This window comes from Saccharothrix stipae, from assembly GCF_054781895.1.
In genome coordinates this window covers 622103-678342 of sequence record NZ_BAAGTN010000017.1, presented here as the reverse complement: position 1 = coordinate 678342, position 56240 = coordinate 622103, and the positions used below count along the sequence as shown (strand labels likewise).

General features: G+C 70.9%; 55 protein-coding genes, 3 tRNA genes and 1 pseudogene (2 of these 59 running past the window's edge). 29 read left to right on the top strand and 30 right to left on the bottom strand.

Going from position 1 to position 56240, the window contains the following annotated elements:
- Positions 1-235, top strand: partial view of a DUF6474 family protein gene (locus ACYVLT_RS31300; protein WP_461123747.1) — the 3' portion only. 197 nt of this gene lie to the left of the window's left edge; the window shows 235 of its 432 coding nt (coding positions 198-432); the start codon falls outside the window, past its left edge; the stop codon is at positions 233-235.
- Here the strand turns inward: ACYVLT_RS31300 and ACYVLT_RS31295 are convergent.
- Positions 216-1850, bottom strand: a complete 1635-nt coding sequence (locus tag ACYVLT_RS31295; protein ID WP_461123746.1) for a BCCT family transporter — start codon at positions 1848-1850, stop codon at positions 216-218. The genes ACYVLT_RS31300 and ACYVLT_RS31295 overlap by 20 nt on opposite strands.
- Before the next feature lie 125 nt (positions 1851-1975).
- Here ACYVLT_RS31295 and ACYVLT_RS31290 point away from each other — a divergent pair, with 125 nt between their 5' ends.
- From ACYVLT_RS31290 to ACYVLT_RS31275, 4 genes are read left to right on the top strand one after another with little or no spacing between them, the layout of a single operon-like run.
- Positions 1976-2500 carry a hypothetical protein gene (locus ACYVLT_RS31290; protein WP_461123745.1) on the top strand — a complete coding sequence of 175 codons (525 nt, stop codon included), beginning with the start codon at positions 1976-1978 and terminating at the stop codon, positions 2498-2500.
- Between the two features lie 45 nt (positions 2501-2545).
- A complete protein-coding gene (locus ACYVLT_RS31285; protein WP_461123744.1) occupies positions 2546-3304 on the top strand; it encodes a YcnI family copper-binding membrane protein in 759 nt (252 codons plus the stop codon).
- The gene (locus ACYVLT_RS31280; RefSeq protein WP_461123743.1) at positions 3301-3864 is read left to right on the top strand and encodes a copper resistance CopC family protein; all 564 of its coding nucleotides are present in this window, start codon (positions 3301-3303) and stop codon (positions 3862-3864) included. The genes ACYVLT_RS31285 and ACYVLT_RS31280 overlap by 4 nt, the downstream gene beginning before the upstream one ends.
- Entirely contained in the window at positions 3861-4883 is a 1023-nt protein-coding gene (locus tag ACYVLT_RS31275) for a copper resistance D family protein (RefSeq protein WP_461123742.1), read from the top strand. Before ACYVLT_RS31280 ends, ACYVLT_RS31275 begins: the two co-directional genes overlap by 4 nt.
- Before the next feature lie 112 nt (positions 4884-4995).
- On the opposite strand, the gene ACYVLT_RS31270 is transcribed toward ACYVLT_RS31275, so the two are convergent.
- From ACYVLT_RS31270 to ACYVLT_RS31260, 3 genes are all read right to left on the bottom strand, one after another.
- The gene (locus ACYVLT_RS31270; RefSeq protein ID WP_461123741.1) at positions 4996-5310 is read right to left on the bottom strand and encodes a hypothetical protein; all 315 of its coding nucleotides are present in this window, start codon (positions 5308-5310) and stop codon (positions 4996-4998) included.
- 72 nt (positions 5311-5382) lie between these two features.
- Positions 5383-6273 carry an aminoglycoside phosphotransferase family protein gene (locus ACYVLT_RS31265; RefSeq protein ID WP_461124161.1) on the bottom strand — a complete coding sequence of 297 codons (891 nt, stop codon included), beginning with the start codon at positions 6271-6273 and terminating at the stop codon, positions 5383-5385.
- Positions 6274-6292: 19 nt separating this feature from the next.
- Positions 6293-7615 carry a helix-turn-helix domain-containing protein gene (locus ACYVLT_RS31260; protein ID WP_461123740.1) on the bottom strand — a complete coding sequence of 441 codons (1323 nt, stop codon included), beginning with the start codon at positions 7613-7615 and terminating at the stop codon, positions 6293-6295.
- Between the two features lie 252 nt (positions 7616-7867).
- Here ACYVLT_RS31260 and ACYVLT_RS31255 point away from each other — a divergent pair, with 252 nt between their 5' ends.
- Together ACYVLT_RS31255 and ACYVLT_RS31250 are read left to right on the top strand one after the other, a co-directional pair.
- Positions 7868-8212, top strand: a complete 345-nt coding sequence (locus ACYVLT_RS31255) for a hypothetical protein (RefSeq protein WP_461123739.1) — start codon at positions 7868-7870, stop codon at positions 8210-8212.
- A 13-nt stretch (positions 8213-8225) separates the two neighbouring features.
- Entirely contained in the window at positions 8226-8588 is a 363-nt protein-coding gene (locus ACYVLT_RS31250) for a hypothetical protein (protein ID WP_360448491.1), read from the top strand.
- Between the two features lie 285 nt (positions 8589-8873).
- On the opposite strand, the gene ACYVLT_RS31245 is transcribed toward ACYVLT_RS31250, so the two are convergent.
- The 3 genes from ACYVLT_RS31245 to ACYVLT_RS31235 are packed head-to-tail and all read right to left on the bottom strand — an operon-like array spanning position 8874 to position 12189.
- Positions 8874-9665, bottom strand: a complete 792-nt coding sequence (locus tag ACYVLT_RS31245; protein ID WP_461123738.1) for an SDR family NAD(P)-dependent oxidoreductase — start codon at positions 9663-9665, stop codon at positions 8874-8876.
- Positions 9666-9676: 11 nt separating this feature from the next.
- Positions 9677-10849, bottom strand: coding sequence for an MFS transporter (locus ACYVLT_RS31240; protein WP_461124160.1), 1173 nt, complete (start codon positions 10847-10849; stop codon positions 9677-9679).
- Between the two features lie 47 nt (positions 10850-10896).
- Entirely contained in the window at positions 10897-12189 is a 1293-nt protein-coding gene (locus ACYVLT_RS31235; protein ID WP_461124159.1) for a glycoside hydrolase family 1 protein, read from the bottom strand.
- Positions 12190-12236: 47 nt separating this feature from the next.
- On the opposite strand from ACYVLT_RS31235, the gene ACYVLT_RS31230 reads away from it, so the two are divergent.
- On the top strand, positions 12237-12905 hold the full coding sequence (locus tag ACYVLT_RS31230; protein ID WP_461123737.1) for a TetR family transcriptional regulator: 669 nt from the start codon (positions 12237-12239) through the stop codon (positions 12903-12905).
- 15 nt (positions 12906-12920) lie between these two features.
- Here ACYVLT_RS31230 and ACYVLT_RS31225 read toward each other — a convergent pair whose 3' ends face one another.
- Complete coding sequence (locus ACYVLT_RS31225) at positions 12921-14108, bottom strand: amino acid deaminase/aldolase (RefSeq protein WP_461123736.1); 1188 nt, start codon at positions 14106-14108, stop codon at positions 12921-12923.
- A gap of 73 nt (positions 14109-14181) precedes the next feature.
- Between ACYVLT_RS31225 and ACYVLT_RS31220 the strand changes: the two genes are divergently transcribed.
- Positions 14182-15471, top strand: a complete 1290-nt coding sequence (locus tag ACYVLT_RS31220; RefSeq protein ID WP_461123735.1) for a D-arabinono-1,4-lactone oxidase — start codon at positions 14182-14184, stop codon at positions 15469-15471.
- A gap of 1 nt (position 15472) precedes the next feature.
- On the opposite strand, the gene ACYVLT_RS31215 is transcribed toward ACYVLT_RS31220, so the two are convergent.
- From ACYVLT_RS31215 to ACYVLT_RS31205, 3 genes are all read right to left on the bottom strand, one after another.
- Entirely contained in the window at positions 15473-16105 is a 633-nt protein-coding gene (locus ACYVLT_RS31215; protein ID WP_461123734.1) for an NAD(P)-binding oxidoreductase, read from the bottom strand.
- A 14-nt stretch (positions 16106-16119) separates the two neighbouring features.
- On the bottom strand, positions 16120-16737 hold the full coding sequence (locus ACYVLT_RS31210; RefSeq protein WP_461123733.1) for a hypothetical protein: 618 nt from the start codon (positions 16735-16737) through the stop codon (positions 16120-16122).
- A gap of 448 nt (positions 16738-17185) precedes the next feature.
- Positions 17186-17271: transfer RNA gene (locus ACYVLT_RS31205), tRNA-Leu, on the bottom strand.
- Between the two features lie 116 nt (positions 17272-17387).
- Between ACYVLT_RS31205 and ACYVLT_RS31200 the strand changes: the two genes are divergently transcribed.
- The 7 genes from ACYVLT_RS31200 to pknB all read left to right on the top strand — a co-directional run bounded on the left by ACYVLT_RS31200 (position 17388) and on the right by pknB (position 26917).
- The gene (locus ACYVLT_RS31200; protein ID WP_461123732.1) at positions 17388-18566 is read left to right on the top strand and encodes a DUF3662 and FHA domain-containing protein; all 1179 of its coding nucleotides are present in this window, start codon (positions 17388-17390) and stop codon (positions 18564-18566) included.
- 70 nt (positions 18567-18636) lie between these two features.
- Entirely contained in the window at positions 18637-19098 is a 462-nt protein-coding gene (locus ACYVLT_RS31195; protein WP_184926688.1) for an FHA domain-containing protein FhaB/FipA, read from the top strand.
- Positions 19095-20480 (top strand): PP2C family protein-serine/threonine phosphatase, encoded by a 1386-nt coding sequence (locus tag ACYVLT_RS31190; RefSeq protein WP_461123731.1) that lies wholly within the window; start codon positions 19095-19097, stop codon positions 20478-20480. The genes ACYVLT_RS31195 and ACYVLT_RS31190 overlap by 4 nt, the downstream gene beginning before the upstream one ends.
- A gap of 4 nt (positions 20481-20484) precedes the next feature.
- Positions 20485-21948 carry an FtsW/RodA/SpoVE family cell cycle protein gene (locus tag ACYVLT_RS31185; protein WP_461123730.1) on the top strand — a complete coding sequence of 488 codons (1464 nt, stop codon included), beginning with the start codon at positions 20485-20487 and terminating at the stop codon, positions 21946-21948.
- Entirely contained in the window at positions 21945-23408 is a 1464-nt protein-coding gene (locus ACYVLT_RS31180; protein WP_461123729.1) for a peptidoglycan D,D-transpeptidase FtsI family protein, read from the top strand. The genes ACYVLT_RS31185 and ACYVLT_RS31180 overlap by 4 nt, the downstream gene beginning before the upstream one ends.
- Positions 23408-24835, top strand: coding sequence for a serine/threonine-protein kinase (locus tag ACYVLT_RS31175; RefSeq protein ID WP_461123728.1), 1428 nt, complete (start codon positions 23408-23410; stop codon positions 24833-24835). Before ACYVLT_RS31180 ends, ACYVLT_RS31175 begins: the two co-directional genes overlap by 1 nt.
- 72 nt (positions 24836-24907) lie before the next feature.
- Entirely contained in the window at positions 24908-26917 is a 2010-nt protein-coding gene (gene pknB, locus ACYVLT_RS31170) for a Stk1 family PASTA domain-containing Ser/Thr kinase (protein ID WP_461123727.1), read from the top strand.
- Positions 26918-27003: 86 nt separating this feature from the next.
- Here the strand turns inward: pknB and ACYVLT_RS31165 are convergent, their stop codons facing one another.
- Positions 27004-27648: an aminodeoxychorismate/anthranilate synthase component II gene (locus ACYVLT_RS31165; RefSeq protein WP_461123726.1), complete on the bottom strand. Its 645-nt coding sequence runs from the start codon at positions 27646-27648 to the stop codon at positions 27004-27006.
- Positions 27649-27713: 65 nt separating this feature from the next.
- Between ACYVLT_RS31165 and ACYVLT_RS31160 the strand changes: the two genes are divergently transcribed.
- Positions 27714-29069: an FAD-dependent oxidoreductase gene (locus ACYVLT_RS31160; protein WP_461123725.1), complete on the top strand. Its 1356-nt coding sequence runs from the start codon at positions 27714-27716 to the stop codon at positions 29067-29069.
- 3 nt (positions 29070-29072) lie between these two features.
- On the opposite strand, the gene ACYVLT_RS31155 is transcribed toward ACYVLT_RS31160, so the two are convergent.
- Positions 29073-29231, bottom strand: coding sequence for a hypothetical protein (locus ACYVLT_RS31155; RefSeq protein WP_461123724.1), 159 nt, complete (start codon positions 29229-29231; stop codon positions 29073-29075).
- Positions 29231-29986, bottom strand: coding sequence for a class E sortase (locus tag ACYVLT_RS31150; RefSeq protein WP_461124158.1), 756 nt, complete (start codon positions 29984-29986; stop codon positions 29231-29233). The genes ACYVLT_RS31155 and ACYVLT_RS31150 overlap by 1 nt, the downstream gene beginning before the upstream one ends.
- Positions 29987-31377: 1391 nt before the next feature.
- On the opposite strand from ACYVLT_RS31150, the gene crgA reads away from it, so the two are divergent.
- Entirely contained in the window at positions 31378-31644 is a 267-nt protein-coding gene (crgA, locus tag ACYVLT_RS31145; RefSeq protein ID WP_053714567.1) for a cell division protein CrgA, read from the top strand.
- A 216-nt stretch (positions 31645-31860) separates the two neighbouring features.
- Positions 31861-32274, top strand: coding sequence for a PH domain-containing protein (locus tag ACYVLT_RS31140; RefSeq protein WP_461123723.1), 414 nt, complete (start codon positions 31861-31863; stop codon positions 32272-32274).
- A 5-nt stretch (positions 32275-32279) separates the two neighbouring features.
- Here the strand turns inward: ACYVLT_RS31140 and ACYVLT_RS31135 are convergent, their stop codons facing one another.
- The 3 genes from ACYVLT_RS31135 to ACYVLT_RS31125 are packed head-to-tail and all read right to left on the bottom strand — an operon-like array spanning position 32280 to position 34441.
- On the bottom strand, positions 32280-33005 hold the full coding sequence (locus tag ACYVLT_RS31135; protein ID WP_461123722.1) for an MBL fold metallo-hydrolase: 726 nt from the start codon (positions 33003-33005) through the stop codon (positions 32280-32282).
- A 2-nt stretch (positions 33006-33007) separates the two neighbouring features.
- Complete coding sequence (locus ACYVLT_RS31130) at positions 33008-33892, bottom strand: rhomboid family intramembrane serine protease (RefSeq protein ID WP_461123721.1); 885 nt, start codon at positions 33890-33892, stop codon at positions 33008-33010.
- Positions 33893-34441 (bottom strand): peptidylprolyl isomerase, encoded by a 549-nt coding sequence (locus tag ACYVLT_RS31125; protein ID WP_461123720.1) that lies wholly within the window; start codon positions 34439-34441, stop codon positions 33893-33895.
- A gap of 94 nt (positions 34442-34535) precedes the next feature.
- Here ACYVLT_RS31125 and ACYVLT_RS31120 point away from each other — a divergent pair, with 94 nt between their 5' ends.
- The gene (locus ACYVLT_RS31120; RefSeq protein ID WP_461123719.1) at positions 34536-35141 is read left to right on the top strand and encodes a hypothetical protein; all 606 of its coding nucleotides are present in this window, start codon (positions 34536-34538) and stop codon (positions 35139-35141) included.
- Positions 35142-35198: 57 nt separating this feature from the next.
- Here ACYVLT_RS31120 and ACYVLT_RS31115 read toward each other — a convergent pair whose 3' ends face one another.
- A complete protein-coding gene (locus tag ACYVLT_RS31115) occupies positions 35199-35753 on the bottom strand; it encodes a DUF2020 domain-containing protein (protein ID WP_461123718.1) in 555 nt (184 codons plus the stop codon).
- A 126-nt stretch (positions 35754-35879) separates the two neighbouring features.
- Here ACYVLT_RS31115 and ACYVLT_RS31110 point away from each other — a divergent pair, with 126 nt between their 5' ends.
- Positions 35880-36296, top strand: coding sequence for a DoxX family protein (locus ACYVLT_RS31110; protein ID WP_461123717.1), 417 nt, complete (start codon positions 35880-35882; stop codon positions 36294-36296).
- A gap of 334 nt (positions 36297-36630) precedes the next feature.
- On the opposite strand, the gene ACYVLT_RS31105 is transcribed toward ACYVLT_RS31110, so the two are convergent.
- The 11 genes and pseudogenes from ACYVLT_RS31105 to dnaA form a co-directional block, all read right to left on the bottom strand.
- Positions 36631-36703 (bottom strand) — tRNA-Ala (locus ACYVLT_RS31105).
- 36 nt (positions 36704-36739) lie between these two features.
- Positions 36740-36856, bottom strand: a pseudogene (locus tag ACYVLT_RS31100) (DLW-39 family protein); the annotation flags it as partial.
- 35 nt (positions 36857-36891) lie between these two features.
- Positions 36892-36965: transfer RNA gene (locus ACYVLT_RS31095), tRNA-Ile, on the bottom strand.
- Between the two features lie 63 nt (positions 36966-37028).
- Positions 37029-37904, bottom strand: coding sequence for a DUF3566 domain-containing protein (locus ACYVLT_RS31090; protein WP_461123716.1), 876 nt, complete (start codon positions 37902-37904; stop codon positions 37029-37031).
- Positions 37905-37930: 26 nt separating this feature from the next.
- Positions 37931-41785, bottom strand: a complete 3855-nt coding sequence (gene gyrA, locus ACYVLT_RS31085) for an intein-containing DNA gyrase subunit A (protein ID WP_461123715.1) — start codon at positions 41783-41785, stop codon at positions 37931-37933.
- 33 nt (positions 41786-41818) lie between these two features.
- Positions 41819-43789 carry a DNA topoisomerase (ATP-hydrolyzing) subunit B gene (gene gyrB, locus ACYVLT_RS31080; RefSeq protein WP_461123714.1) on the bottom strand — a complete coding sequence of 657 codons (1971 nt, stop codon included), beginning with the start codon at positions 43787-43789 and terminating at the stop codon, positions 41819-41821.
- Between the two features lie 236 nt (positions 43790-44025).
- Positions 44026-44544, bottom strand: coding sequence for a DciA family protein (locus ACYVLT_RS31075; protein WP_461123713.1), 519 nt, complete (start codon positions 44542-44544; stop codon positions 44026-44028).
- Positions 44545-44644: 100 nt separating this feature from the next.
- Positions 44645-45760, bottom strand: a complete 1116-nt coding sequence (recF, locus tag ACYVLT_RS31070; protein WP_461123712.1) for a DNA replication/repair protein RecF — start codon at positions 45758-45760, stop codon at positions 44645-44647.
- Positions 45761-45764: 4 nt separating this feature from the next.
- Positions 45765-46679 (bottom strand): phosphogluconate dehydrogenase (NAD(+)-dependent, decarboxylating), encoded by a 915-nt coding sequence (gnd, locus tag ACYVLT_RS31065; protein WP_461123711.1) that lies wholly within the window; start codon positions 46677-46679, stop codon positions 45765-45767.
- 42 nt (positions 46680-46721) lie between these two features.
- Positions 46722-47858: a DNA polymerase III subunit beta gene (gene dnaN, locus ACYVLT_RS31060; protein WP_461123710.1), complete on the bottom strand. Its 1137-nt coding sequence runs from the start codon at positions 47856-47858 to the stop codon at positions 46722-46724.
- A 1125-nt stretch (positions 47859-48983) separates the two neighbouring features.
- Positions 48984-50534, bottom strand: a complete 1551-nt coding sequence (gene dnaA / locus ACYVLT_RS31055) for a chromosomal replication initiator protein DnaA (RefSeq protein ID WP_461123709.1) — start codon at positions 50532-50534, stop codon at positions 48984-48986.
- Between the two features lie 463 nt (positions 50535-50997).
- Here dnaA and rpmH point away from each other — a divergent pair, with 463 nt between their 5' ends.
- Genes rpmH through ACYVLT_RS31030 form a run of 5 tightly spaced genes read left to right on the top strand, consistent with a single transcriptional unit; the run spans position 50998 to position 53499 of the window.
- A complete protein-coding gene (gene rpmH / locus ACYVLT_RS31050) occupies positions 50998-51141 on the top strand; it encodes a 50S ribosomal protein L34 (RefSeq protein WP_073897783.1) in 144 nt (47 codons plus the stop codon).
- Between the two features lie 13 nt (positions 51142-51154).
- Positions 51155-51574 carry a ribonuclease P protein component gene (gene rnpA / locus ACYVLT_RS31045; RefSeq protein WP_461123708.1) on the top strand — a complete coding sequence of 140 codons (420 nt, stop codon included), beginning with the start codon at positions 51155-51157 and terminating at the stop codon, positions 51572-51574.
- Positions 51571-51843, top strand: a complete 273-nt coding sequence (gene yidD, locus ACYVLT_RS31040) for a membrane protein insertion efficiency factor YidD (RefSeq protein ID WP_053714550.1) — start codon at positions 51571-51573, stop codon at positions 51841-51843. The genes rnpA and yidD overlap by 4 nt, the downstream gene beginning before the upstream one ends.
- Positions 51844-51846: 3 nt before the next feature.
- Positions 51847-52938, top strand: a complete 1092-nt coding sequence (yidC, locus tag ACYVLT_RS31035) for a membrane protein insertase YidC (RefSeq protein ID WP_461123707.1) — start codon at positions 51847-51849, stop codon at positions 52936-52938.
- A gap of 18 nt (positions 52939-52956) precedes the next feature.
- A complete protein-coding gene (locus ACYVLT_RS31030; protein WP_073897791.1) occupies positions 52957-53499 on the top strand; it encodes a Jag family protein in 543 nt (180 codons plus the stop codon).
- A 64-nt stretch (positions 53500-53563) separates the two neighbouring features.
- On the opposite strand, the gene ACYVLT_RS31025 is transcribed toward ACYVLT_RS31030, so the two are convergent.
- Positions 53564-54553, bottom strand: a complete 990-nt coding sequence (locus ACYVLT_RS31025; RefSeq protein ID WP_461123706.1) for a methyltransferase domain-containing protein — start codon at positions 54551-54553, stop codon at positions 53564-53566.
- A gap of 46 nt (positions 54554-54599) precedes the next feature.
- Here ACYVLT_RS31025 and ACYVLT_RS31020 point away from each other — a divergent pair, with 46 nt between their 5' ends.
- The 3 genes from ACYVLT_RS31020 to ACYVLT_RS31010 form a co-directional block, all read left to right on the top strand.
- Positions 54600-55058 (top strand): NUDIX hydrolase, encoded by a 459-nt coding sequence (locus ACYVLT_RS31020; protein ID WP_461123705.1) that lies wholly within the window; start codon positions 54600-54602, stop codon positions 55056-55058.
- A 176-nt stretch (positions 55059-55234) separates the two neighbouring features.
- Positions 55235-55912, top strand: coding sequence for a 16S rRNA (guanine(527)-N(7))-methyltransferase RsmG (gene rsmG, locus ACYVLT_RS31015; RefSeq protein WP_461123704.1), 678 nt, complete (start codon positions 55235-55237; stop codon positions 55910-55912).
- A 116-nt stretch (positions 55913-56028) separates the two neighbouring features.
- Positions 56029-56240, top strand: partial view of a ParA family protein gene (locus tag ACYVLT_RS31010; protein WP_461123703.1) — the 5' end (the start) only. 697 nt of this gene lie beyond the right edge of the window; the window shows 212 of its 909 coding nt (coding positions 1-212); it begins with the start codon at positions 56029-56031; the stop codon falls past the right edge of the window.

Genomic DNA, 56240 nt, shown 5'->3' with positions numbered 1-56240 from the left:
GGGCAGGGGCGCGCGGCTGCACGCCCGGATCGTCGGCTTCGGCGAGGCGCTGGAGCAGCTGCGCGACACCGAACCCGACTTCGTCGAGCGCACCGGCAAGCGCCTGGCGCAGCTGCTGGCCGCGGTGCGGGCGTCGGAACGGATGCCCGCACCGCGGCGCAAGTCGGCGCACCGCGCGGTCTCGGTCGACCTCGACGCGATGGAGGCCGACCTGCTCAAACGCCTCGGCGTGTGAGCTGCTCCACGGCCCGGTAGGCGGCCTCCTCGGGTCCGAGCTGCGCGGTGACCTCCTCCATCACCTCGGCGACCCGCTCCTCCCGCCGGATCAGCGGGTCGCTGCGCAGGTCACGGGCCAGCGACACGCACAGCCCCACCATGACGACCATGAACGGCAGCGCGGCGATGATCGTCAGGTTCTGCAGGCCGGTCAGCCCGCTCGGCCCGCCGACCAGCAGCATCACCGCCGCGACCAGACCGGTGAGCGTGCCCCAGAACACGACCACGCCCTTGGCCGGCCGGATCGACCCGCGCTGCGACAGCGTGCCCATCACCACGGACGCGGCGTCCGCGCCGGACACGAAGAAGATCGCCACCAGCACCATCACCACCACCCCGGCGACGGAGGCCAGCGGGAACCGGTCGAGCAGCCCGAACAGCTGCCCCTCCGGGGAGGCGGTGCCCGCGAGGTCCGTGCCGGACCGCTGCACGAAGATCGCCGTGCCGCCGAACACGCAGAACCACGCCAGGCTCACCAGGCTGGGCACGCCGATCACGCCCGCCACGAACTGCCGGATCGTGCGGCCGCGGCTGATGCGGGCGATGAACATGCCGACGAACGGCGTCCACGAGATCCACCACGCCCAGTAGAAGACCGTCCAGCCGGACAGCCACGTCTCGGTCGCGTCGCCGCCGGACGCGGCGGTGCGGCCCGCCATGTCGGCGAGCTCGCGGAAGTAGTCGCCGATCGCGGTGGGCACGAGGTTCAGCACGAACACCGTCGGCCCGACCACGAAGACGAACGCGGCCAGCACCAGGGCCAGCACCATGTTGGTGTTGGACAGCCACTGGATGCCCTTGGCCACGCCGGACACCGCCGACGCGACGAACGCCGCGGTCAGCACCGCGATGACACCCACCACCACGCCGTTGCCGACCTCGCCGAGCCAGCCCGCGACCCGCAGGCCGCTGCCGATCTGGAGCGCGCCGAGGCCCAGCGAGGTCGCCGACCCGAACAGGGTGGCGAAGATCGCCAGCACGTCGATCGCCCGACCGGCGGGGCCCTCGGCCCGGCGCCGCCCGAGCAGCGGTGCGAACGCGGCACTGATCAGCTGGCTGCGACCGCGGCGGAAGCTGCCGTAGGCGATGGCCAGGCCGACCACGGCGTAGATCGCCCACGGGTGCAGCGTCCAGTGGAACAGGGTGGTGGCCATCGCGGTCTGGAGCGCCTGGTTCGTGCCGCCCTCGGCGGTGCCGGGCGGCGGCTGCACGAAGTGCGACAGCGGCTCGTTGACCCCGTAGAACATCAACCCGATGCCCATGCCCGCGCTGAACATCATCGCGACCCACGAGATCGTGCGGAACTCCGGTGGCTCGTCGTCGCGGCCGAGCGGGATGCGACCGTAGCGGCTCACCGCGAGCCACAGGGCGAACACCACGAACCCCGACGCGCTGAGCACGAACGCCCAGCCCAGGTTGGTGATGATCCAGGTCAGGGCCGTCTTCGACGCGGTCGCGAGGGATGCCGTGCCGAAGATGCCCCACGCCACGAACCCGAGCGTGACAGCGGCGGCGACGCCGAAGACCACGCGGTCCGTGCGACCCGGTCGATCCGCTTTCGGATCACCGGGCAAGGGCTCTTCGACAGGTTTACTCTCGGTCGTCACGGGTAACCGTTACCCCCGAACGGAGTAGCGCAAACCCGCCTTCCACCGGTGGGGCTGACGCGCGGGCCGCGCGACCTCCTACTCTCTGGGGTGTGACCAGCCGGCCCGCACCGACCCGCCTCGCGCGGGCCGTGCTGCTGGCCACCACTTCCGCCGCGCTCAGCGTCGCCGCGCACGGTGCGGCGGGCGGCTCGGTCACCGAGTTCGCGCCCGCGCTGCCGTTGACGTTGCTGGTCGCGTTCGCGGGCACGGCGCTCGCCGACCGCGGCCGCCGCCCGTGGACGATCCTGGGCACGCTGGGCGCCGCCCAACTGGGGCAGCACGCGCTGCTCGACCTCGGCCACCACGCCGCCGACGGACCGGGTCTCGGGTTCAGCCCGACCGCCATGACCGCCGCGCACGTCGTCGCCGCGCTGCTCACCGGCCTGCTGCTGGCCCGCGCCGACGCCGCGCTGCACGCGCTGGTCGGCGCCGTCACCCGGCTGCTGCCACCGCCTGCCGCACCGGTCGTGCCCGCGGGCGCGCTGTGGGCGCTCGCCCCGGTGCCCGCCACGGATTCCCCGGTCGACGTGCTGCTCCGGCGGGTGCACGGCCGCCGCGGCCCGCCACGCTCCTGATCACCCAGGTCCCCGTCACACCTCAGGTCTCAGGAGCACAACTTCATGTCGACGAACCGATTTGGCGTGCGCACGCTCGCCAAGGGCGGTGGCGTGCTCGCCACCGCCGCGATCCTCGCGCTGACCACCGCGGGCCCGGCGTCCGCGCACGTCACCGCGTCCACCCCGAAGGACGCCGTCCAGGGCGGGTACACCAAGGTCACGCTGCGCGTGCCCAACGAGCGCGCCGACGCGGGCACGGTCAAGCTGGAGGTGACCCTGCCCGCCGAGTACCCCCTGGCCTCGGTGAGCACCAAGCCGACGCCCGGCTGGAAGGTCGAGGCGGTCAAGGAGAAGCTGGCCACGCCGGTGAAGAGCCACGGCCGCGAGGTCACCGAGGCGGTCCGCACCGTCACCTGGACCGCCGACCCGGGCACCCGCATCGAGCCCGGCCAGTTCAACGAGTTCGACCTGTCGGTCGGGCCGCTGCCGGACAACACCGACCAGCTCATCCTGCCCGCCAAGCAGACCTACGACAGCGGTGAGGTCGTGGACTGGAACGCCCCGCCGCCCGCCGAGGGCGCCGACGAGCCGGACCGCCCCGCGCCCGTGCTGAAGCTGGTGGCGAAGACCGGCGGTGACGGCCACGACACCGCCACGGCGACCGCGGTCGCCGACGACGGCCACGACGCGGCGGCGGCCGGCTCGACCGACGACACGGCCCGCTGGTTGGGCGGCGCCGGCCTGGCGGTCGGCGCGCTGGGGCTCGGTCTGGGTGCGGGCGCCGTGCTGCGGTCCCGTCGCGCGGGCAAGCCGACGGCATGAGGCGCGTCGTCTCGCTGCTGCTGACCGGCCTGGTCGCGGGGGCGGTCGTGCTCGGCACGGCCGGCACCGCGTTCGCGCACAACGTGCTGGTCAGCAGCGACCCGAAGGACGGGTCACAGCTGGAGGCCGGGCCGACGACGATCACGCTGACCTTCGACCAGCCCGTGCAGGCCGGGGAGAAGTTCAACACGATCACCGTCACCGGGCCCGAGGACACGCGCTGGGAAGCGGTCGGCGAGCCGACGGTCAAGAACAACAGCGTCGTCTTCCCGGTCCGCCCGCTGGGCCCGGCCGCCGAGTACACCGTCGGCTACCGGATCCTCTCCGCGGACGGGCACCCGGTGACGGGTTCGCTCAAGTTCACCCTGACCAAGGCGGGCGACGGCACCCCGGCGCCCGCCTCCGCGGCGACCACCCAGGACACGGCGTCCACGCCGTCCGGGGCGGGCGGCGTGCCCATCTGGGTGTGGATCGCCGGCGCGGCCGTGCTGCTGGCCGGTGGCGCGTTCCTCGCGCTGCGCGGCGGCACGGACCACGCCAAGGAGAGCACCAGGCGATGACCGCGAACCGGACCACCACCACCACGAACAGGTACTGGATCGTCGGCGGCCTGCTGGCAGGCGGAGCCGTCGGCGTCTTCCTGGGCCTGGGGTTGTCCACCACACCGGAAGCGGTGGGCGTGGCCGAGCCGGGGGTGGTGGTCCGGTACGCGCACCCGCTGGTGCGGACCCTGCTGGACGTGGCCGCGACCGTCGTCGTGGGGCTCTCGCTGCTGCCGAAGCTGCTCGGGTTCAGCCGGCCCGCCCTCACCGAACCGGTGCTGCGCGTGGCCCGGCCGGCCGCGGTGATCGCCGCGGCGGTGTGGGCCTTCACCGCGCTGCTGTCCATCGTGATCCGCGCGTACGAGACGCGTCCGGATGCGGAACTGACCATGCCCATGGTCGTGGACTACGTGCAGCGCGTCGGGGCCGGGCAGGGGTTGCTGTTCAGCGCGGTGTGCGCGCTGGTGTACCTGTGGATCGGCGTCATGGCGGTGCGCCGGGGCGAATCGGTGCCCGCGGAGCTGCGCATCCTGATCGCCATGTTCGGCCTGCTGCCGCTGCCGGTGACCGGCCACGCGTCGAACTGGAAGTACCACGACTACTCGATGATCTCGATGGAGCTGCACGTCCTCGGCGCGGCGGCGTGGACCGGCGGCCTGGCGGCGCTGGTGGTGCTGGTCGCGCACCGGCGGGGCCTGCTGGCCGACGCGCTGCCGAAGTTCTCCAAGCTCGCCACCGTGGCGTTGCTCCTGGTGTCGGTGACGGGCCTGTTCAACGGTGTGCTGGAACTGGCGCTCAACCCGGTCGTCGGCCTGCCGGGCTCGCTGTTCACCACGTCGTACGGGCTGGTGCTGATCGGCAAGGTCGTGTGCGCCGCGCTCCTGGCGGGTCTGGGCGCGAACATCCGCTGGCGGCTGCTGCCGCACATCGCCCGGCACCGGACCACCGCGATCGTGGGCTGGGCCGCGGTGGAGCTGACCATCATGGGCATCGCGTTCGGGCTGGCGGTCGTGCTCTCCCGGGCGCCGGTCGCCTGATCCCCGGTCCACGAGCTCCCGCGATCACGCGGCGCGAGCGCGGGAGGGGAGCGCATGGCGCGCCCGGCGTCGGTGAGTGGTCCGTTCGGTGCGACGAACTGCGCTGAACGCCCTAATCGGTGACCAGTCGCGCGGAAGGGTCCTCGCGGAGCTTGGTCAGCGCCGCCATCGCGTCCTGACCTCGCCGTTCGAGCTCCTCGGCGTCGATCCAGCCCTGGGCGAAGTACCGGTAGTCCTGGGCGAGCTTCACCAGTTCGGCCAGGTAGTTGGCCGACCGGCGGCGGCGCTGCTCGTCGAACGACGCCAGGAACGGCAGCTGGGTGTCCACGACCTCGTCCAACATCCGCGCGGCCCGCAGGGCCCGCTTGACCTTCCGACGCCGCACCACCGGCAGATTCCCGACCACGCCCACCTCGCCGACCGTCACCCGAACTCGTCGATGCCTCATTCGTATGACGCGCGGCAAGTGTTACGGGTTCGTTCCCCCACGCCCCCGGTTTCAGCGGTAGGGGGTCCACTGGGTCGTGGTGTCGCCCGCGCGCAGGGCCTTGAGCCGGCCGTGCAGCTCGTCGCGCACACCGGGGTGGCTGCGCATGATCGGCAGCACGCTCGTGGTCAGCTTCAGCTCCCTGACCTCGCGCAACACCGGGAAACCGGCCCACCGGGTGACGTCGAAGCCGTACTCGTCGGCCAGCTGCCGGTACCACTCGACGGGGTGGCCGAAGCGGGCGACGCCGACCGGCAGGGTGCTCAGGTCCCACTCGCGCGGCCCGACGCTGGTGGAGTCGAAATCGCAGATCACCGGGCCGTCGGGGCTGGGGATCAGGTTGCCCAGGTGCGCGTCGCCGTGCACCACGCCCTGCGGCAGCACGGTCCGCAGCTCGGCCAGGAGGTGGTCGGCCTCGGCGCACCGGTCCTCCAGGAACCGGCGGTCCGGCGCGGACAGCTCCTCGGCGTCGGCGATGCGCCTGCGCACGTCGTCCAGCGGCGCCCAGCGCGGCAACTCGAACTCCGGCGCGGGCAGCGCGTGCACCTGCCGCAACACCCGGCCCAGGTCACGGCCGTCGACGGGCCTGCCGCCCGAGGGCACGGTGTGCCACACGGTGGCCAGGTGGTCCCCCACCGCCAACGGCTGGGGCACGCCCTCCACCAGCCGGACCGCGGGCACGTCGTGCCCGGCGAGCCACCGCGCGACCTCGACCACCTTGTGCGCCCGGTGGCGCAGGTTCATCGAGCCGACGATCCGCACCACGACCCGGTCGCCGGGCAGTTCGAACACGGCGTTGCTGGTGAACTTCACCAGCCGGGCGCCGCGGTGCGCCAACCCCAGTTCGGCGCACAGCCGCCTCAGCACGGCGGTCAGCGCGGCGGAGGTGAACCTGCCGTCCAGGACCCCGACTCCCCGCAGCTCAGGCCGCGCTGTCGCTACCGGTGAACTTGGCCAGGCGTTCGGCCAGCTCACGGGCGTCGGGGTTGTTGCGGCGCTTCTCGGCCTCGGACTGCAGCGGCTTCATCCGGTCCTTCGTGCGGACCGACTTCAGGCCCTCGGACAGCTCGATCGCCTGGCGGCCCAGGCGCGCGCCGTGGTCGATGTCGCCGTCGAGCAGGTGGTTGATCGACAGCGAGGTGAGGTTGAACGACCGGCTGCGGGTCATGTCCTCGCCGTAGCCGCCGATGGCCTTGGTCAACGCGGGCACCGCGGTGCGCGTGTACTTCGCGTCCACGGTCTGCGCCAGCTCGGTGTGCACCGTGCCGATCATCGCGGACAGGTCGTTGGCGTCGAAGAACTTGGCCCAGGCGGGCGCCTCGCCGACGTTGGCGCGGGCGAACTCGTCGCGCGCGCGGCCGAGCAGCTTGAGCGCCTGGTGGTCGGAGCCCATCTTCGCGTAGGCCCACGCCTCGTTGGCGCACAGGATGCCGACGGCGAGTTCCGAGCCGGAGTTCTGCGCGGCCAGCTGGCCGAGCTGGAACACCTTCAACGCGTCGTCCGGCGCGTCCTGGTGCAGGTAGACGCGGCCCATCCGGTAGAGGATGTTGGCCACGAGCTCTTCCTTGCGCCCCTGCTTGGCCAGGCCGAGCGCCTGACCGAAGTGGTTGCGGGCCGAGTCGTACAGGCCGGTGTCGAACGAGGTCCACCCGGCCAGGTTGTGCAGGTCGGCGAGCGCGACGTAGAGGCGTTCCTTGACCAGGTCGGTCGCGTTCGCGCCGAGCATCTGCTGGCCCCACGAGAGCTGGGCGACCACCGCGTCGCGGCACGAGCCGCCGCCGTACTGGTAGTCCAGGGTGCGCAACGCCCTGGTGGCCGCTTCGACCTGGCGCACGTCGGTCATGCCGATCCGGCCAGGGGCCGGAGTCTGCGCGGGCGATGAAGCCCAAGACCCGGAGTCCGTACCGAACACGGCCGCGCCGACGGTGATGGCGGCGGCGTGCGCGAGGAACTTCCTTCGCTTCACCGACTCGTCCTCCTCAGAATGGGGTGCCTCCGCCGTGGCGGCCACCCGCACTGCCGTGGCCTCGTCGTAAGCGAGGCCCATGTACCCCCTTGGGACACCCAAGCCGGCGGCGATCCGCGCGAGGACGTCGTAGGCCATGACCTGGCGTCCCTTGAGGATCTCCGAGACTTCGGACTGCGACTGGCCCGTCAACGCCGCGATCTGGCGTTGCGAGACGCCGTGCCGTCGGAGCAGGCGGTAGACCGCGCTGATCTCTCGTCTGGCAAGCGCGTCCCGCATCTCCTGCTGGTCCCAGACGTCTGGTGTAACAGGAGAGCTTGGCGAACCGATGGTGTTCAATTGCGCCCCCTCACAGTCCTTTGGGCGTCAACGGCAGAGTAGGGGCACTCCCCCGACTGCGAGAAGTACCGATCGGCGGAGCTGATCGGCCCTGCCGAACTCGACTGACCGCTTACCGTGGAACGGCCACCGGCCAGCGCTATGACGTCCCGATCCGGGTTGAATCATCGCAATCTGGGTTCCGGTAAGCGAGTGAGCACGGAGAGGAACCTGGCTGTGGACCTGATCGAGCGGGCGGTGACCACCACTGGTGGACCTGCAGCGCCTGCCGTCGCCGCGGCCCCCTCTTCGCCTTCCCTGTCTGTCCGGGAGTCGACCGACCTCGACTCCGGATGGCGCGGCACGACCGGGCAACGTCGCTGGTGGCGGATTCGCTGCAGCGACGTGGTCGACCGGGACCGCTGCCTCACCGTGCTGGTCGACCGGGGCCGCGTGGTCCTGGTCGGTCCGCCGGGTGAGACCGCGGTGCTCTCGGCCGACCAACTCGTACAACTCAGGGCCGCGCTACGTGAGGCCGCCGAGCAGGCGGAAAGGTGACGGTGACGTTTCGGTGGACGAGATCCTCGGACAAGTTCTTCGCAACGCGGTGTGGGAGCGGTTGGACCTGCTCACGGAGCTGGCCAACGAGGCCGACGCCCCGTCCCTGCTCTCGGTGGCACGTTCCGAGCTCCCTCGGCTGACCGAGGGGTGGCGGGCCCTGCTCGCCGCGCACGAACCGGACGAGAAGGGCAACTGCCCCGAGTGCTCCGGTCGGTGGCGGCAGCAGAAGAGCCCCTGCTCGGTGTGGCGCGCCGCGTACGAACACCTGGTCGCGGGCGGTTTGGCCCCGCGCCCGGCTCGCCACCTCCGATCGGCGCCGGTGACCCCTCCGGTCACCAGGTCGCGCCGGGGATTCGTGGCCAGAGCCCACTGACGGGCGGCCCCGACCTGTCGTTCCCCCGACGCGACCAGGTCGAGCACCCGCCTACTGGCCGGCGGTCCGGGACGTGCGAACCCCCGACCGCGACGATCGGACCGCCGGCCGGCTCAAGCTCCACCAGCACGACGGCTCCACCGGCACGACAACTCCACAGTCATCCGCGGGCCGGTGTCGTGCACACCTTCCCTCCCCGACCGGCACTGGTCCGCGGGCACCAACCCGGCCCCGATGTCCGCCCCTCCCGCGCGGACATCGGGGCCGTTTCGCGTGCTCAGGGGCTCAGCGGTGGGTGCCGGTGCGCCAGGTCAGGTACCCGGTGAGCCCGGGGAACAGCCGACCGGCCAGGTCGAACGCCCGCAGCTGCCACGGGAAGACCACCTCGTCCCGCTCGCGCTCCACCGCCCACGCGATGCGCGCCGCCACGTCCTGCGGCGTCACCGTCGGGATCACCCTGGCCAGCGCCGGGATGCGCTCCTCCGCGCCGGGGTTGTTGACGAAGTACCGGCTGCTCACCTTGCCCGGCACGACCTCGCTCACCCCGATGCCCGTGCCGCGCAGGTCCATCCGCAGCGCCGCGGTCAGCCCGCGCAACGCGTAGCGGGCCGCCGCGTACCCGGTGGCGCCGGGGATCGGCAGGCGCGACACCGGTGAGTTCACGTTGACCACCCGGCCCGAGCCGCGCGCCCGCATCCCCGGCAGGAACTCCCTGGTCAGGTGTAGTGCGGCGGTGAACGGCAGGGCGATCATCCCGGCCAGCTCGGGGGTCGGGGTGTCGTCCAGGAACAGCCAGCGGCCGACACCGGCGTTGTTCACCAGCACGTCCGGCACGCCGACCGCCGCGACCACCCGTTCGGCGAGCGCGTGGATCTGGTCGACGTCCGCGAGGTCGGCGGGCAGCGCGACCGCACGCCCGCCGATCGCCGTGATCCGTTCGACCTGCTCATCCAGCGCTTCACCGCCGCGTGCCACGAGCACGACAACCGAACCGCACCCCGCGAGCGTCCGGGCCGTCGCCGCGCCGATGCCCTGCGACGCACCGGTCACCACGACCGCCTTGCCCGCCAACCGCACTCGAACTCCTCCTAGGCCACCGAACGGACCCGCGTCACGAGCACCGCCGCGCACAGCGTGGCGAGCGCCGACACGGCGAACAACCCCCGGTACCCGCCGAGCCCCGCCAGCACGAACGTCGTCAGCAGCGGCGCGACCACCTGGGGCAGCGAGTTGGCGATGTTGAGCACGCCGAGGTCCTTGGCGCGGTCCGACGCGGCGGGCAGCACCTGCGTCAACAGCGCCAACGCCACCGCCCAGTACCCGCCGAAGCCGACGCCGAGCAGCGGCGCCGCGACCAGCGCCGCCGGCCACGTCGGCCAGGCGACGAGCAGCAGCGCCGCCGCGGCCATCACGCCGGCCGACATCAGCACGTACGGCTTGCGCCTGCCGGTCCGGTCCGAGCGGACCCCGACGGCGAACGCGCCGAGCGCCAGCGCCACGCCGTAGAGCAGCATCAGCACCAGCAGGCCGTCCTCGGGCGACGGGTGCCGGACCACGTCACCGAGGAAGTACAGCAGGTAGAGCGTGCCGAACGCGTTGCCCAGGTTGATCATGAAGTGGGCGGCCCACGCCCAGGCGAAGTCCGGGTTCCGCCTCGGCGACACCCACAGCTCGCGCCACCGCAGCGCCGGGCGGGCGACGAGCGGCAGCCGGGTGTCCGGGGTGATCAGCACGAACGCGGCCGCGCCGACGACGACCAGCGCCGCGCACGCCAGGTACCCCGCCGACAGGCCGCTGACCAGCACCGTCACCACAACCGCGCCCAGCACGGTGCCGAGCATCTGGGAGACGCCGACCAGCCCGCCCACCTTGGCCCGCTGCCGCACGGGCACCCGGTCGGGCACGGCGGAGGTGAGGCTCGCGAGCATCCCGTTGAGCCCGGCCTGCACCAGGCACCACCCGAGCACCATCACACCGACGGAGGACGCGGCCGACAGCACCACCAGACCGAGGGCGCCGATCAGCGCGCCCGCCAGGGTCCACGGGTGCCGCCGGCCGAACCGGGACGTGGTCCGGTCCGAGGACAGCCCGATCAGCGGGTTCGCCACCAGCGCCACGAGCGCGCCGACCCCCGTGACCAGGCCGAACACCGCTTCCTTGCCCGCCGCGTCGAGCAGCTCGGCCTGTTGCGGCAGCAGCACCTGGATCGGCGCGTAGATGGCCAGCCACAGGCCCAGGTTGGCCAGGAACAGCCACGTCATCCACGACCGCCGGACCGGGACGACCGGTTCGGCCAACGCCTCCGCGGTCACCGCTTGATCCGGTCGCGGTACCACTCGAACGAGGCACGCGGGGTGCGTTCCTGCGTCGCGTAGTCGACGTGGACCAGGCCGAACCGCTGCGAGTACCCCGAGTCCCACTCGAAGTTGTCCATCAAGGACCACACGAAGTACCCGCGGACGTCCGCTTTCAGCGCCTCCTCGATGTGCCGGTCCAGGTACTCGATCCGCTCGGTGTCCGCCGACGAGTGCGGGTAGCTGCACCCGCTCTCGGTCACGTACACGGGAGGCAAGTCGACAAAGCGATCTCGCAACAGGGAGATCATCTCCGACAACCCGGACGGCACGACCGGCCAGCCGAAGCCGGTCTTCGGGTACTCCTCGATGTCCACCAGCTCGAACGGCAGCGGGTTGCCCTCGGACGGTTGCCGCAGCCGGGTCGGGTTGTAGTAGTTCACGCCGTAGAAGTCGAGCGGCGCGGCGGCGATCGCCAGGTCGCCGTCCACGATCGGCAAGCGGTCGGCCAGCGAGTCCGGGTAGCGCCCGGCCAGCTGCGCGTCGGCGTAGAGCCAGTTGTGCAGATCGGAGTAGGCCGCCGCGGCCGGCTCGTCGGACGGGCCGGCCGGCCACGCGGGCGTGTGGTTGTTCGCCGTGCCCACAGCGCGCGCTCCGGCGGAACGCAGTGCCTGCACGGCGAGCCCGTGCGCCAGGTTGAGGTGGTGCGCGGTCGGCAGCGCGTCGAAGAGCAGCGCCTTGCCCGGCGCGTGCTGCCCGGTGGCGTACCCGAGCAGCGTCACCATCGCGGGCTCGTTGATCGGGATCCACATCGCGACCCGGTCGGCCAGGCGTCCGCCGACCTCGGCGGCGTACTCGGCGAACCGCGAGGCGGTGTCACGGCTGAGCCACCCGCCCGCGTCCTCCACGGTCAGCGGGGTGTCCCAGTGGTACAGCGTGGCGACGGGCTCGATGCCGGACTCCAGCAGTTCGTCCACCAGCCGGTCGTAGAACTCCAAGTCCCCCGCCAGCACCCGCGGCCACGACACGGAGAAGCGGTAGGCGCCCACGCCGAGGGACCGCATGAGCGCGATGTCCTCGCGGTAGCGGCGGTAGTGGTCGCACGCCACGGACGCGTCGTGCCCCTCGAACGCCGGGAACGCGTCCCACGTGGACGGTTGCCGGCCGGCGGCGGTGAACGACCCCTCGATCTGGAACGCGGAGGTCGACACTCCCCAAAGGAAGTCGGTACCGGGGAAGTCGGCACCGGGGAAGTCGTCGGTACCCGGGAAGTCGTTCGGCACGGTCACGCAAGCCTCCCAGAACATGAAAGTCATTCGGATCGTAGGCGTGTTGCACCGCGAAGTGAAGTGGAATGGTCCACAACCGGGCACTATGGAGTCCCGCAGTCCACTCAGCAGGAGTCGCCGTGACCAGTACGACCCCGCTGCGCCGCCAGCCGGTGCAGCAGCGCAGCGCCAAGCGCGTCGAGCGGATGCTCGAAGCCTGCGCACAGCTCATCGAGGAGGTCGGCTACGACGGAGTCACCACGACGTTGATCGCCGAGCGCGCGGGGGTCGCGGTGGGCTCGCTCTACCAGTTCTTCCCGGACAAACGGGCGGTCGTGCAGGCGCTGACCCTGCGCAACCTGGAGAAGTTCATCCAGACGGTGGACGGCCGGTTCACCTCCACCACCCTTGAGCACTGGTGGGACGCCGTCGACTCGATCTTCGACGTGTACGTGTCGATGCACCGCGAGGTGCCCGCGTTCTCCAAGCTGCACTTCGGCGACGTGGTCGACATGCGCCTGCTGGACGACCGGCGCGACAACAACACGGTCATCTCCGACCGCATCGCGGAGATGATCTCGGCCAAGTTCGACATCCCGTTCACCGAGCTGCAACTGCCGATCTCGATCGCGGTCGAGGCGGCGGACGGCGTGCTGAACCTGGCGTTCCGCCGCGACCCGGCCGGTGACCAGCGGATCCTGGACGAGGCCAAGGCGCTGGTGCGCGGCTACCTGTCGACCAGGCTCCCGAGCTAGGACCTCGGTCGACCGTCAGCCGAACGAGTGGCCTTCGCCCCGGTAGGTGGGCACGGTCCGCTCCACGACGTCGCCGCACACGACGTGGTAGTGGGTGAACCGCTCGGCCAGCTCGCCCGCCTTGGCGTGCCGCAGCCACACGCGGTCGCCCAGGTGCAGCGAGTCGGCCGCCCGACCCACCACCGGGGTCTGCACCTCGCCCGCGCCCTCCATCGGCAGCAGCTTCAGCCCGAGCGGCAGGTACGGGGACGGTTGGCGGTCGGGGGTCGCGGTGCCCGAGGCGATGTAGCCGCCGGAGAACAACGTGGCCACGTGCCGCTTCGGCCTGCGCACCACCGGCAGGGCGAACAGCACGGCGGGCTTGGGCCGGAAGCCGCGGTAGCCGTCGAACAGGGTCGGCCCGATGAGCCCGGAGCCCGCGGCGAGCTCGGTGACCGACGGGTCGGCGGCGGTGACCTCCAGGCTGCCCGTGCCGCCGCCGTTGACGAACTCCAGGTCGGCGACCTGGCGCACGGCCCACACCGCAGCCGTGCGGCGTTCGACCAGTTCGGCGGCGGAGTGGCGTTGCATCCAGCGCAGCACCGCGCCGCGCAGCGGCCTGCCCGGCGGCTCGTCGCCCAGCCCCGCGATCTGCCCCTCGTACGCCATCACGCCGACCAGCCGGAACCCCGGCCGGCGCGCGATCGCTTCGGCCAGAGCGCGCGCTTCACGTGCCGTGTGCACGGGTGACCGCCGTGGGCCGACGTGCAGGCCGGGCAGCGGTCGCCACGACACGTCCAACTCCAGGCACACCCGGATCTCCGGGTGGTCGGCGCCGAGCGCGGCCCCGACCAGGTCGAGGTGCGCGGTCGAGTCGACCACGATCGTGATCCTCGCCCGCGCCTTGTCGTCCTTCGCGAGCTCCCGCAACGCGGATTCGTCCACGGTCGGGTACGCGACCAGGAGGTCTTCGGAGAGGTCGACCGAGGACAACCACAGCGCCTCGGCCAACGAGTAGCACATGACGCCCGCGAAGCCGGGCCGCGCGAGCACCCGTTCCAGCAGCGCCCGGACCCGCACGGACTTGCTCGCCACCCGGATCGGCCGCCCGCCCGCGCGGCGCACGAGGTCGGCCGCGTTGCTGTCGAAGGCGTCCAGGTCGACTATCGCGAACGGGGGATCGTGCTCCTCCGTCGCGGCGTCCAGGCGCGTGCGGTGCTGCATGGGCCTCACCGTACTTGAAAGGTGAATAGCTTTCACCTACGGTTCGTGGAACGCGTCACATCCGGAGGTGGGCATGGGGACCCCGTGGACGAACTGGGCCCGCACGGCGTCCGCGAACCCGCACCGGGTGGAGCACCCGACGAGCGTCGACGAGATCGCCTCCGCCGTGGCGGGCGCCTCCAGTGTCCGCCCGCGCGGCAGCGGGCACTCGTTCACCGGCATCGCGGTCGCGCCCGGCGTCGCGGTCGACCTGGACGCGTGGACCGGGGTCGTCGACGTGTCCGGCACGCTGGTGACCGTCCGGTCCGGCACCACGTTGCAGCAGTTCAACGCGCTGCTGGACGTGCTGGGCCTGGCCATGCCGAACCTCGGCGACATCGACGCGCAGACCGTGGCGGGCGCCATCTCGACCGGCACGCACGGCACCGGCGCGAAGCTCGGCGGCCTGGCCACCCAGGTGGTGGCGCTGGAGCTGGTGCTGGCCGACGGGTCGGTGGCGCGGTGCGCGGCCGACGAACGGCCCGAGCTGTTCCACGCGGCCAGGGTGGGGCTGGGTGCGCTGGGCGTGATCAGCACGGTCACCCTGCGGTGCGTGCCGTCGTTCGTGCTGCACGCGCGCGAGTTCCCCGGCCGGCTGGACGCGGTGCTGGAGGAGTTCGACCACCTCACGGCGGTCGAGGACCACGTGGAGTTCCACTGGTTCCCGCACTCCGACCGGGTGATCGTGAAGCGGAACAACCGGGTCGACTCACCGGCCGCGCCGCTGTCGGCGCTGCGCCGGTTCTACGAGTACGAGGTGATGGAGAACGGCGCGTTCGGGCTGGTCTGCAAGCTGGCCAAGGCCCTGCCGGCCACCACCAGGACGCTCAACCGGGTGTGCGGGTCGCTCATCTCGGAACGCGACTACCGGGACGTCTCGCACCGCGTGTTCGTCACGCCGCGCAGGGTCCGGTTCGTGGAGACGGAGTACGCGGTGCCCCGCGCGGCGCTGCACGACGTGCTGCGGGAACTCCGGGCGGCCGTCGCCGGGCTCGACCACGGCGTCATCGTGCCGGTCGAGGTGCGGGTCGCGCAGGGCGACGACATCTGGCTGTCCACCGCGCACGGCCGGGACACCGCCTACGTCGCCGTCCACCAGTACCTCGGGATGCCCTACCGGCGGTACTTCGACGCGTTCGAGCGGATCGCGGGCGCGGTCGGCGGACGCCCCCACTGGGGCAAGATGCACCGCCTGTCGGCCGACGCCCTCCGCGACCGCTACCCGCACTTCGACGACTTCCGCCGGGTCCGGGCCGAGGTCGACCCGACCGGCAAGTTCACCAACGCCTACCTGGACCGCGTGCTCGGCCCGGTCGGGCGTTAGGTCAGAACGCCTCGGCGATCGGGGTCCCGCCGCCGATCAACTCGTAGGTGCGCCGGACGGTGCCGGGGCGGTCCAGCAGGGCCACCACGACCGCCGCCACGTCGCCGCGCGGTACGGAACCCCGTAGGGGCGTCTCGGCCAGTTCCACCAACCCGGTCGGCTCGTCGTCGGTCAGCCGGCCGGGCCGCAGGATCGTCCAGTCCAGGTCGCGTTCCCGCAGGTCCGCCTCGGCGGCGCCCTTGGCCGCCAGGTAGGCGTCGAACACCTCGTCACCGGTCACCCGGCCGATGCCGCCCGTGCTGATCTGCACGAACCGGCGCACACCGGCGTCTTGGGCCGCCTGGGCGAACAACGCCGCCGCCGCCCGGTCCACGGTGTCCTTGCGCGCCACCCCGCTGCCGGGCCCGGCGCCCGCGGCGAACAGGGCCGCGCCCGCGCCGTTCAGCAGTTCGGCGACCGAGGCGACGTCGGTCGCCTCCAGGTCGCAGTGGACGGGGACACCGCCCGCGTCCAGCACGTCGGCGTGGTGGTCCGGGTTGCGCACCAGCGCCGTGGCGCTGTCACCCCGCGCGGCCAGCAGCCGCTGCACCCACAACGCGATCTTGCCGTGTCCACCCGCGATCACTACCCGCATGGTCCGACCGTAGGTCAGGACGCGGTCGCCAGCACCCGCTCGTAGACCAGCTCGTTCACCCAGCGGGTGGTCGCGGTGTCCTCGACCGGCACGGTCTCGTTGCGCCCGGCCACGTCGGTGCTCAGCTGCAACTCCTCGTCGGCCAGCAGCACCGAGACGCCGTAGCGCCGCACCCGGGGCAGGCAGTTCGCCAGGTAGTCGTGGGTGAACACGACCGACGTGGGCAGCACGGCGGCGGCGTTGCCGAAGCGGGCGAAGGGCACCGCCGAGGCCAACGCGGTCCGCCAGTGCCGGGCCACGGCCAGCACGCCGACGATGCGCACCGCGGTGGGCGGCACCCGGCCGTCCATCTCCGGCCACACCCAGGTGGACACCGTGGTGCGGTCGGTCTCTGGGCCCGCGCCCAGGCACAGCCGCTCGGCGTGCGCGTCGGGCAGCAGTTCCGCCACCACGATCACCTTGCGCCCCATGAGGACCATCTCGGGCAGCACCACGCCGTGCCAGCCGAGGCGCAACGCCGCGGAGGCGGCCAGCTCCTCGACGGAGCCGGGCAGTTCGGGAACCGGAACGGCGGTAGCCGACAGCGCCCTGGCGTCATCGGTGTCCACGATCCGTGCTGGTGTGCTGCTCACGCCAGGGCCTCCTCGGCAAAACCACGGCGGGCTGTCCGCCGCGTTTCGACTCGTGCTCTGGGTAAGGCGTACCAGGTGGGAACGGTCGCACCCCCGGGGCAAAAGGCGTCCTGCGATCGGCGGCGTCGAGCGGTCGGTAACCGGTCGGCGACCGGCGGGCGGACTTCGGCCCGGCGGTGCTGCCGTCTGGGTGACCCCGATGACCGGCAAATCCGGGAATGCTGCTCTGCGTGTGCGTCGCTCGCCTGGAAAGCCCGCCGAACCCGGACCCCCGGCCACACCGGCGACCGTACGACCGACCGCTCGCCGCGTGAAACCGACCGACCGCCCCGCCACCGCCACGTTCGGCCGCAGCCACCCAGGTGACAGACATCACGCGGGCCCGGAACGGGGAAGTCCGGAAAAACCAGAAGTCCCACCCACGACCGTGGATGGGACTTCATGATTGTGGTGGGCGAGGGGGGAGTTGAACCCCCACGTCCTTTCGGACACACGGACCTGAACCGTGCGCGTCTGCCATTCCGCCACTCGCCCGGAGCGACGTGGGGAACACTAGCATGGTCCCCGTCCGGGTTACCAATTGCCCCGTGTACCGCCACGTCAGCCCGGATACGATCGGTCGTAGAAGTCGACCGGGTCGGAGGGTTGCCGTGGGCCTCGTACAGCGCTTCGAGCGCCGTCTCGAAGGCATCGTCGGCAACACCTTCGCGCGTGTGTTCGGTGGCAACGTCGTCCCGCAGGAAGTGGCCCAGGCACTGCAGCGGGAGGCGGAGAGCAGCATCCGCGAGTTGGCGGGTGGCAGGTTGCTCGCTCCGAACCACTACCAGGTCCTGCTGGGTCCGCAGGACCACGATCGGCTTGCCGGGGACGGTCAGGATGAACTACGCATCACCCAGCTTCTGGGGGACTCCATCCGGGAGCACCTCGAAGAGAGCGGATGGGATACCTATGGTGACGTCGTAGTCTCCCTGGAGCGCTCCGACGCGCTGCACACGGGACAGTTCCGAACCAGCTCGTCCGTCGACCCCGACGTGAAAGTTGCCAGCCGACGGTCAGCACCACCTCGCACTGCAGGAGACGGATCCATGAGCCAGCCTCCCGGCTACGGACAAGGACAGGGCCAGCCCGCCTACGACCCCTATGCACAGGGCGGCTACGGCCAGCAGCAGCAGGGCTACGACCAGCAGGGTTACGGCCAGCAGCAACCCGGCTACGAGCAGGGCTACGGTCAGCAGCAGCCCGGCTACGAGCAGGGCTACGGCCAACAGCAGCCCGGTTACGACCAGGGCTACGGCCAGCAGCAACCCGGCTACGAGCAGGGCTACGGCCAGCAGCAGGGCTACGACCAGGGTTACGGCCAGCAGCAGCCCGGTTACGGTCAGCCCGGTTACGACCAGGGCTACGGCCAGCAGGGCTACGACCAGGGTTACGGCCAGCAGGGTTACGGCCAGCCCGGCTACGACCAGGGCTACGGGCAGCAGGGCTACGGCGACCCGGCACAGGGTTACGCGCCCCCGGCGGTCCAGTCCGGTCCCCGGCAGCTGAACGCGACGCTGCACCTGGACGACGGTTCCAACCGCACCTACAACCTCAAGCAGGGCGGCAACGTGGTCGGCCGCGGCCAGGAAGCGGACTTCCGACTTCCCGACACCGGGGTCTCCAGGAGGCACCTGGAGATCACGTGGGACGGGCACAGTGCCATGCTCGCTGATCTCGGTTCGACGAACGGCACCACGGTGAACGGCACTCCAGTGCAGACTTGGCAGCTCGCGGAAGGCGACGTCGTCCGCATCGGCCACTCCTCGCTGGTCTACCGCACCCAGGGCTGACCAGTACATTCTGGGCGCGTCGATTCGGGCGAAGGCGTGACGGCACTCAAGTCAGGAGCGGTTACAACCGGTGCCAGAGCTGGTGATGCAGCTGACCAGAGCGGGTTTCCTCGTCCTGCTCTGGTTGTTCGTGTTGGCTGCGCTTCGAGTGGTCCGCTCCGATCTGTACGCGGCGTCGGGGCTCCGTGTCCCGACGCCCAAGTTCGGTAGAGGCGCGAACAAAGCCGCCCGGGGGAACAAGGCGGCCCGGCAGCTCGTCGTCACGCACGGCGCGCTGGCGGGCACGCGCATCTCCCTGGACGGCAGGCCGATCATGATCGGCCGCGCCGACGACTCCACGCTCGTGCTGGACGACGACTTCGCGTCGACCCGGCACGCGCGGCTGTCGATGCGCGGTACCGACTGGTACGTGGAGGACCTGGGCTCCACGAACGGCACCTATCTCGACCGGGCGAAGGTCACGGCCCCACTCCGGGTCCCGCTCGGCTCCCCGATCCGAATTGGCAAAACGGTGATCGAGCTGCGCTCATGACCCTCGTCCTCCGATACGCGGCCCGCAGCGACCGGGGCCTGGTCCGATCGAACAATCAGGACTCCGTGTACGCGGGCCCACGCCTGCTCGCGCTCGCCGACGGCATGGGTGGCCACGCCGCAGGCGAAGTCGCGAGCAAGGTCGTCATCGCCGCCCTGGCGCCGCTCGACGACGACGAGCCGGGCGACGACCTGCTCGGCCAGCTGCGCGACGCGGTGATCGCCGGCAACGGCGCGATCTCCGAGCTCGTGCAGAGCGACCCCGACCTGGACGGCATGGGCACCACGCTCACCGCCGTGCTGTTCGCGGGCTCGCGGCTGGGCATGGTGCACATCGGCGACTCGCGCGCCTACATGCTGCGCAACGGCACGTTCACGCAGATCACGCACGACGACACGTTCGTGCAGTCGTTGATCGACGAGGGACGGATCACCGAAGAGGAAGCGGCCACGCACCCGCAGCGCTCGCTGCTGCTGCGCGCGTTGACCGGCCACGAGGTGGAGCCGAGGCTGATGGTGCGGGAGGCCCGCCCGGGCGACCGCTACCTGCTGTGCTCGGACGGCCTGTCCGGCGTGGTCAGCATGGAGACGCTCGAAGAGGCGATCCGCATCACGGACCCGCAGGCGTGCGCGGACCGGATGATCGAGCTGGCGCTCAAGGGCGGCGGCCCCGACAACGTGACGGTCGTCATCGCCGACGTGGTCGACGTCGACTTCGGGGAGGACGCCCCGATAGTGGGCGGCGCGGCCGGAGACGGCAGCGAAGACCCACCACCCCCCGACTCGCCCGCCTCGCGGGCGAGTTCCATCACCGGCCCGCGGCCGATACCGCAGCGGGTCGAGCCGATGCCGCCGCCGGACCCCCGGCGGGCCCGCGGCAACCGGCTCAAGGCGCTCGCGCTGGTGGTCTTCCTGCTCCTGCTGCTGGTCGCGGCCGGTCTGGGCACCCGCTGGTACGTGCTGCGCCAGTACTACGTCGGCACCGCGGACAACGGCGAGGTGTCGGTGTTCCGCGGCGTCACCGGCAGCGTCTTCGGCTTCGACCTGCACCGCCGGGTGGAGGGCTCGTGCCCGCCGGGCGCGCAGGCGTGCGAGCCGATCACGGTGGACGACCTCAAGGTCTCCACCAGGGACGTCGTGCGCAACGGCATCACCGACGTGGACGGCCTGGAGGGCGCCCGGGAGGCGATCCGCAGGCTGCGCACCGAGCAGACGCTGCCGTTCTGCCCGAAGGGCAGCACCGAGGGCACAACCGGGACGTCCACCACCGCGGTGGACCCCACGGCAACCTCGACCGAGGCCCCCACGTCCACCACTGCGGAGGGAACTCCGCTACCCACGCCCGTGCAGAAGCCGGGTACGGATTGCCGAAAGGGTCAGTAGTCGCATGGGTTCGCCGGTCACCGGCGCTGAGGGCACACCGCTCGCGGCGGCGAGCAGCACGTCGCCCGGGTTGAGGCCGCCCACGCGACGAAGCACCGAACTGTTCATGCTCGCGTTCGCCGCCACGCTGGTGACGGGCGCGCTGATCCTGGTCGAGGCGAACCAGGAGCAGGAACTGACCATGCGGATCGTGTGGTTGGGGCTGGCCTACCTGGGCCTGCTGACCGTGGCGCACCTCGCGGTGCGCAAGTGGGCGCCCTACGCCGACCCGGTGATCCTGCCGTGCGTCGCGCTGCTCAACGGCCTGGGCCTGGTGATGATCCACCGGATCGACCTGGCCATGGCGGACGTGAAGCTGCCGAACAACCAGGTCTGGTCGTCGGCCGCGCCCAAGCAGGTGCTGTGGACGGCGATCGCGCTGGTGCTGTTCTGCACCGCGCTGAAGGTGCTGTCCGACCACCGCACGCTGGCCCGCTACGGCTACACGTTCGGCCTGCTCGGCCTGGTGGCGCTGGTGCTGCCCGGCGTGCTGCCGAGCTTCATCGCGCCGGAGATCAACGGCGCGAAGATCTGGCTGAGCTTCGGCGCGTTCTCCATCCAGCCGGGTGAGTTCGCGAAGATCCTGCTGATGGTGTTCTTCGCCGCGTTCCTGGTGTCGAAGCGCGACCTGTTCACCGTCGCCGGCCGCCGGGTGCTCGGCCTGGACCTGCCGCGGGCCCGCGACCTCGGCCCGCTGATCGCCGCGTGGGCGGTCGGCGTGAGCATCATGGTGCTCCAGAAGGACCTGGGCAGCTCGCTGCTGTTCTTCGGCATCGTGCTGGTGCTGCTGTACGTGGCGACCGAGCGGGCCGCGTGGGTCGTGCTGGGCGTGCTGATGTTCTGCGTCGGCGCGTTCGTGGCGTGGAAGCTGTTCGGGCACGTCCAGATCCGGGTGCAGAACTGGCTGGACCCGTTCGCGGACCCGTCCGGCGCGGGCTACCAGATCGTGCAGTCGCTGTTCGGGCTCGGCACCGGCGCGTTGTTCGGCGCGGGGCTGGGCGGCGGCCGGCCGGACCAGATCCCGGAGGCCAACACCGACTTCATCACCGCCGTGATCGGCGAGGAGCTCGGTTTCGTCGGCCTGGCCGCGGTGCTGATGCTCTACACCGTGTTCGCCATGCGCGGCCTGCGCAACGCGCTCGCGGTGCGCGACACGTTCGGCAAGCTGCTCGGCGGCGGCCTGGCGTTCGCGGTGGCGTTCCAGATCTTCATCGTCGTGGGCGGCGTCACGAAGCTGATCCCGATGACGGGCATCACCGCGCCGTTCCTGTCCTACGGCGGCTCGTCGCTGCTGGCGAACTACATCCTGGTGGCACTGCTGCTGCGCATCTCCGACGCCGCCCGCGCGCCGAAGACGACGCCGAAGCCCAGGCCGCAGCAGCCGGCCATCGCCGACCAGTTCACAGTCATGGTGGAGCGTCCGAAATGAACACACCGCTCCGCCGGGTGGGCCTCGCCATGATGGCGATGATGCTCCTGCTGTTGGGCAACGCGACGTACGTGCAGGTCATCAAGGCCGACGACTACCGCAAGGACCCGCTGAACCGGCGCGTGATCCTGGACCAGTACTCGCGCGAGCGCGGCCAGATCATCGCCGCCGACGGCACGCCGCTGGCCAGCGTGCAGCGGGTCGACGACCGGTTGAAGTACCTGCGCACCTACGCCAACGGGCCGGCGTTCGCGCCGGTGACCGGCTACTTCTCCACGCTCTACGGCGCGGGCGGCATGGAGCGCGCCGAGGACGACCTGCTCAACGGCTCGGACGACCGGCTGTTCGCGCGCCGGGTGTCCGACCTGATCACCGGCCGCGACCCCAAGGGCGGCAGCCTCCAGCTGACCATCGACGCGAAGTTGCAGCAGATCGCGTACGAGAGGCTCCAGGGCGTGACCGGCACGGTGGTCGCGATCCGGCCGCAGACCGGGGAGATCCTGGCCATGGCCAGCACCCCGTCCTACGACCCGAACGTGCTGGCCAGCCACGACGTGGACGTGCAGGAGGAGGCCTGGGTCGGCTACGACGCGGACAAGTCCAAGCCGATGCTCAACCGCGCGATCCACGAGAACTACCCGCCGGGCTCGACGTTCAAGCTCGTGGTGACGGCGGCGGCGCTGGCCGAGGGCAAGACCAAGGACACCGAGGTAGACGGCCGGCCGGTGATCACGCTGCCCGGCACGCAGACCCCGCTGCCGAACTTCAACGACACCGTGTGCGGCAACGGCGTCACGGCCCCGCTCCAGGAGGCGCTGGCCAAGTCGTGCAACACGGCGTTCGCGGTGCTGGCCGCCGAGCTGGGCCCGGACAAGCTGCGCGACCAGGCGGCCAAGTTCGGCATCGGCGAGCAGGACCTGTCGATCCCGCTGTCGGTGGTGCCCTCGACGCTGGGCCCGATGTCGGACAAGCCGTCGGTCTACCAGACCGGCATCGGCCAGAAGGACGTCCGGGTGACGCCGCTGGCCAACGCGGTGATGGCGGCGACCATCGCCAACGGCGGCGTGCGGATGCAGCCGCACCTGGTCGGCAAGATCCTGGCGCCCGACCTCCAGTCGATCAGCGAGACGAAGCCGGACGAGGTCGACGAGGCGATGGAGCCCGGCGAGGCGGCCGCGCTGCGCGACATGATGATCGCCTCGGAGAACAACACGGGCGGTGGCGGCAAGCTCAGCGGCGTGACCATCGCGTCCAAGACCGGCACCGCCGAGCACGGCGACGACGTGCGCTCGACCAACCCGCACGCCTGGTACGTGGCGTTCGCGCCCGCCGAGAAGCCGGAGATCGCGATCGCGGTGATCGTGGAGAACGGCGGCCAGCAGGGCCTGGCGGCCACCGGCGGCCGGGTCGCCGCCCCGATCGGGCGCGCGGTCATCGGCGCCTACCTCGGGGGACGCTGATGCTGACCTCCGGCCAGTTGCTCGCGCAGCGGTACCGCCTCAGCAAGCGGATCGCGGTCGGCGGCATGGGCGAGGTCTGGGAGGCCGACGACACCCGGCTCGACCGCAAGGTCGCGGTGAAGGTGCTGAAGGCGGAGCTCAGCGGTGACGCCGAGTTCCTGAACCGGTTCCGCATCGAGGCGCGCACCACCGCGTCGCTCAACCACCCGGGCATCGCGGCGGTGCACGACTACGGCGAGACCGCGTCGATCCCGGACGGGCCGGAGGACACCGCCTACCTGGTGATGGAGCTGGTGGAGGGCGAGCCGCTGGCCGCGATCATCGCCCGCGGCAGGCTCGGCGCGGACCGCACGCTCGACGTGCTGGAGCAGGCGGGCAACGCGTTGCAGGCCGCGCACGAGCGCGGGCTGGTGCACCGCGACGTCAAACCGGGCAACATCCTGGTCACCCCGACCGGCACGGTGAAGATCACCGACTTCGGCATCGCGAAGGCCGCTGACGCGGCGCCGGTCACGCACAGCGGCATGGTCATGGGCACGGCCCACTACATCGCGCCGGAACAGGCCCTCGGTCACGCCGCCGAGCCCGCCTCGGACGTCTACGCGCTGGCGGTGTGCGGCTACGAGTGCCTGACCGGGCACCGGCCGTTCCTGTCGGAGAACGCGGTGACGGTCGCGATGATGCACATCCGCGACATCGCGCCGCCGCTGCCGCCCGACGTGCCGCCGGGCCCGCGGGCGCTGATCGAGGCGACCCTGGTCAAGGACCCGCGCCAGCGCTACCGCAACGGTGGCGAGTTCGCGTCCGCGGTGAGCGCGGTGCGCTCCGGTCAGCCGCTGCCCGCGCCGTCCGGACTGGCGATGGCGGTCGGCACGCCGATGGCCGCGCCGATGACGCCGCCGCCCGCGCAGCGGACCCATCCGGGCGTCCCGGTGACCCATCCCGGGTCGCGTCCGGCCATGCAACCCGTCCCACCAGGTATGAACACTCCGCACACGGGCGCTTTCCGTCCGTTGCCGCCGGGCGCACGGCCACCGGGGCGCAACCGCGCCGTGCTGTGGGTTATGGTCGCTGTGCTGGTGGTCGCGCTGCTGGTGCTCGGCGTGGTCATCTTGCGCTGGGCGCTGAAGGACGATGAGGTGCCCGGCGGGGCGAACCAGCAGGGCACCACGAGCGCCCGCCCGTTGGACGACTCGACCGATCGGCTCCCCGGCAAGCCGAAGGTGACGATCACGGAGTCGGACTACGTCGACCGCCCGGTGGACGAAGTCGCGAGAAAGCTCTCCGGGCACGGCTTGGCACCCGAGGTGCACTCCGAGGACGGGGGCGCGCCGACGGATCCCGAGCGGTGCCTGGTGTCGGACCTGGCGCCGACCGGTGAGGTTGCGATCGGCTCACGGGTCACGGTGACGTGTGTGCCGACTTAACGCCGAAACGGTACGAAAGCGAACGCAAGGCTTGATGGTGAGACCGTTGACGAGGAGCGGGACGAAGCACTGATGAGCACTCCGCGACTGCTCTCCAACCGCTACGAACTGGGTGAGACCCTCGGCTACGGCGGCATGTCGGAGGTGCACAAGGGCCGGGACGTCCGCCTCGGCCGGGACGTGGCCATCAAGGTCCTGCGCGCCGACCTCGCCCGCGACACCCAGTTCCAGGAGCGGTTCCGTCGCGAGGCCCAGAACTCGGCGGCGTTGAACCACCCGGCGATCGTCGCGGTCTACGACACCGGGGAGACCCAGACCGAGTACGGCCCGCTGCCCTACATCGTCATGGAGTTCGTCGACGGCCGCACGCTGCGCGACATCGTGAAGACCCAGGGCCCGTTGTCGGGCAAGCGGGCGATGGAGGTCATGGCCGACGTGTCGGCCGCGCTGGACTTCAGCCACCGGCACGGCATCGTGCACCGGGACGTGAAGCCGGCGAACGTGATGATCACCCGGGCGGGCGCGGTGAAGGTGATGGACTTCGGCATCGCCCGCGCGGTGCACGACGGCCAGGCCGCGGTGACCCAGACGGCCGCCGTGATAGGGACCGCGCAGTACCTGTCGCCGGAGCAGGCCCGCGGCGAGGCCGTGGACGGGCGTTCCGACGTGTACGCGTCGGGTTGCGTGCTGTTCGAGCTGCTGACCGGGGAGCCGCCGTTCACCGGCGACTCGCCCGTGGCGGTGGCCTACCAGCACGTGCGGGAGGACCCGAAGTCGCCGTCGTCGCTGAACCCGAAGGTGACGCCCGCGCTGGACGCGATCGTGCTGAAGGCAATGGCCAAGGGACCGGCCAACCGCTACCAGTCGGCCGCCGAGATGCGCGCGGACCTGGTGCGCGTGCTGTCCGGCCAGCGCCCGTCCGCGCCCGCCGTGATGACGGCCGAGGACCGGACCGCGGTGCTCGGCCAGACGTCGGCGCCGCGCACCGAGATCGCGCCCGCCGCGGGCGGTCGGCACCGGCCGCAGCCGCAGCGCGAGGAGCCCTCCGAGTACGACCCGCTGGCGGAGGAGGACGAGGAGCGGCGCGCCCGGCGCAAGAAGGCGATCATGGTGACCCTGGTCGTCCTGCTGTGCATCGCCGTGCTCGCGCTCGCCACGTGGATCACCACGTCCCTGCTCAACGACGGCGACGGGCAGAACAACGCGACCTCGGACAAGGTGTCGGTGCCCGCGCTCGTGGGCAAGACTCAGCAGGTCGCGCACGCCGAGCTGGAGGCGAAGGGCCTCGGCGTCGAGGTGGTGCTGACGCCGTGCCAACCGGGCACCGAGCCCGCCTGCAACGCCGACCAGGTCGGCAAGGTCATCTCGACCGACCCGCCCGCGAACCGCGAGGTGGACAAGCGCAGCTCGGTCAAGCTGATGATCGGGGCCAACCCGGAGCCCGCGCCGGTGCCCAGCGTCACCGGCCTGAGCCCGACCGACGCGCAGAAGAAGCTCGAAGCGGAGCGCTGGGTCTACCAGCAGGCCACCGAGACGGTCGAGACCGAGGACCCGAACCTGGTCGGCAAGGTCGTCTCGCAGTCGCCGTCGGCGGGCACCAACGCCCCGAAGGGCAGCGCGATCACGGTGACGCTGGGCAAGGCCCCGGACACCGTGCAGCTGCCGGACGTGACCGGCCAGACGGTCGAGAACGCCAAGGCGACCCTCGAGGGCAACGGGTTCAAGGTGCAGACCAAGGACGTCGACAGCCCGGAGCCGCTCAACGAGGTCGTGGCCCAGAACCCGGCGCCGGGGCGGGCGGAGAAGGGCACGCTGGTGACGTTGAGCGTGTCCAAGAACAACCAGTTCATCATGCCCGACCTGCGCGGTCTCACCGAGAACCAGGCCCGGACCCGGCTCAGCCAGGCCGGCTGGACCGGCAACGACCTGACCGTCAGCGACAAGGAGCCGGTCTCCGAGATCGGCCAGAACAACAAGATCCTGGACCAGGAGATCAAGCCGGACGCGCCGGCGGCCAAGAACGCGCGGATCAACGTGATCCTGGGCGAGTTCAAGGTCGGTGGACCGACCACGACCAGGTAGTCGACAGCGACGAAAGGGCCCCCTCCGCGTGGAGGGGGCCCTTTCGTGTTCCGGGTCTGGTGGCCTGGCAGGTCGTTCGGGCCGGGCTACTCCCGGCGGGCGGCCGCGGCGAGTTGGCGCATCCCGTTCTCCAGCTGCGACACGGTCCCCTCGGGCACCTGGAAACCGCACACCTCGAGCCAGTTCGCCAGCATCCGGTGGCCGCCCTCGGTCAGCACGGACTCGGGGTGGAACTGGACGCCCTCCACCGGCAGCTCGCGGTGCCGCATGGCCATCACCACGCCGGACTCGGTGCGCCCGGTCACCTCGAACTCGGCCGGGATGGTGTCCGGCAGCACGGTCAGGGAGTGGTAGCGGGTCGCGGTGAACGGGCTGGGCACGCCCTTCAGCACGCCCTCGCCGTTGTGGTGCACGACGCTGGTCTTGCCGTGCAGCAGCTCCGGCGCGAGGTCGACCGTGCCGCCCCACACCGCGCCGATCGCCTGGTGGCCGAGGCACACGCCGAACACCGGGACGCCTCGGTCCGCGCAGTGGCGGATGACGTCCATGCTCCGGCCCGCCTTGTCCGGCGTGCTGGGGCCCGGGCTGACGAGGACGCCACCGACCTCGCCGATCTCGTCCAGCTCGACGGCGTCGTTGCGCCGGACCACGCACTCGACCCCGAGCTGGGCCAGGTACTGGACGAGGTTGTAGACGAAGCTGTCGTAGTTGTCGACCACGAGCACGCGCATGCCGCCAGCCTAGCCGTGACGAACCTCTCGCCAGAAGTGAGCTTAGGCTCACCTAACCTAGCGGTATGACCCGTTCCCTGCGCGTCGCCGTCGTCGGCGCCGGCCCCGCCGGCATCTACGCCGCCGACATCCTGACCAAGTCCGCGGCCGAGTCGGGGACGGACGTCGGCGTCGACCTCTTCGAGCGGATGCCCGCCCCGTACGGCTTGATCAGGTACGGCGTCGCCCCGGACCACCCGCGCATCAAAGGCATCGTCAACGCCCTGCAACGGGTGCTGGACCGGCCGGGGATCAGGTTCTTCGGCAACGTCGAGTACGGCGTCGACCTCAAGCTGGACGACCTCAGGCACTTCTACGACGCGGTGATCTTCTCCACCGGCGCGGAGAAGGACCGGGCGCTGCCCATCCCCGGCATCGACCTCGACGGCTCCTACGGCGCGGCCGAGTTCGTCTCCTGGTACGACGGCCACCCCGACGTGCCGCGGACGTGGCCGCTTCGGGCTCGCGAAGTCGCCGTGCTCGGCGTCGGCAACGTCGCGCTCGACGTCGCCCGCGTGCTGGCCAAGACGGCCGACGAGCTGCTGAGCACGGACATCCCGGACAACGTCTACGAGGGTCTGAAGGCGAGCCCCGTCACCGACGTGCACGTGTTCGGCAGGCGTGGACCGGCGCAGGCCAAGTTCACCCCGCTGGAGCTGCGCGAGCTCGACCACTCGCCCCACGTCGAGGTCGTCGTGCACCCGGAGGGCATCGACTTCGACGCCGCGAGCATGGCCTCGATCCGGTCGAACAAGCAGGTCGAGATGGTGGTCCGGACGTTGCAGGAGTGGGCGATCCGCGACGTCGGCGACCGGCCGCGCCGACTGCACCTGCACTTCCTCGAAGCGCCCGTCGAGGTGCTCGGGTCGACCGAGGTGACCGGCCTGCGCACCGAGCGGATGGAGCTGACCGGCGACGGCGGCGTGCGCGGCACCGGCGAGTTCACCGACTGGCCCGTCCAGGCGGTGTACCGGGCGGTGGGCTACCTGTCCACGCACCTGGTCGACCTGCCGTTCGACCACACGTCGGGCACCGTGCCGCACCAGGCGGGCCGCGTGCTCGACCTGGACGAGCAGGCGATGACCGGCGTCTACGTCACCGGCTGGATCAAGCGCGGCCCGGTCGGCCTCATCGGCCACACCAAGGGCGACGCGCTGGAGACCGTCACCAGCCTGCTCGCCGACGCGCCGCTGCTGCCGGTCGCGCCGAGCCGCGCGCCGGACTCGGTGGTGCGGTTCCTGGAGCAGCGCGCGGTGCCGTTCACCACCGTGGACGGGTGGCGGAAGCTGGACGCGCACGAGCTCGCCCTCGGCGCCGCCCGCGACCGCGACCGCGTCAAGGTCGTCGACCGCGCGGAGATGACCGACATCTGCCGGTCGTAGCCCCTACTGGGGCGTGGTCACGTTGTTGAACGGCAGCTTCGGCTCCGCCCACGGGAACACCACGAACATCAGCAGCGCCACCACCCCGGCCACGAGCAGCAGCGCCTCCAGGACGCGCACGGGCAGCGGGCCGGGGAGGTGCCGCCAGATCCACCCGTACATCACTGCTCCTTCATCTCTTCGGGCACGAAGCCGGGCGCCTTGGGGTAGCTCGTCGTCAGCATCGAGTGCACGATCAGCCGCTGCTTGTCGGAGAACCGCGGGTGGCAGGTGGTCAGCGTCATCAACTTCTGCTGCTGCGCGGCGGGCACCTCGCCCTCGAAGTACGGCACCGGGTCGATCACCTCGCCCCGGGTCGGCAGCACGATCGACTGGCCGACCGCCTTGTCGTAGGGCGCGGCCAGCGGCGCGACCTGCGCGCACCGGGGGTCGGCCTGCTTCTCCGCCCACGTCGCGGCTTCGCCCGCCTTCGGCAGCACCCGGTAGACGAACCACTGGGTCTGCGTCTCGACCACGATCGCGTCGCAGGAGTTGAGCAGGTCCAGGTCGTTGAAGGGCGCGCCCTTGCCGACCCGGTGGCCGGCCACGGCGAAGTTGCCCGGGTCGCCCGGCAGCGCGGTGCCCTTGTAGTGGCCGGGGCCGATCTCCAGGTCCTTGTCGGTGGTGCCCTCGACGATGGAGAACTTGTAGTCCGGGCCGAACACCGGGATGTACATCTTGGCGAACGCCTGGCCGTCGAGCAGCTCGTACTGCGCCTGCCGCTGCTGGTCGGCCTCGACCGTGTTCGAGTTCCACTGGTCGTCCAGCGCCTGGGTGGCGTCGTCCTGCTTGCCCGCGGAGATGAGGTCGGTGACGTACACCTCGTAGACCACGAACAGCAGGATGACCAGACCCGCCGTGATCAGCAGCTCGCCGATCGCGCGGACGGTCTTGCGGGCGGTGCTGTCCGGCGGCGGAGCCGGCTGATCGTCCTCGTCGTCGTAGTAGTCGTCGTCCTCGTAGTACTCGTCGTCGTAGTCGTCGTACTGGTCGTCGTAGTCCTCCACCGGCGCGATGACCTCGGTGGGCGGGTCGACCGGGCGCGGGCGGCGCGGGGGTGCGGGCGGGCGACCGCCGGGGGGCGGCGGGAGGCTGCCGGAGAACGCGTTGGTGTAGCGGGTGGCGTCGGCCTCCGGGGGCGCGGGGCGCGGGCGCCGGGCGTTCGGCGGAGGAGGCGGCGCTCCGCCGAGCCGTGCGGCCACCTCGGACGAGGCCGGCGCGGGCCGGTTCGCCGGGTCGTCGGGCGCACGACGACGCCCGCCGGGCGGGAGGGGCTCGTCACGCGGGGCACGGCGGCCTTCGGGCGGCTCGATCCGCGCCGGGTCGACGTACGAGGTCGCCTCGGCGTGGGTCGGCACGGGCGGCGGCACGACGTCCTCGCGGCTCGGCCGACGACCGGCGGGCGGCACGCCGATGGGTGGCACGGACCCAGCGGGCACGTCCCGACGGGCACGGCGGCCGGTAGCCGGCGGTTCCACGTACGGCGGTTCCACGTACGACGGCTCGGCGGGCGGCACGACCTCATCGCGACGCGCACGGCGACCCGCGGGCGGTTCCACGGCTGGTGGTTCGACGTCGTCACGACGCGCCCGGCGGCCGGTGGCGGGCGGCTCGGCGTAGATCGGTTCCGCGTACACCGGCTCGACGTACGGCGGCTCGGCGGGCGGCACAACCTCATCGCGACGCGCCCGACGACCTGCGGGCGGTTCCACGGGTGGTGGTTCGACGTCGTCCCGACGCGCCCGGCGGCCCGTCGGCGACGGCCCGGCGGGGGGTGGGAAGGGCTCGGCGCGGGGCGGGAGGGACTCCCCCGGACGGCTGAAACCGCCGGGCGGGGTCGCGGGCCGGTCCGGACCGCCGGCCCGGCCGACCGGGCGGTCGAACCCACCTGGAGGCGTCGGCGGGCGGTCGACACCGCCGGGCGGGGTGAGCGGTCGATCGGGGCCGGCGGGACGGCCGGCGGACGGGTCGAAACCGCCGGGAGGCGTCGATGGCCTGGTGAAACCACCGGCCGGGGTGGGCGGGCGGTGGCCGGGGAGCGGCGGTTCGCCGGGGTTGCGGGGTGGCTGTGGCCTGGGTCGCGGCGGTCGGCCCGGCGGGCCGCCTTGCGGCGGGGGCGGGTCGTAGCTCACCGGAAAACCTCCCAAGCCGAACGTTCCAGAACTACACGGTGCTTCAGGGACCTGCTCGGTTACGTTAACGTGTTCATCCAGCAGTGGACGTGAACTCGCGCCACTGGAGGCCTATCCACCCGTCAGGCGAGGACAGCATGCCCAAGTCCAAGGTCCGCAAGAAGGCCGTCTACACGGCGCCTGCCGATCGCCGCACCCCGGTGAAGGTCAAGGCAGCGGGGCCGTCGCACCCCGTCTACGTCGCCGTGATGCTCGGCATGATGCTGTTGGGGCTGGCGTGGCTGGTGGTCAACTACATCGCGGGCGAGAAGGTCCCGGTCATGATGGACCTGGGGTCCTGGAACTTCGGCATCGGATTCGCCCTGATGATCGTCGGCCTGTTGATGACCATGAAGTGGCGTTGACCACGCACTACGCCTAGTGGCTGACGGCCCGGACGTGCACCACGTCCGGGCCGTCCCGCGTTCCCCCGTCGTTCACCCCGTTCACCGGACGGTCACCGAAGCACACGGGTGTAAGTCATCCCCAATGGGGACAACTCCTGTGGACAACTTTGCGCCAAATTGCACAAGCCCCGGTCCGGGGCTCTAGTTGTCCACAAGTGCGGCAGACTCGGAAGCGTGAACCCACCGCGCACCTGGTCGCCCCAACCCGGCATGGTCGGCCTCGCCTGGGGTCTGGCCGCCGTGTTCCTGCTGGTCACGATCCTCAGCTCGGAGGCAACGAGCCGCGTCTTCCTGGGCCTGGCCACGCTCCTCATGCTCGCCCTGGGCGCCTACGGCACTTTTGTCCGCCCCAGGCTGCTGGTGGACGACTCAGGCCTGACCGTGCGCACCCTGTCCGGTGCACGGCAACTGCCGTGGCACGAGGTGAAGGTGCGCCTGGCCCGGACCCGCCGGCTGGGCCGGGAGACGGCCACGCTCGAACTCGACTGGCGGCACGGCGAGCACGAGCAGCTGTTCGTGTTCACCCCGATGGACCTGGGCACGGACCCGCGCGACGTGGCGGACGTCCTGCACGCGCTGCGCCCCTGACGCCGCTACAGGTCGATGACCAGCCCCGGCACGGCGACGTCCACCTCACCGGGGTGGTCGGCCGCGGCCAGGTGTCCGGCCGGGTCCGCACCGGGCCACAGGTGGGTCAGCACGAGCCGACCCACCCCGGCCCGGCGGGCGTTCCCACCCGCCTGCTCGGCCGTCGACAGGAACGGCGCGTTGTCGGCGGGCAGCACCTGCCGGGCGAACGTGGCCTCGGCCACGAACACGTCGGCGTCCCGGGCGAGGTCCACCAGCGCCGGACTCGGCCCGGTGTCACCCGTGTAGGCGATGACGCGCCCGCCGGCGTTCAGCCGCAGACCGGCGTTCGGCACGAAGTGCGGCAGGTCCCAGGTGTCCACCCGGAACGGCCCCACCTCGAACGACCGCTCGACGACGTGCACCGAGTACGCCCGGTCCAGCGGTACCTGGTCCAGCGCCAGCACGCGGTCCAGCGCGCCCTCCGGCGCGTGCAGCGGCAGCACAGGAGCGGGCGGTCCGAGCGCGCGGGCGCGCAGCAGCGGGTTGAGGTCGGCGCAGTGGTCCGGGTGCCCGTGGCTCACCAGCACCGCGTCGACCGCCGAAGCGGGCACCAAGGCCTGCAACGCGGGGAAGGTCGCGTAACCCGGGTCCACCAGGAGGGTGAACCCGTCATGTTCCACGAGGTAGCCGCCGCACGGCTGGTCGGCGGTGGGCCACGCGCCGACACCACCCAGGACGGTGAGCCGCACGGTCAGACCAGCTGACCGGTCCGCACGAACGCCAGCACCACCAGCACCACGACCGCACCCACCACGGCCGCCGCCTGCCAGTTGTTCCGCTTCACGCTCGGCGCGTAGACCAGCCCGGCGGTCAGCAGCGCGCCGACCACCAGCCCGCCGATGTGCCCGAGCAGCGAGACACCCGGCAGGGTGAAGCTGAGCACGACGTTCAAGCCGATCACACCCAGCGCCGGGCCGGGGTTGAGCTTGAGCCGCAGCACGGCCACCAGCATCGCGCCCATCAGGCCGTACACCGCGCCGGACGCGCCCGCGACGATCGTGTTGATCCCGCCGAACACGTAAACCGCGAGGCTGCCGCCGAGCAGCGACACCCCGTACACCGCGGTGAACCGCAGCCTGCCGAACACCGGTTCCAGGTCACGGCCGAGCACGTACAGCGCGATCATGTTCAGCGCCAGGTGCAGGAGCCCGAAGTGCAGGAACCCCGACGTCACCAGCCGCCACCACTCGCCGTCCCAGGCCACCGACGGCGTGTACATGACGAAGGCCTCGAACAGCGCCGACCGCTGGTTGGCCGACGCGCTGCCCGCCTGCGCCGCGGTGATCGCGAACATCAGCACGTTCAGCGCGATCAGCACCGGCGTGACCACCATGCGCTGGGTGAGTTCCGCGCCGACGAACGTGCGCGGCCGGCGCACCGCGGCCCGGCCCTCGTTCACGCAGTCGACGCACTGGTAGCCGACGGACGCCTCGCGCAGGCACTCCGGGCACGCCGGCCGGTCGCAGCGGACGCACCGCAGCCCGGTGGCCCGATCGGGGTGGCGCGTGCAGACCGGCAGGTCCGGACGCGCCCCGATCGGCTCACCGGGCGGCGGGGAGATCGGCGAGTCGGCCACTCAGGCCCGCTCCACCGAGACCTTCTCGATCACCACGTCGGTGACCGGGCGGTCGCCGGCGCCGGTCGGCGCGGCGCCGATCGCGTCCACCACGTTGCGCGAGTCCTGGTCCGCGACCTCGCCGAAGATCGTGTGCTTGAAGTTCAGCCACGTGGTCGGCGCGACCGTGATGAAGAACTGCGAGCCGTTGCTGTTGGGCCCGGCGTTCGCCATCGCCAGCAGGTAGGGCCGGTTGAACTGCAGCTCCGGGTGGAACTCGTCGGCGAACTTGTAGCCCGGGCCGCCGCGCCCGGTGCCGGTGGGGTCACCGCCCTGGAGCATGAAACCCGCGATCACGCGGTGGAAGACCGAGCCGTCGTAGAACGGGCCGGACGACTCACCCTTCGCGTTGGGGTCGGAGTAGTCCTTCGTGCCCTCGGCCAGGCCGACGAAGTTGGCCACCGTCTTGGGGGCGTGGTCGGGGAAGAGGTTGATGCGGATGTCGCCCTGCGAGGTGTGCAGGGTCGCCGTCACCTTGGACCCGACGAACGATTCGTTGCTGTCTGCCACACACCCATCGTGCCATCACCGGGCGGTGTGGTTGGGGAAGGGGCACGATGGGTATTGCCTGGACGTGACTGACCGACAGCTTCTGGAGCGCGATATGGATGAGGTAGACGCCATGACCCGGGCCGGGGAGTCGGTCGGCAAGGCGGTGCGTAGCGTTCGCCGCGGTGCCGTCCGTGCTGGTCACGTCGGTGCGGACGCCGCTGTTCAACTCGCGGAACGCGCCGAGGGCAAGCTCGCCGAGCGCGGTGTGACCAAGGACTACGTCCGCGGTGTCCTCGCCGACAAGGCGGGCGTGCTGGTGGAGAAGGCCGAAGCGTACGAGAAGTCCACCAGGCGCGGTCGCAAGCAGCTCGCGAAGAGGGCCGAGGGCGTCCGCAAGGAGGTCGCGAAGGCCGCCGAGCGGGCGCGCAAGGAGGCCAAGGTGCGTGCGAAGGACGTGCGCAAGGCCGCGAAGCAGGCTCGCAAGGAGCTGGCCGCGGCCAAGCGCCCGCCGCGCCGTCGCTGGCCCTGGGTGCTGGGCGTGTTCGCCGCCGCCGCGGTGGCGGGGTACATCGCCCTGACCAAGCGGCCGCAGGAGGTGCACCTGGAGGAGGAGGACGTGCAGCCCACGTCCGAGACCACCACCGGTGCCACCCCCGAGTCGGTGCGCCCGCACGCGGCCCGCAACGGCCAGGTCTCCGACCAGCACAGCCGCAGCTGACCGGAAGAGGCACTTCGCGCCCGTCCCCCGCGGGGACGGGCGCGAAGTCGTGCCGTCTCACAGACCGAGGTTGCCGACCACGGTCTCGGCGATCCTGCGGGCCTTGATCGTCTGCTTCTGGTTGCTGGTCACTACCACCGCGTCGCCGCCCTTGGCCACGGCGTACACCGCACCGGTGCCGGTGGTCAGCGAACCGCCGTTCCACCCGGCCGGCGCGGACGCGGGGCTGGAGTCGGCGACCGGCGCGGCCCGGTCCACCACCGCCTTCGCGGTCGCGGGCTCTCCGTGGAAGACCCACACGGACAGCTGCACGTCGGTGGCGTCGGCGTAGAAGAAGCAGGCCGGATCGGGCTGGTCTGCGGACAGCCGAACCTTCCGCACCAACTGCCCGTTCGCCTCCTGCACGACGGAAGAGGCCAGGTAGGGGCACTGGCCGTCGGAGGTGGGCGCCGGCGCGGGCGGCGGCCCGGCGGGCGTGGTCGTCGTAGTCGTCGCCGCTGCGCTGGTGGTGGTCCCGGTCGTGGGTGCCGAAGCGGGTTCGGCGGCGCCACAAGCGGCCAACACACCGAGGACCAGCAGGGATGGCAGGGCGGTGAGCAGCACTCGGTTCATAGGAGCGCCAGTCAATCAGATGCGTCACAGCGAATCGACACCGTGACCACCTAGGCACGCAACGTCATTCACATTACGGTTGGCTTACCCTGCCGGCCGCCCCTGCAATGTGAGGACTGAGTCAAGATGAACATCTTTGACCGCGGCCGAGACCATGCCATCGCTGTGTTCCGGATCGTCATCGGCGTGCTGTTCATGTGCCACGGCGCGCAGAAGTTGTTCGGCGTGCTGGGCTCCAAGGGTGCCGTGTCGATCACCGACTGGCCGTCCGGCCCGGCCGGACTGATCGAGTTCGTCGGTGGCGCGTTGATCGTCATCGGCCTCGGCACCCGGATCGCCGCGCTGATCTCGTCCGGTGCGATGGCCTACGCGTACTTCGTCGTCCACCAGCCCGCCGGGCTCCTGCCCATCCAGAACAAGGGCGAGCTGGCCGCGGTGTACGCGTGGGTGTTCCTGCTGTTGGTGTTCACCGGCCCGGGAGCTTGGGCCGTGGACAAGGTGATCGCCGCGCGCAAACGGGAACAGGTGCTCGTCAACGCATAGCAGCGGGCAAACCGAGGGCCCGCACCCAGCGGCATTGGGTGCGGGCCCTCACCTTGTTGCCCAACCGCGAACGAAACCCACAGGACTCACCCATGAGATGTCCCCGTGGTAGCCCCCAGTAAACACGAAACCCGAAACTTTCGCGCCCCAACCTGACGATCCGCCCATCGAGCCACCCACGGCGGCGATCCACGCGGGGTCCGGGGGACGCAGTCCCCGAAGGGGGTCCGGGGGCGAAGCCTCCCGGGCGGGGCGTGGGGGTTGCACCCCCAAAAACACCACGAGCGAGGTGGTTCGCGCGTTACGCGAACACACCTCGCCCGGAGCGAGCGGATGGAGACGAGGGGAATCGAACCCCTAACCCCCGCCTTGCAAAGGCGGTGCTCTGCCAATTGAGCTACGTCCCCGAGCGGGAGCGGCAGGCGAACCGCCCTCGCGGGTCAGTCGGTGGGAGCAGTGGCCTCGCGCCACAGGTCCGCGTCGGCCTTGGCCGAGCGGCTGCGCTTGACGAAGAACAGAACCGCACCGGCTACTGCGACAAGTGCGATGATCTTCTTCACGGCGATTCCCCTCTGCAACACCTGTGAACTTCCGGTGGGCCTAGGAGGACTCGAACCTCCGACCTCTTCGTTATCAGCGAAGCGCTCTAACCGTCTGAGCTATAGGCCCTCGGGGCAACGACGGCAAGACTACAGCACCGTCCGTCGAGGCCCCAAATCGGGTGGATCTAGATCACTCGCGCTCGGACAAGGTCACTTCCAGGCCACCCGCAAGATCAGCGGAGACGTTGTAGACGAACGACCCGACCGTCGCCAGGGCGGTGAACAGCACGATGTTCACCGCGCCCACGATCGCCGCCACGCCGAACACGCGACCGGCGCTGATCAGCGGGTCACCGCTGGCCTCGTTGCCCTGGAGCAGGTCGTTCGCGGTGTGGTTGATCTTGTCCCACACGCCCATGCCGTTCAGCACGCCGTACAGCACGCCGACCGCCACCAGCCACACGAAGAACAGCGCCACGCTCAGCACCAGGGCGAGCTTGAGCACCGACCACGGGTCGACCCGCTTCACCTGCAGGCTCGCCCGGCGCGGCCCGCGCCCCGGACGACGGGCCGACGGCGCCGAGGCGGCCGGGCGGCCGTTCGCGCCGCCCAGGCTCACCTGCGTGCGAGCCGAACCCGCCGCGCCCTGGCCACCGGGCGCGGCGGCGCCCGCCAGCACGGGCCGGGCCACCGCCACCGTGTCCGGATCGCTGGCCGGGTACGCCGGCTGCGACGCCTCGACCGTCGGCTGCTCCGGCGCGGACATCAGGTCCGCCGGACCGACCTGCTGCGCCTCGCCGTACTGCGTGTCACTGGTGACCCGCTGCCACGGCGGCGGCGCGGCGTGCTGACTGTCCTGGTCGGCGGCCGGCCGGTCGACCCTCTCGGTCTTGCCGTCGGCCGCCGTCGCGCCGGTCGCGGGCGTCTCGGGCTGCTCGGACGCCCCCGAGGCGTCGACCGCCGGCTTCTCGGCGCCCGCGGCCGTGGCACCGGCCGCCGCGGTCGGCTCGGCACCTGGCCGGGTGATCACCGCGGTCTTGTCCTCTGGCTTCTCGGGTGGAGTCACGAGCTGTCCTCAACCTCTCGTTCGCGCTAGTTGGCAGGCTCGGCCTGGCCACCGTCGGCGGAGTCGACAATCAGACTTCCGTCGGCGGTGCCGACGGTCGGGCTCTCGTCGGCGGAGTCGACAACCACACCGCCGTCACCAGTGGTGACGTCCACGGGCTCGTCGGCGTTGCGTGCCACCGCGATCAGGGTGGTCCCTTCACCGAGGTTCATCAACCGGACGCCCTTCGTCTGCCGCCCTGCCTTGCGCACCTCCTTGGCGCTGGTCCGGATGACCCCGCCCGAGGAGGTGATCGCGTACAGCTCGTCGTCTACGTCGACGATGAGCGCGCCGACCAGCCTGCCACGCCTGCGGTCGTGCTGGATGGTGAGCACACCCTTGCCACCGCGGCCCTGGACGGGGTAGTCCTCGATCGGCGTGCGCTTGGCGTACCCACCGTCGGTGGCCACCAAAACAAACAACCCCTCTTGGACGACGCCCATCGAGAGCAGCTCGTCACCGCTGTTGAACCGCATGCCCAGCACACCGGACGTGGCCCGGCCCATCGGGCGCAACGCCTCGTCGCTGGCGTGGAACCGGATCGACTGGCCGTCGGCCGAGATCAGCTGGAGGTCGTCCTCCGCCGAGCACAGCACCGCGCCGACCAGCTCGTCGTCGTCACGCAGGTTGATGCCGATCAGGCCGCCGGACCGGTTGGAGTCGAAGTCGGACAGCTTCGACTTCTTGACCAGGCCCTTCTTGGTGGCGAGCACCAGGTACGGCGCGACCCCGTAGTTCTTGATCTGGATGACCTGGGCGATCTCCTCCTCCGGCTGGAACGCCAGGAGGTTCGCCACGTGCTGGCCACGCGCGTTGCGGTTGGCCTCGGGCAGCTCGTACGCCTTCGCCCGGTACACCCGGCCCTTGTTCGTGAAGAACAGGATCCAGTCGTGCGTGGAGCACACGAAGAAGTGCTGCACGATGTCGTCCTGCTTGAGCTGCGCGCCCTGCACACCCTTGCCGCCGCGCTTCTGCGAGCGGTACAGGTCGGTCTTCGTGCGCTTCGCGTAACCCGTTCGGGTGATAGTGACGACGACGTCCTCGACCGCGATCAGGTCTTCCATCGACACGTCACCGTCGAACGGCACGATCCGGGTGCGCCGGTCGTCACCGTGCTTGTCCACGATCGCCATCAGCTCTTCGCGCACGATCGCGCGCTGCCGCTCCGGCTTGGCGAGGATGTCCTTGTAGTCGGCGATCTCCAGCTCGATCTCGGCCAGCTGGTCGACGATCTTCTGCCGCTCCAGGGCCGCCAGGCGGCGCAGCTGCATCTCCAGGATCGCGTTGGCCTGGATCTCGTCGACGTCGAGCAGCTCCATCAGGCCCGTGCGCGCCACCTCGGGCGTGTCCGACCGGCGGATCAGCGCGATCACCGCGTCGAGCTGGTCGAGCGCCTTGACCAGGCCGCGCAGCACGTGGGCGCGCTCCTCGGCCTTGCGCAGCCGGAAGCGCGTGCGCCGGACGATGACCTCGATCTGGTGCTTCACGTAGTGCCGGATCATCTGGTCCAGGCGCAACGTGCGCGGCACGCCGTCGACCAGCGACAGCATGTTCACGCCGAACGAGTACTGCAGCTGGGTGTGCTTGTAGAGGTTGTTCAGCACGACCTTGGCCACCGCGTCGCGCTTGAGCGTGACCACGATGCGCATGCCCGAGCGGCGGTTCGACTCGTCGGCGATGTTCGCGATGCCGGTGAGCTTCTGGTCGCGGACCAGGGTGGCGATGGTCTCCACCAGGTTGTCCGGGTTCACCTGGTAGGGCAGTTCGGTGACGACCAGGATCGTGCGGCCCTTGGCGTCCTCGTCGATCTCCACGACCGCGCGCATCTTCACCGAGCCGCGCCCGGTGCGGTAGGCGTCCTCGATGCCCGCGGTGCCCAGGATCTGACCGTGGGTCGGGAAGTCGGGACCCTTGATCCGGGCGATCATCGCCTCGAGGGTCTCCTCGTCGGACGCCTCCCAGTTGTCCAGCGCCCACACCACACCCTCCGCGACCTCGCGCAGGTTGTGCGGCGGGATGTTGGTCGCCATGCCGACCGCGATGCCCGAACTGCCGTTGATCAGCAGGTTCGGCACGCGCGACGGCAGCACCGTCGGCTCCTGGATGCGACCGTCGTAGTTGTCCCGGAAGTCGACCGTGTCTTCCTCGATGTCGGCCAACATCTGCATGGCCAACGGCGTGAGCCGGCACTCGGTGTTGTGGCTGACGAAGCCGTCGGTGATGAACGCGTGGTCCTCGGTGTCCACCCGCAGGCTGAACACCGGCCGGACACCCGCGTCGGTGACCGACTCGACCGACGCGTAGTAGAACCGGCCGTCGACCAGCGGCTCGACCACGTCCAGCACCTCGCGGTCGGTGATCCGCGCGGCGATCTCGTCGTAATCGCGCTCCCACCGCTCGACGCGGTCCACGTTGTGCCGCCGCAGCCAGTCGCGCTCGGTCCACCGGGTCGCCCCGTGCGCCCGGATGTAGTCACCGACGAACGGCACGTGGTCGCTGCTCATCGACCTGCTCGCCAGCGGTACGGCGTCGAGGATCGCGTTCAGCTTGTCCTGCTTCGCGCCGAGGAAGCCCACGTTGCGGGCGAACAGGCGCGCGTCACGCCGGTTGGTGATGACGACCTTGATCTCGCCGCTGTCGTAGTTCACCAGCGTGCTGACCACGCCGAACTCCAGCAGGAGCTGCTGGACCTCGCGGGCGAGCTGGGTGCTGCGCGTGGAGTACGAGACCTGCACGGTGTTGCGCGGCAGGGCCGAAGCCGAGCCGTCACCGGTGAACAGCGAGGACAGGAACGCCCGTTTGATCACCTCACCGGCCGCCCAGACGAACTCGGGCACGCGCTTGGCGGCGCTGCGCTGCCCCACCATCCCGCCGAGCACGCTGACCCGGAGCTGGGTCATGTCCTGCACGTCGAGCTCGTGCAGGACGGATCCGGACTTGATGGTCCGCGAGTACACGTAGCGCGGACCGCCGACCGCGTCGTCGTAGGCTTCGACCACGCGTTGGAAGTACTCGGCGTCGACGTTGTTGAAGCCGGCGCGGTTCTCGGACACGAAGCCCTCGCTGACGAAGGCGCCGGCCAGGATCGCGGACGAGTAGTGCCCGATCTCCGGCAGATCGCCGCCGTCCTGCGGCGTGCGCTGCATGACCACGCGGTCACCGGGCTGGATCTCCTCCAGCAGCTTCCACAGGAGGGTCGGCACGCCGAGCACGTTGACCAGGCACAACACCGGGTGGTTGTGCGTACCGGTCAGCTCGTACCCGTTCTTGGTGCGCAGCTTCAGCGTGGGGTGCTCGCCGGAGTGGAACAGCATGTCGGCGCGCACCGGGTTGCCGTTGCGGTCGAGCACCTTGAGGTCGATCGGGTTGTCGCTGTTCGGCTTGGCGTCCGGCACGATGTCGCCGATGCGCGGCGTCGAGCCGTCTGCCAACCGGATGCGACTGTCCGGTGACACGCAGTAACGCATCGCGGCTGCCGGGTCGTTGCCCGGGGAGCCGAAGTTGCCCTGGCCGTCGATCAGCGGGTAGCGCTGCGACCACGGTTGGGCGAGGCGGACCAGGGCGTCGTAGATGGCCGAGTCGCCGTGCGGGTGGTAGTTGCCCATCACGTCGCCGACCACGCGGGCGCACTTGTTGTAGCTGCGTTCCGGGCGGAAGCCCGAGTCGAACATCGAGTAGAGCACGCGGACGTGCACGGGCTTGAGGCCGTCGCGCACGTCGGGCAGCGCTCGTCCCACGATCACGCTCATCGCGTAGTCGATGTACGAGTTCTGCATCTCCTGCTGGATGTCGCGCGGCTCGGTGCGGTCTCCACCGACCGGGGGCAGCGTCGTCTCGCTCACAGTTCTACTTCCTTACCAGGGGCCGGGGAGAGGTCAGACGTCGAGGAACCGCACGCCCTTGGCGTTGCGGGTGATGAACGCGCGGCGGGCTTCCACGTCCTCGCCCATCAGCACGCTGAACAGCTCGTCGGCCGTCGCGGCGTCGTCCATGGTCACCTGCGTCAGCACCCGGTTGGCCGGGTCCATCGTCGTCTCCCACAGCTCGGAGGAGTTCATCTCGCCGAGGCCCTTGTAGCGCTGGATGTTGTCGTCCTTGCCGATCTTCTTGCCCGCGGCGAGACCGGCCTGGATGATGCCGTCGCGCTCGCGGTCGGAGTAGGCGTACTCCGGCTCGGCCCGCTGCCACTTGATCTTGTAGAGCGGCGGGTTCGCCAGGTACACGTGGCCGTGCTCGATGAGCGGGCGCATGAAGCGGAACAGCAGGGTGAGCAGCAGGGTGCGGATGTGCTGGCCGTCCACGTCGGCGTCGGCCATCAGCACGATCTTGTGGTAGCGCAGCTTGGCGAGGTCGAAGTCCTCGTGGATGCCGGTGCCGAACGCGGTGATCAGCGACTGGACCTCGTTGTTCTTCAGCACGCGGTCGATGCGCGCCTTCTCCACGTTGATGATCTTGCCGCGGATCGGCAGGATCGCCTGGAACATGGAGTCCCGGCCCTCCTTGGCCGAGCCGCCCGCGGAGTCGCCCTCCACGACGTAGATCTCGCACTCCTCCGGGTTGGTGGAGCGGCAGTCCTTGAGCTTGCCCGGCAGGCCGCCGATGTCGAGGGCGCCCTTGCGGCGCACCAGCTCGCGGGCCTTGCGGGCGGCGATGCGGGCCTGCGCCGACGACACCGCCTTGGTGACGATCGTCTTCGACTCGTTCGGGTGGCGCTCGAACCAGTCGGCCAGGTGCTCGTTGGTGGACTTCTGCACGAACGACTTGGCCTCGCTGTTGCCCAGCTTGGTCTTGGTCTGCCCCTCGAACTGGGGCTCCTTGAGCTTGACCGAGACGATGGCGGCCAGGCCCTCGCGGATGTCGTCGCCGGTGAGGTTGGCGTCCTTCTCCTTGAGCAGCTTCTTCTCGCGCGCGTACTCGTTGACCACGCGGGTCAGCGCGGCGCGGAAGCCCTCTTCGTGGGTGCCGCCCTCGTGGGTGTTGATCGTGTTGGCGAACGTGTACACCGACGGCGTGTAGCCGGTGTTCCACTGCATCGCCACCTCGACCTCGAGGTCCTCGCCCTTGGCCTCGAACGAGACGACCTTCTGGTGCACGGCCTCACGGGTGTGGTTGATGTGGCGGACGAAGTCCTCCAGGCCACCCGGGTAGTGGAAGGTGCGCTCGCGCACGGCCGCCACGTGGCCCTCGGCGTCGGCCTCCTCGTCGCCTTCCTGGATGCGCTCGTCGCGCAGGATGATCGTGAGGCCCTTGTTGAGGAACGCCATCTCCTGCAGGCGGCGGGAGATCGTCTCGATGTTGTACTCGGTGGTCTCGAAGATCGTCGCGTCGGCCCAGAACGTGATCGCCGTGCCGGTCTCGTCGGTCGGCTCGCCCTTGGTCAGCTCGTGCGCGGGCTTGGTGTTCTCGAACCGCTGGTTCCACGTGAAACCCTCGGTCTTGACCTCGACGTCGACGGCGGTCGACAGCGCGTTCACCACGGAGATGCCGACGCCGTGCAGGCCTCCGGACACCGCGTAGGAGTCGCTGTCGAACTTGCCACCCGCGTGCAGCTTGGTCAGCACCACTTCGAGCGTGGGCCGCTTCTCGACCGGGTGCATGCCGATCGGGATGCCGCGGCCGTCGTCGATGACGCGGACGCCTCCGTTGGCCAGCAGCGTCACGTCGACCACGGTCGCGTAGCCGGCCATGGCCTCGTCGACCGAGTTGTCCACGACCTCCTGGATCAGGTGGTGCAGACCGCGCTCGCCGGTGGAACCGATGTACATGCCTGGCCGCTTGCGGACCGCTTCCAGGCCCTCCAGGACGGTGATCGAGGACGCGTTGTACTCATTCTTCTTGGCTGCCACGGGCCTGGTGTCTCCTCGGACTTCACGCGACTGGTTCCGTCGCCGGGCGACGCTGGGTTGCGCTACCCCACGATTCTACCGGGGCAGACCGACAGAAACCCACTTAGGACACCCCTGGTTTGCTCACAGGCGGCCCGAAGTGAACGCAGACGGGTGCCGACCGCTGCTCGCGGTGTCAAAATCGACTGGTGAGCGCTCACCGCGCCACAGGATCGCCGCTGCGGCCCTGACGCTCGTCACCCGTAGGTGTCACGTGGTCCGCGGCCCGGAGCGTGCCTGGGGCCGTAGCGCCAGCTGGGGGCCGCCGGACCCTGCACCTTCAACTTCTGCACGACGCCGTTGCCGACGCCCGCCGCGATCCGCTTGAGCAGGTCGCGCTGGAGCAGCCGCAGCTGGGTGGCCCACGCCGTGGAGTCGGCCTGGACGGTCAACTCGCCGTCACTGAGCGCGACCGGCTGCGCGTGCTCGGCCACGTCCTCACCGACCAGCTTCGGCCACCGGGCGAACACCTGGCCACCGGCCAACCGCTCCGCCCAGCCGCGGTCGGCGGCGAGCCTGGACGCCAGCCTGCCCAGCGGTTGCGGGTCGCGGTCGTCCGGACCGGGGCCGGACCAGCGGCGTCGCCGACGACGGCCGGCGGGCGCCCCGGCACCCTTGCGCGCACCTCGCGCACCGCGTGCCTTGGCGGACGCACGGGCGGCTTCGAGGGCGGCACGGGCGAGGTCCGCGCCCCGCAAACCACCCTCTCGTGTCACGTCAACTGTGGATATGTCCGGTTCTGGCGGTGAGTTATCCACACCATCCACAGGGTTGTCCCCAGATGTGTGTCGGGTCACACCCGTTTGGGGCAACTCGTCAGACACGGTGCACCTCCCCGTGGCGAACGTCGAACCGCAGCCCGTCCAACTCCTCGGGCACGTCCTCCGCGACCGCCGCCGTGATCAACACCTGCTCCGCGCCGGCCGCCACCTTCGCCAGCTGGCGACGCCTGCCGCGGTCGAGTTCGGCGAACACATCGTCCAGCACGAGGACCGGTTCCGCCCCTTCGACACGCAGCAACTCGTACCCACCGAGGCGCAGCGCCAACGCGAAGGACCACGACTCTCCGTGACTGGCGTAGCCCTTCGCGGGCAGGTCGCCCAGCGCCAGGTCGAGGTCGTCGCGGTGCGGCCCGACCAGGCACACGCCCCGTTCGACCTCCTGCCCGCGCACCCGGTGCATCTCGGCGAGCAACGCGTCTTCGAGCTCGTCGCGGTCGTGCGTCTCCGGGAACGCCTCGCCGAGGCTCGACCGGTACGCGATCCGCGCGGGTCTGGACTCCGGCGCCACCTCCGCGTACGCCGCGGCCACGTGCGGCGCGATGTCCGCGACCAGGTCCAGCCGCGCGGCCAGCAGCTCGGCGCCGTGCCGGGCCAGGTGCCCGTCCCAGACGTCGAGCGTGCTGATGTCGGCGTTGCGCGACGCCCGCACGCTCTTGAGCAACGCGCCGCGCTGTTTGAGCACGCGTTCGTAGTCGCTGCGCACCCCGGCGTAGCGCGGCGCGCGCGTGGTCAGCAGCTCGTCCAGGAACCGCCGGCGTTCACCGGGGTCGCCGCGCACGAGCGCCAGGTCCTCGGGCGCGAACAGCACCGTGCGCAGGATGCCCAGCACGTCACGCGGGCGCGGCACCGGGCCGCGGTTGATCCGCGCCCGGTTCGCCTTGCCCGGCGTGATCTCCAGCTCGACCAGCAGCTCGCGCCCCTCGTTGACCACCGCCGTGCGGACCACCGCGCGCGCGGCGCCGTGCCGGACCAGCGGCGCGTCCGTGGCCACCCGGTGCGAACCGAGGGTGGCCACGTACCCCAGCGCCTCGACCAGGTTCGTCTTGCCCTGGCCGTTGCGCCCGACCAGCACGCTCACGCCCGGCTCGAACACCAGGTCCGCGTGCTCCCACGACCTGAAGTCGGTGACTTGCAGGTGCCGGACGTACAACTCGTCAGCTCTGCGTGCTGCCGGAACCGGACGAAGGACCCGCGGCCTGCACGGCGTGCCCGCCGAACTGGTTGCGCAGCGCGGCGACCGCGCGCATCGCGGGCGAGTCGTCCTGCCGGGACGCGAACCGGGCGAACAGCGCGGCGGAGATCACCGGCGCGGGCACCGCGTGCTTGATCGCCTCCTCGACGGTCCACCGGCCCTCGCCGGAGTCCTCGACGTGACCGCGCAGGTCGTCCAGCTCCGGGTCCGAGTCCAGCGCGCGCACCAGCAGGTCCAGCAGCCACGAGCGGACCACGGTGCCCCGCTGCCAGGCCTTGATCGTGGCGGGCACGTTCTCCACCAGCTTCGAGGCCTCCAGCAGTTCGAAGCCCTCGGCGTAGGCCTGCATCAGGCCGTACTCGATGCCGTTGTGCACCATCTTGGCGAAGTGGCCGGCGCCGACGGAGCCCGCGTGCGCGAAGCCCTCCTCGCGCGGACCCTCCGGGCGCAGCGCGTCGAAGATCGGCATGGCGCGCTCGACGTGCTCGGCGTCGCCGCCGACCATGAGCCCGTAGCCGTTCTCCAGGCCCCACACGCCACCGGACACGCCGGCGTCGACGTAGCCGATGCCCTTGTCGCCCAACGCCTTGGCGTTGATCTCGTCATCGGTGAAGCGCGAGTTGCCGCCGTCGATCACCAGGTCGCCGGGCGCCAGCAGGTCGCCGAGCTCGGCGATGGTCTGCCGGGTGATGTCGCCGGCGGGCACCATCACCCACACCAGGCGCGGTGCGTCGAGCTTGCCGACCATGTCGGCGAGCGAGTCGGCGTCGGTGACTTCGGGGTTGCGGTCGTAGCCGACCACCTCGTGCCCCGCGCGGCGGATCCGCTCGCGCATGTTGAAGCCCATCTTGCCGAGGCCGACGAGTCCGAGCTGCACGGTCGTTCCCTCTTCCCTAGCGTCTGTGGATGGCGTGGTGGATCAGCCGGGCAGGCGCACGGGCATCAGCAGGTAGAGGTAGCCCGGCGCCACGTTCCCATCCTCGTCCACCGGCTTGAGCAATGCGGGCCGACTGGGTGTGGTGAAGGACAAGTGCGCCCTCGGCGTGCGGACGGCCTGGAGGCCCTCCAGCAGGTAGGTCGGGTTGAACGCGATGGTGACCGCGTCGCCGGTGTAGTCGACCGGGAGCTCTTCCTCGGCGCTGCCCTCGTCGTCGCCGCCCGCGGACAGGCGCAGGCCGTTGTCCACGAACTCCAGCCGGACCTGCGTGCCGCGCTCGGCGACCAGCGACACGCGCTTGATCGCCTGCACCAGCGCGTCGACCTCGATGATCGCGGCGGCCGAGTGCTCGGTGGGCAGCAGCTGGCGGTACTTCGGGAAGTCGGCGTCGAGCAGGCGGGTGGTCGTGCGGCGGCCAGTGCCGGACAGGCCGAGCAGGCCGTCGTTCGCGGCGAGGGACAGCGCGATCTTCGCGCCGGACGCGCCCAGCGTCTTCGCCGAGTCGTTGAGGGTCTTGGCCGGCACGAGCACGGCGACCTCGCCGAGGGACTCGTTCGGCTCCCACGGGAACTCGCGCATGGCGAGCCGGAAGCGGTCGGTGGCCACCAGGGTCACCTTGCCCTCACCGATCTCCAGCCGCACGCCGGTCAGCATCGGGAGCGTGTCGTCCTTGCCCGCCGCGACGGCGACCTGGGCCACGGCCTCGCCGAAGACCTCGCCCGGGAGCTCGCCGGCGAGCTGCGGCATGGACGGCAGCTGCGGGTAGTCCTCGACCGGCATGGTCGGCAGGCTGAAGCGGGCGCTGCCGCACGAGATCGTCATCCGGGAGCCGTCGACCGCGATCTCGACCGGGTGGTTGGGCAGGGCCTTGGTGATGTCGGCCAGCAACCGACCGCTGACGAGCGCCTTGCCGCCGTCGGCGATCGTGGCCGGGACGCCGCACTGGGCGGACACCTCGTAGTCGAAGCCGGAGACGGTCAGCGCCTCGCCGGAACCGTCCTCCGCCCCGGCGTCGAGCAGGATTCCGCCGAGCACCGCGACAGGCGGCCTGGACGGCAGGCTGCGGGCGACCCAGGCGACGGCGTCGGCCAGGCCGTCGCGCTCGACGCGGATCTTCATGAGGCGTCCTTCCTCAAGTCGGCATGACCAACAACAGCATGCGTTGCGGTGGGGGTTGGGGAGCCGCGGCCCTCGCCGGATCTTCCGACCCTCGGCGCGGAGGCTCCCCACCGTAGAGCGTCGGGGCCGAGTTCGTCACCTCGGGGCCACACCCGGGGCGAGGCGCTGCCGAGCGTTCGTCCCCGGGCCCGACCGCCGCCTGTTTTTTCTTTGTTCATCTCTTCAAGGGAAGACAACAGCAACAGCAGTAGGGCCTGTGGATTGTGTGGACAACCCCTGTTCTCGCAGCTCGTCGCCCGCTTGGAGGTGTGGACGGACACGGGGTGTCACCCGGGGACAAGTCGGCGCACCCGGGGAGAACTACCGGGCTCGTCCGTTCGGTCCACAGGAAGGCCGAGTTGTCCCCGGGTTGATCCCCGGGTGTGGGCCGAGTTGTACCCGGGTGCTGCACAGGGTGATGGTGGGCCGAATCTCCCCCTGCGGGGCGCTTTTCTGGGCCTGTGGACAACTCGTAGCCGGTCGTTCACCTGCGCCGGGACGTGCGACGCATCCCCTGGGGTGGGCCGGAAACGCCCTGGACCGCGCCCCACCGGGGCCTGGGTACCTCACACGGGTGACACGAAACGACCCCCACCGGTCCCGCGTCCACGCCCGGGTGTGGATACCGCTCAGTCGGCTCCAGGCGGTCCGCTGCGGGGACGGCACCCGGGTGGCGGCGGCGGATCCGGACGGCACCCGGGTGCGGTGCGGCTCGCACCCGGGTGCGATGGCGGGACACCCGGGTGCGAGCGCGGGCACCCGGGTGCGACGACGGGCGGTTCGACCCCGAGCGGAGGGCCGCTCGGACGACGACCCGACTCGTGCCGAGGAGGGCCCAGGAGGACCGAGCGCGACCCGACGGACGCGGGTCCGGCGGAACCGACGGGTGTGGGTCCGCCGGGGGCGGCGGTCGGTTCCGCGGCCGGTCTCGCTTGGAGAGTCAGGGCACGGCCGAGCGCGGGCACGGCGAGCTGCGGCTCACCACCCGAAGGTGTGCGGGGTGCGGGGTGCGGTCAGCCGGACAGGCGCAAGCGTTTGCGAGGTGTCAGGGAGAGGTGTGGCGGGTCAGCGCGTGTGGCCGGCGGGTCAGGGCGTGTGGCGGGCGCGCTGCTTGATGCGCGACGTCAGCTCCTGCACCTGCTCGTACACCCGGCGGCGCTCGGCCATCTCCTTGCGGATCTTCTTGTCCGCGTGCATGACCGTCGTGTGGTCGCGGCCGCCGAACGTCTGGCCGATCTTCGGCAGCGACAGGTCCGTGAGCTCTCGGCACAGGTACATCGAGATCTGCCGCGCCTGCGCCAGCACCTTCGTCTTACCGGGGCCGCAGAGATCGTCTATGGACACGCTGAAGAACTCCGCCGTCACGGCCATGATCGTCGGCGCGGTGATCTCGGGCGCGTGCGAGTCCGGGATGAGGTCGCGCAGGACTATCTCCGCCAGCTGCACGTCGACCGGCTGCCGGTTCAGCGACGCGAACGCGGTCACCCGGATCAGGGCGCCTTCGAGCTCGCGGATGTTGCGCTCGATCCGCGCCGCGATGAACTCCAGCACCTCGGCGGGCGCGGCCAGCCGGTCCTGCGCGGCCTTCTTGCGCAGGATGGCGATGCGCGTCTCCAGCTCGGGCGGCTGGATGTCGGTGATCAGGCCCCACTCGAACCGCGTGCGCAACCGGTCCTCCAACGTCTCCAGCCGCTTGGGCGGCCGGTCGGAGGAGACCACGATCTGCTTGTTCGCGTTGTGCAGCGTGTTGAACGTGTGGAAGAACTCCTCCTGCGTGCCTTCCTTGCCCTCCAGGAACTGGATGTCGTCGACCAACAGCACGTCGATGTCCCGGTACCGGCGCTGGAAGGCGACCTTGCGGTCGTCACGCAGGGAGTTGATGAAGTCGTTGGTGAACTCCTCGGTCGACACGTACCGCACCCGCATCCCGGGGAACAGCCGCTGCGCGTAGTGCCCGACCGCGTGCAGCAGGTGCGTCTTGCCGAGCCCGGACTCGCCCCAGATGAACAGGGGGTTGTACGCGCGGGCGGGCGCCTCGGCCACGGCCACCGCGGCGGCGTGCGCGAAGCGGTTGGACGCGCCGATGACGAAGGTGTCGAAGTTGTACTTCTCGTTCAGCCTGGTCTGCGAGGCCACCGGGTTGGCCGGCCGGGTGTACGGCATGCCGCTCGGCGCGGCGTGACCACCGCTGAACGTCGGCCAGATCTCGGTGACGGCGGCGAGCGCCTCGCCCTCCTCGTCGACCTCGTCCTCGGTGTCGCCCTCGGTCTCCGCCTCGACCGCGAGCCCGCCGTTGACCGACACCGCGGCCGGACCGGCGACCGGCACGGGTACGGGCACGACGCCCGGCACGGGGATCGGCGTGGTCAGGGGATCGGGCGAGTCGACCTTCACGGCCAGCGAGACGGCCCGGCCCAGTCGACGGGACAGGGCGGCGGTGATGGGCTCGCGCAGCGCGCGCTCGATGGCTTCCTTCGCGAAGTCGCTCGGCGCGGCGAGCAGCGCGGTCCCGTCGAGCAGCCCGATGGGCCGGGTCACGCGCATCCACGCGCGCTGTTGGGGAGACAACGTGCTGGCGGCGAGCTCCTGCACGACCTGCTCCCACACGAGACCCAGATCGGCCTGGTGGTCGGACACCTCCGCGCTCCCCTCCCCTCGGTGACGGCTCCGCGGTCAGTCCCCGGGGAACTTCCACGACGTGGACACGGAGAATAGAGGCATCCACAGAGTTATCCACAACTGTGCACGAACGCGACCCGGAGCGCAGCGGATCCCCCCGTTGCTCCCGAGCACCTGCGGCCGGCGTGGCGGCGGCTCGACCCCCTCCGGGTCCTCCCGCGGCTACCCGCAACCCACCCGCGAAGGCAGCACGCTAACAAGGTGCGGGCCCTGCCACAAGGCGTACCGCCGGGCAAGCCCTTTACGTGCGCCGGACGCCGCGTCCCGGCCCCGGGTGCGACCCCGATTTGAACCGCGCCCCCGGGGCTGCGTACCCTCGTAACCGTCTCCCGCTTGCGTGGGGTGCTTTTCGCGCGCCTAAGGCTAGTTCGCTGGGGACAACCACAGACCTGCTTGGCAGTTAAGCACCGGGAGTCCGACCGTGAGCAAGGGTAAGCGCACCTTCCAGCCCAACAACCGTCGCCGTGCGAAGACGCACGGGTTCCGGCTGCGCATGCGCACCCGCGCCGGTCGCGCCATCCTGGCCGCGCGCCGTGGCAAGGGCCGCAAGCAGCTGTCCGCCTGATCGCCGCAGCGCCGTGCTACCCGCGGCCAATCGGCTGACCCGCAGCCAGGACTTCGGCCTGGTGGTCCGCCGAGGCCGCCGGGCCGGCCGGTCCCGGCTGGTGGTGCACGTCCTGATGGCGACGGCATCCGCCGGCGGTGCATCGGGGCGACCCACTTCGACGGCGGCCAATGGCGCCTCGGCGGAGCAACGTACCTCGGCGCAGCCCACCTTGGACCCGTCCAAGGTGGGCTTCGTCGTGAGCAAGGCCGTGGGCAACTCCGTCGTCCGGCACCGGGTGAGTCGCAAGCTCCGGCACGTGGTGCGCGATCGCCTCGACGTGCTGCCGCCCGGAACTTCGCTCGTGGTGCGCGCGTTGGCACCGTCAGCCGATGCGGACAGCGCCGAGCTCGGCCGGGACCTCGACGCGGCGCTGAACAAGGTGCTGCGATGACGACCGTCCAGGTGAGCCCCGTCGTCCGGGCGCTGCTGCTGCCGGTGCGCTTCTACCGGAAGTTCATCTCCCCGGCGCTGCCCCCGACCTGCCGTTTCCACCCGAGTTGCAGTGCCTACGCGGTGGAGGCGTTGACCGTCCACGGTGCGCTGCGCGGTTCCTGGCTGACCCTGCGCCGGCTGGGCCGCTGCGGACCCTGGCACCCTGGTGGCCTGGACCCGGTTCCGCCGAGGCGAAACGCGGTCCCCGACCTTCCTGCCGAGGAGTAGCTAGTGCTCAACTTCATCTACTACCCGGTGTCCTTCATCCTGTGGTGTTGGCACTGGGTGTTCGGCCACGTCTTCGGCGAGTCGAGCGGGTTCGCGTGGGCCCTGGCGGTGGTGTTCCTGGTCTTCACGCTGCGCGCGATCCTGTTCAAGCCGTTCGTCGGCCAGGTCCGCTCGATGCGCAAGATGCAGGAGTTCGCGCCCGAGCTGCAGAAGATCAAGAAGAAGTACGGCAACGACAAGCAGCGCCAGGCACAGGAGATGCAGAAGCTCCAGTCGGAGCACGGCGTCAACCCGCTGGGCGGCTGCCTGCCGATGCTGGTGCAGATCCCGGTGTTCATCGGCCTGTTCCACGTGCTGCGCTCGTTCAAGCCCGGCTGGGGCGAGGTCTACTTCTTCGACGCCCAGGGCGTGGAGTCCTTCGTCAACGCGAAGCTGTTCGGCGCGAACCTCTCGACGTTCATCACGATGCCCGCGAACGAGCTCGCGGCGCTGGGCGACACCAGCCGCAACGCGGTGCTGCTGGTCTCCATCCCGTTGATGATCATCGCGTCGATCGCGACGCACTTCACCGCCCGCCACTCGGTGGCCCGGCAGACGCAGGCGGCGGCGGACAACCCGCAGACCGCGATCATGAACAAGCTGACGCTCTACATCTTCCCGATCGGCGTGCTCGTCGGTGGCCTCTTCTTCCCCATCGCGATCCTGCTCTACTGGCTGAGCAACAACGCGTGGACGCTGGGTCAGCAGTACGTCGTGTACCACCGCATCGACCGCGAGGAAGAGGCGAAGAAGGTCGAGGCGACCCAGCAGCGCTCGGCGCTCGCGCCGAAGCCGGGTGTGAAGCCCGCGACCAAGCCGAAGCCCGGTCAGAAGCCGCAGCCGCGCAAGCCCGCGGGCACGCAGCCTGCGGGCATCAAACCCGCGGGCACGCAGCCGGCGGGCATCACGCCCGCGGGCACCAAGCCCGCCGCCGACGCGCAGCCGGCGACGGACGGCGCCGAGTCCACCGGGACCGCGAAGCCGTCCACCGAGATTCCCGGTCTGAGCCCAGACCGATCCCCTGGCAAGAAGCAGGGCAACAAGAAGCGTCGTTGACCCTGGAGAGGAGACATCGTGTCGGAGACGTTGCAGGCGGCCGACGTGGACGCACCGGAGGCCGACGAGGTCCCGCCGGCGCGGTCGGGGAGTTCGGAGGACCTGCTCGTCCAGGAGGGCGACATCGCCGGGGACTACCTCGAGCGGCTGTTGGACCTGCTCGACTACGACGGCGACATCGACCTCGACGTCGAGGCGGGTCGGGCGATCGTGAGCATCGACGGCGGTGACGACCTGGAGAAGCTGGTCGGTCCCCGCGGCACGGTCCTGGAGTCGTTGCAGGAGCTGACCCGGCTCGCCGTCCAGCAGGAGACGGGCGTGCGCAGCCGCCTCATGCTGGACATCGCCGGGTGGCGCGCCGGACGACGTGCCGAACTCGCCGATCTCGGTCGGACGACGGCGGAGAAGGTGGTGGCGACCGGTGAGAAGGTGCGGCTGCACCCGATGACGCCGTTCGAGCGCAAGGTCGTGCACGACGCCGTCGCCGCCGTGGCGGGCGTGCACAGCGAGAGCGAGGGCGAGGAGCCGCAGCGCCGCGTGGTGGTGCTGCCCAAGCCCTGAACGGGCTCCACGTGGAACGGCCCCGGTCCCTGGTGGACCGGGGCCGTTCTGCTGCCCGCCGGGGTCAGCGGGCCAGCACGAGGTAGCGCTCGTCCTCGATCTCACGGCCCCACAGCGCCGGGTCGGTCAGCGGCCGGACGTCCCCCTCCCCCAGCAGCGCGACGCACTCGGCGGCGGTCAGCCCGGCGCCGGTCGACCATCGACCCTCGACCAGGACCAGGCGCCCGCCCGGCCGGAGCAGCGCCCGCCACCGGTCCAGCGCGGCGGCCGGGTCGGGCAGCGCCCACAGCACGTGGCGAACCAGCACCACGTCGAACGACGCCGGCGGGTACGGCGGGTCGGCGGCGTCGCCCTGGCGGAACTCCGCGCCGGGCACCTTCTCCCGGGCCGCGGCGAGCATCCGCTCGGACAGGTCGAGCCCGCGCACGTGGTGGCCCGCGTCGGTGAGCAACGCGGTGAGGCTGCCCGTGCCGCAGCCGAGGTCGACCACGGACGCGGGCGCGGGCGGCAGCAACGGCAGGAGCAGGTCGGCCCACGCCCGCCGGACGTCCGGGTCCCGCAGCCCGTGGTCCGCGTCCTCGTCGAACGTCGCCGCCCGGTCGTCCCAGAACCGCGACCGCGCGAACGTGGTCAGCCACGCGCGCTGCCGGTCGTTCTCGGGCACGTCACGCCCGCGTGCCTCGGCGATCGCCTGCCACGCCGCTTCGGGCGACGCGCCGTCCATCACCAGCAGCGCGCCGGCCACCAACGACGACCGGCCGATCCCGGCCCAGCAGTGCACCAGGACGTGCCGGCCGGCACGGAGGTCCTGGAGCACCGGCTCCAGCTGCAGCGCGGCTGCGGGCACGCCGAAGTCCGGGATCGGCACCCGGTGGAACGCCAGGCCGGCGTCACGTGCCGCGTCGGCCTCGTCCGCCAGGTCGAGCTCCGCGAGTTCGGTGTCGGTCAGCGCGCACACGACCACCTCCACGCCGGCGGCCGCCAGGTCGGCGAGGTGCTGGAGGCTGTGCGGGTGCCCCATGGTGCTCAGCACCCCCGGTCGGATCGTGTACATCGCCAATCCCTTCCCCTCGTCACGTTTCACGTGAAACCGTCGCGGCATGACTGAGATCATCCGGAAGTTCCGCGTCGCCGCCTACGCCGTGATCATCGAGGACGGCCGGTTGCTGCTCTCCCGGTGGCTGGGTCCGGACCGGCCGATGTGGATCCTGCCCGGCGGCGGGCTGGACCACGGTGAGGACCCGTACGACGCGGTGGTCCGCGAGGTGTTCGAGGAGACCGGCTACCGCGCCGAGGTCGACCGGTTGCTCGGCATCCAGAACGTCCGCGGGCCGATGGTCCGCGATCAGGTCGAGGTCGACTACCACCGGATCCGGATCATGTACGAGGCGCACGTCGTGGGCGGCGAGCTCACCTACGAGGTGGGCGGCAGCACGGACCAGGCGGCGTGGTTCCCGCTCGACGAGGTGCCGAGTCTGGATCACGTCGAGTCGGTCGACTACGCATTGGAACTCCTCCGCGTGCTGCCGAAGGACGGTCGGATCGCCAGTTTCACGTGAAACACGCGGATCTGGTCACTTCGATTTGGCGTGTCGCCGGGGTGATCCGTCATAGTGGGGACCGGCACATCTCGTGGGGCTCACCGCCTCTTCGACGAGACGCCCAACCCCATCGCCCACACCCGGCCGCCGCCGGCGTCCGGTGTGGTTTCACGTGAAACGTCCCGGACGGAGTCATGGCCGCAGAGGTGGAAGACCGCGCGAAGAAGGTCTTCGGTGACCACTACGACAAGGCGGTCGCCTTCACGGCACTGCTCACCGAGCACGGCGTCGAGCGCGGGCTCATCGGTCCTCGGGAGGTCGACCGGCTCTGGGAGCGCCACATCCTGAATTCGGCCGTCGTCGCGGAGTTGCTTCCCGAAGGTGCACGGGTCGTGGACGTAGGCTCGGGCGCGGGCCTGCCGGGCATCCCCCTGGCGATCGCACGGCCGGACCTCGACCTCACGCTCCTGGAGCCGATGGCACGCCGCGTGGCGTGGCTGACCGAATGCGTCGAAGCTCTCGACCTGAAGGTCACCGTCCTGCGCGGGCGGGCCGAGGAGGGGCCGGTGGTCGACCAGCTGTCCGACAGCGACGTCGTGACCGCTCGCGCGGTGGCTCCGTTGGAACGGCTGACGCGGTGGTGCCTGCCGCTGCTGCGTCCCGGTGGACGTCTGGTTGCTCTCAAGGGCGAGAGCGCCGCGGAAGAACTGGAACGCGACGCCGAGGCGGTGCGCCGGGCCGGAGGGATCCGACCGCGCGTCATCACCTGCGGTGGCGAAGTACTCGAACTGCCGACGACCGTCGTGCTCGTGGAGCGCGACGAGCAGGCGAGCCGCCGTGAAGGCGGGCGTCGCAGAAGGAAGGATCGGTGAACGTGTACCCCGACCCCCTGCAACCGGTGTTCCAAGCGGCCGGTGTTTCACGTGAAACCGAGCCCGAAGGTGTGGTGGGCGCCGGCGAAGTGCTCCGTCCCGCGCTTGACCCGAACTTGGCAAACAACGTGGAACCGGCAGGAGACAGCACCGTGTGGACCCCCATCGCGGAAGAAGCGGCACGCGCCACCCGCGTCCTGCACCCCGACTCCCTCCAACTCCCCCGCCCGGACCGCCGCCGCGTCATGGTGGTCGCCAACCAGAAGGGCGGCGTGGGCAAGACCACTAGCACGGTGAACCTGGCCGCCGCGCTCGCCATCCACGGGCT

What these genes read in the sequence shown, in the direction of transcription:
- ACYVLT_RS31175 (WP_461123728.1), top strand. Translation starts at nt 23,408, where the DNA reads ATGCTGACCTCCGGCCAGTTGCTCGCGCAGCGGTACCGCCTCAGCAAG.
- ACYVLT_RS31225 (WP_461123736.1), bottom strand. Translation starts at nt 14,108, where the DNA reads ATGCAGCACCGCACGCGCCTGGACGCCGCGACGGAGGAGCACGATCCC.
- ACYVLT_RS31025 (WP_461123706.1), bottom strand. Translation starts at nt 54,553, where the DNA reads ATGTACACGATCCGACCGGGGGTGCTGAGCACCATGGGGCACCCGCAC.
- ACYVLT_RS31275 (WP_461123742.1), top strand. Translation starts at nt 3,861, where the DNA reads ATGACCGCGAACCGGACCACCACCACCACGAACAGGTACTGGATCGTC.
- ACYVLT_RS31215 (WP_461123734.1), bottom strand. Translation starts at nt 16,105, where the DNA reads ATGCGGGTAGTGATCGCGGGTGGACACGGCAAGATCGCGTTGTGGGTG.
- yidD (WP_053714550.1), top strand. Translation starts at nt 51,571, where the DNA reads ATGACGACCGTCCAGGTGAGCCCCGTCGTCCGGGCGCTGCTGCTGCCG.
- dnaN (WP_461123710.1), bottom strand. Translation starts at nt 47,858, where the DNA reads ATGAAGATCCGCGTCGAGCGCGACGGCCTGGCCGACGCCGTCGCCTGG.
- ACYVLT_RS31020 (WP_461123705.1), top strand. Translation starts at nt 54,600, where the DNA reads ATGACTGAGATCATCCGGAAGTTCCGCGTCGCCGCCTACGCCGTGATC.
- ACYVLT_RS31160 (WP_461123725.1), top strand. Translation starts at nt 27,714, where the DNA reads ATGACCCGTTCCCTGCGCGTCGCCGTCGTCGGCGCCGGCCCCGCCGGC.
- ACYVLT_RS31280 (WP_461123743.1), top strand. Translation starts at nt 3,301, where the DNA reads ATGAGGCGCGTCGTCTCGCTGCTGCTGACCGGCCTGGTCGCGGGGGCG.
- ACYVLT_RS31180 (WP_461123729.1), top strand. Translation starts at nt 21,945, where the DNA reads ATGAACACACCGCTCCGCCGGGTGGGCCTCGCCATGATGGCGATGATG.
- ACYVLT_RS31120 (WP_461123719.1), top strand. Translation starts at nt 34,536, where the DNA reads ATGGATGAGGTAGACGCCATGACCCGGGCCGGGGAGTCGGTCGGCAAG.
- ACYVLT_RS31155 (WP_461123724.1), bottom strand. Translation starts at nt 29,231, where the DNA reads ATGTACGGGTGGATCTGGCGGCACCTCCCCGGCCCGCTGCCCGTGCGC.
- crgA (WP_053714567.1), top strand. Translation starts at nt 31,378, where the DNA reads ATGCCCAAGTCCAAGGTCCGCAAGAAGGCCGTCTACACGGCGCCTGCC.
- pknB (WP_461123727.1), top strand. Translation starts at nt 24,908, where the DNA reads ATGAGCACTCCGCGACTGCTCTCCAACCGCTACGAACTGGGTGAGACC.
- ACYVLT_RS31220 (WP_461123735.1), top strand. Translation starts at nt 14,182, where the DNA reads ATGGGGACCCCGTGGACGAACTGGGCCCGCACGGCGTCCGCGAACCCG.
- ACYVLT_RS31185 (WP_461123730.1), top strand. Translation starts at nt 20,485, where the DNA reads ATGGGTTCGCCGGTCACCGGCGCTGAGGGCACACCGCTCGCGGCGGCG.
- ACYVLT_RS31285 (WP_461123744.1), top strand. Translation starts at nt 2,546, where the DNA reads ATGTCGACGAACCGATTTGGCGTGCGCACGCTCGCCAAGGGCGGTGGC.
- ACYVLT_RS31165 (WP_461123726.1), bottom strand. Translation starts at nt 27,648, where the DNA reads ATGCGCGTGCTCGTGGTCGACAACTACGACAGCTTCGTCTACAACCTC.
- ACYVLT_RS31260 (WP_461123740.1), bottom strand. Translation starts at nt 7,615, where the DNA reads ATGCGGGACGCGCTTGCCAGACGAGAGATCAGCGCGGTCTACCGCCTG.
- ACYVLT_RS31240 (WP_461124160.1), bottom strand. Translation starts at nt 10,849, where the DNA reads ATGACGTGGCTGTTCCTGGCCAACCTGGGCCTGTGGCTGGCCATCTAC.
- rsmG (WP_461123704.1), top strand. Translation starts at nt 55,235, where the DNA reads ATGGCCGCAGAGGTGGAAGACCGCGCGAAGAAGGTCTTCGGTGACCAC.
- ACYVLT_RS31230 (WP_461123737.1), top strand. Translation starts at nt 12,237, where the DNA reads ATGGTCCACAACCGGGCACTATGGAGTCCCGCAGTCCACTCAGCAGGA.
- ACYVLT_RS31110 (WP_461123717.1), top strand. Translation starts at nt 35,880, where the DNA reads ATGAACATCTTTGACCGCGGCCGAGACCATGCCATCGCTGTGTTCCGG.
- ACYVLT_RS31115 (WP_461123718.1), bottom strand. Translation starts at nt 35,753, where the DNA reads ATGAACCGAGTGCTGCTCACCGCCCTGCCATCCCTGCTGGTCCTCGGT.
- ACYVLT_RS31235 (WP_461124159.1), bottom strand. Translation starts at nt 12,189, where the DNA reads ATGTTCTGGGAGGCTTGCGTGACCGTGCCGAACGACTTCCCGGGTACC.
- ACYVLT_RS31190 (WP_461123731.1), top strand. Translation starts at nt 19,095, where the DNA reads ATGACCCTCGTCCTCCGATACGCGGCCCGCAGCGACCGGGGCCTGGTC.